Origin of the sequence: Streptomyces sp. NPDC006655, from assembly GCF_040703965.1 — a bacterium.
Lineage (GTDB): Bacteria > Actinomycetota > Actinomycetes > Streptomycetales > Streptomycetaceae > Streptomyces.
In genome coordinates this window covers 1-56,585 of record NZ_JBEYJU010000035.1, presented here as the reverse complement: position 1 = coordinate 56,585, position 56,585 = coordinate 1, and the positions used below count along the sequence as shown (strand labels likewise).

The 56,585-nt window shown below is 72.6% G+C and carries 53 protein-coding genes and 1 riboswitch (1 of these 54 running past the window's edge); of the genes, 30 read left to right on the top strand and 23 right to left on the bottom strand.

The window, feature by feature from the left end; all coding sequences use genetic code 11:
- The 8 genes from AB0958_RS21535 to AB0958_RS21500 form a co-directional block, all read right to left on the bottom strand.
- On the bottom strand, positions 1-389 hold the 5' portion of the coding sequence (locus tag AB0958_RS21535) for a zinc-dependent alcohol dehydrogenase family protein (RefSeq protein WP_366892059.1). 658 nt of this gene lie to the left of the window's left edge; the window shows 389 of its 1,047 coding nt (coding positions 1-389); the start codon lies at positions 387-389; the stop codon falls past the left edge of the window.
- Positions 390-425: 36 nt separating this feature from the next.
- Entirely contained in the window at positions 426-1,091 is a 666-nt protein-coding gene (locus tag AB0958_RS21530; RefSeq protein WP_366892058.1) for a lysoplasmalogenase, read from the bottom strand.
- Positions 1,088-1,954 carry a sterol desaturase family protein gene (locus tag AB0958_RS21525; RefSeq protein WP_366892057.1) on the bottom strand — a complete coding sequence of 289 codons (867 nt, stop codon included), beginning with the start codon at positions 1,952-1,954 and terminating at the stop codon, positions 1,088-1,090. Before AB0958_RS21525 ends, AB0958_RS21530 begins: the two co-directional genes overlap by 4 nt.
- 122 nt (positions 1,955-2,076) lie before the next feature.
- Positions 2,077-2,790, bottom strand: a complete 714-nt coding sequence (locus AB0958_RS21520) for a VIT family protein (RefSeq protein ID WP_366892056.1) — start codon at positions 2,788-2,790, stop codon at positions 2,077-2,079.
- Positions 2,791-2,835: 45 nt separating this feature from the next.
- Positions 2,836-4,065, bottom strand: coding sequence for an amidohydrolase family protein (locus AB0958_RS21515; RefSeq protein ID WP_366892055.1), 1,230 nt, complete (start codon positions 4,063-4,065; stop codon positions 2,836-2,838).
- Complete coding sequence (locus AB0958_RS21510; protein WP_366892054.1) at positions 4,062-5,348, bottom strand: amidohydrolase family protein; 1,287 nt, start codon at positions 5,346-5,348, stop codon at positions 4,062-4,064. Before AB0958_RS21510 ends, AB0958_RS21515 begins: the two co-directional genes overlap by 4 nt.
- 12 nt (positions 5,349-5,360) lie before the next feature.
- Entirely contained in the window at positions 5,361-6,245 is an 885-nt protein-coding gene (locus tag AB0958_RS21505; protein WP_366892053.1) for an SDR family NAD(P)-dependent oxidoreductase, read from the bottom strand.
- A complete protein-coding gene (locus AB0958_RS21500) occupies positions 6,245-7,039 on the bottom strand; it encodes an acetoacetate decarboxylase family protein (RefSeq protein WP_366892052.1) in 795 nt (264 codons plus the stop codon). Before AB0958_RS21500 ends, AB0958_RS21505 begins: the two co-directional genes overlap by 1 nt.
- A gap of 242 nt (positions 7,040-7,281) precedes the next feature.
- Here AB0958_RS21500 and AB0958_RS21495 point away from each other — a divergent pair, with 242 nt between their 5' ends.
- The 5 genes from AB0958_RS21495 (at position 7,282) to AB0958_RS21475 (ending at position 12,080) form a co-directional block, all read left to right on the top strand.
- Positions 7,282-8,262 carry a DEDDh family exonuclease gene (locus tag AB0958_RS21495; RefSeq protein WP_366892051.1) on the top strand — a complete coding sequence of 327 codons (981 nt, stop codon included), beginning with the start codon at positions 7,282-7,284 and terminating at the stop codon, positions 8,260-8,262.
- A 92-nt stretch (positions 8,263-8,354) separates the two neighbouring features.
- A complete protein-coding gene (locus tag AB0958_RS21490; protein ID WP_132886015.1) occupies positions 8,355-8,588 on the top strand; it encodes a hypothetical protein in 234 nt (77 codons plus the stop codon).
- 49 nt (positions 8,589-8,637) lie between these two features.
- Positions 8,638-9,435, top strand: coding sequence for an SURF1 family protein (locus AB0958_RS21485; protein WP_366892050.1), 798 nt, complete (start codon positions 8,638-8,640; stop codon positions 9,433-9,435).
- A 100-nt stretch (positions 9,436-9,535) separates the two neighbouring features.
- A complete protein-coding gene (locus AB0958_RS21480) occupies positions 9,536-11,320 on the top strand; it encodes a glycoside hydrolase family 15 protein (RefSeq protein ID WP_366892049.1) in 1,785 nt (594 codons plus the stop codon).
- Between the two features lie 4 nt (positions 11,321-11,324).
- The gene (locus AB0958_RS21475) at positions 11,325-12,080 is read left to right on the top strand and encodes an SDR family oxidoreductase (protein WP_366892048.1); all 756 of its coding nucleotides are present in this window, start codon (positions 11,325-11,327) and stop codon (positions 12,078-12,080) included.
- Between the two features lie 90 nt (positions 12,081-12,170).
- On the opposite strand, the gene amaP is transcribed toward AB0958_RS21475, so the two are convergent.
- From amaP to AB0958_RS21445, 6 genes are all read right to left on the bottom strand, one after another.
- Positions 12,171-12,749, bottom strand: coding sequence for an alkaline shock response membrane anchor protein AmaP (gene amaP / locus AB0958_RS21470; protein WP_366892047.1), 579 nt, complete (start codon positions 12,747-12,749; stop codon positions 12,171-12,173).
- A gap of 4 nt (positions 12,750-12,753) precedes the next feature.
- Positions 12,754-13,374 carry a DUF6286 domain-containing protein gene (locus AB0958_RS21465; RefSeq protein ID WP_366892046.1) on the bottom strand — a complete coding sequence of 207 codons (621 nt, stop codon included), beginning with the start codon at positions 13,372-13,374 and terminating at the stop codon, positions 12,754-12,756.
- Positions 13,374-13,550: a hypothetical protein gene (locus AB0958_RS21460; RefSeq protein WP_366892086.1), complete on the bottom strand. Its 177-nt coding sequence runs from the start codon at positions 13,548-13,550 to the stop codon at positions 13,374-13,376. Before AB0958_RS21460 ends, AB0958_RS21465 begins: the two co-directional genes overlap by 1 nt.
- Before the next feature lie 223 nt (positions 13,551-13,773).
- Positions 13,774-14,577: an enoyl-CoA hydratase/isomerase family protein gene (locus AB0958_RS21455; protein WP_366892045.1), complete on the bottom strand. Its 804-nt coding sequence runs from the start codon at positions 14,575-14,577 to the stop codon at positions 13,774-13,776.
- Between the two features lie 128 nt (positions 14,578-14,705).
- On the bottom strand, positions 14,706-14,924 hold the full coding sequence (locus AB0958_RS21450; protein WP_046727957.1) for a helix-turn-helix domain-containing protein: 219 nt from the start codon (positions 14,922-14,924) through the stop codon (positions 14,706-14,708).
- Between the two features lie 335 nt (positions 14,925-15,259).
- Positions 15,260-16,858 carry an ABC-F family ATP-binding cassette domain-containing protein gene (locus AB0958_RS21445; protein ID WP_366892043.1) on the bottom strand — a complete coding sequence of 533 codons (1,599 nt, stop codon included), beginning with the start codon at positions 16,856-16,858 and terminating at the stop codon, positions 15,260-15,262.
- A 255-nt stretch (positions 16,859-17,113) separates the two neighbouring features.
- On the opposite strand from AB0958_RS21445, the gene AB0958_RS21440 reads away from it, so the two are divergent.
- Positions 17,114-17,527, top strand: a complete 414-nt coding sequence (locus AB0958_RS21440) for a VOC family protein (RefSeq protein WP_366892042.1) — start codon at positions 17,114-17,116, stop codon at positions 17,525-17,527.
- Positions 17,528-17,720: 193 nt separating this feature from the next.
- On the opposite strand, the gene AB0958_RS21435 is transcribed toward AB0958_RS21440, so the two are convergent.
- The 3 genes from AB0958_RS21435 to AB0958_RS21425 all read right to left on the bottom strand — a co-directional run bounded on the left by AB0958_RS21435 (position 17,721) and on the right by AB0958_RS21425 (position 21,338).
- A complete protein-coding gene (locus AB0958_RS21435) occupies positions 17,721-19,109 on the bottom strand; it encodes a hypothetical protein (protein ID WP_366892041.1) in 1,389 nt (462 codons plus the stop codon).
- A 274-nt stretch (positions 19,110-19,383) separates the two neighbouring features.
- The gene (locus AB0958_RS21430; protein WP_366892040.1) at positions 19,384-20,511 is read right to left on the bottom strand and encodes an alpha/beta fold hydrolase; all 1,128 of its coding nucleotides are present in this window, start codon (positions 20,509-20,511) and stop codon (positions 19,384-19,386) included.
- Positions 20,512-20,603: 92 nt separating this feature from the next.
- Entirely contained in the window at positions 20,604-21,338 is a 735-nt protein-coding gene (locus AB0958_RS21425; protein WP_366892039.1) for a class II aldolase/adducin family protein, read from the bottom strand.
- A gap of 236 nt (positions 21,339-21,574) precedes the next feature.
- On the opposite strand from AB0958_RS21425, the gene AB0958_RS21420 reads away from it, so the two are divergent.
- From AB0958_RS21420 to cobI, 9 genes are all read left to right on the top strand, one after another.
- The gene (locus AB0958_RS21420) at positions 21,575-22,807 is read left to right on the top strand and encodes an inorganic phosphate transporter (RefSeq protein WP_366892038.1); all 1,233 of its coding nucleotides are present in this window, start codon (positions 21,575-21,577) and stop codon (positions 22,805-22,807) included.
- Between the two features lie 21 nt (positions 22,808-22,828).
- Positions 22,829-23,056, top strand: coding sequence for a hypothetical protein (locus AB0958_RS21415; RefSeq protein ID WP_366892037.1), 228 nt, complete (start codon positions 22,829-22,831; stop codon positions 23,054-23,056).
- A gap of 170 nt (positions 23,057-23,226) precedes the next feature.
- A riboswitch (cobalamin riboswitch) is annotated at positions 23,227-23,369 on the top strand.
- A 99-nt stretch (positions 23,370-23,468) separates the two neighbouring features.
- Positions 23,469-24,428, top strand: coding sequence for a cobalamin biosynthesis protein (locus AB0958_RS21410; protein ID WP_366892036.1), 960 nt, complete (start codon positions 23,469-23,471; stop codon positions 24,426-24,428).
- Positions 24,425-25,972 carry a cobyric acid synthase gene (locus tag AB0958_RS21405; protein WP_366892035.1) on the top strand — a complete coding sequence of 516 codons (1,548 nt, stop codon included), beginning with the start codon at positions 24,425-24,427 and terminating at the stop codon, positions 25,970-25,972. Before AB0958_RS21410 ends, AB0958_RS21405 begins: the two co-directional genes overlap by 4 nt.
- Positions 25,969-29,625: a cobaltochelatase subunit CobN gene (cobN, locus tag AB0958_RS21400; RefSeq protein ID WP_366892034.1), complete on the top strand. Its 3,657-nt coding sequence runs from the start codon at positions 25,969-25,971 to the stop codon at positions 29,623-29,625. Before AB0958_RS21405 ends, cobN begins: the two co-directional genes overlap by 4 nt.
- Positions 29,622-31,616: a putative cobaltochelatase gene (locus AB0958_RS21395; RefSeq protein ID WP_366892033.1), complete on the top strand. Its 1,995-nt coding sequence runs from the start codon at positions 29,622-29,624 to the stop codon at positions 31,614-31,616. Before cobN ends, AB0958_RS21395 begins: the two co-directional genes overlap by 4 nt.
- Positions 31,616-32,215, top strand: a complete 600-nt coding sequence (gene cobO / locus AB0958_RS21390) for a cob(I)yrinic acid a,c-diamide adenosyltransferase (RefSeq protein WP_366892032.1) — start codon at positions 31,616-31,618, stop codon at positions 32,213-32,215. Before AB0958_RS21395 ends, cobO begins: the two co-directional genes overlap by 1 nt.
- A complete protein-coding gene (locus AB0958_RS21385) occupies positions 32,215-33,582 on the top strand; it encodes a cobyrinate a,c-diamide synthase (protein WP_366892031.1) in 1,368 nt (455 codons plus the stop codon). The genes cobO and AB0958_RS21385 overlap by 1 nt, the downstream gene beginning before the upstream one ends.
- On the top strand, positions 33,579-34,310 hold the full coding sequence (gene cobI, locus AB0958_RS21380) for a precorrin-2 C(20)-methyltransferase (protein WP_366892030.1): 732 nt from the start codon (positions 33,579-33,581) through the stop codon (positions 34,308-34,310). The genes AB0958_RS21385 and cobI overlap by 4 nt, the downstream gene beginning before the upstream one ends.
- Before the next feature lie 11 nt (positions 34,311-34,321).
- On the opposite strand, the gene AB0958_RS21375 is transcribed toward cobI, so the two are convergent.
- Complete coding sequence (locus AB0958_RS21375) at positions 34,322-35,053, bottom strand: ZIP family metal transporter (RefSeq protein ID WP_366892029.1); 732 nt, start codon at positions 35,051-35,053, stop codon at positions 34,322-34,324.
- Between the two features lie 84 nt (positions 35,054-35,137).
- On the opposite strand from AB0958_RS21375, the gene cobM reads away from it, so the two are divergent.
- The 6 genes from cobM to cobC are packed head-to-tail and all read left to right on the top strand — an operon-like array spanning position 35,138 to position 41,554.
- Entirely contained in the window at positions 35,138-36,001 is an 864-nt protein-coding gene (gene cobM, locus AB0958_RS21370; RefSeq protein WP_366892028.1) for a precorrin-4 C(11)-methyltransferase, read from the top strand.
- Positions 35,998-37,281 carry a precorrin-6y C5,15-methyltransferase (decarboxylating) subunit CbiE gene (gene cbiE, locus AB0958_RS21365; RefSeq protein WP_366892027.1) on the top strand — a complete coding sequence of 428 codons (1,284 nt, stop codon included), beginning with the start codon at positions 35,998-36,000 and terminating at the stop codon, positions 37,279-37,281. Before cobM ends, cbiE begins: the two co-directional genes overlap by 4 nt.
- Positions 37,278-38,981, top strand: a complete 1,704-nt coding sequence (gene cobJ / locus AB0958_RS21360) for a precorrin-3B C(17)-methyltransferase (RefSeq protein WP_366892026.1) — start codon at positions 37,278-37,280, stop codon at positions 38,979-38,981. The genes cbiE and cobJ overlap by 4 nt, the downstream gene beginning before the upstream one ends.
- A complete protein-coding gene (locus AB0958_RS21355) occupies positions 38,978-39,562 on the top strand; it encodes a precorrin-8X methylmutase (protein WP_366892025.1) in 585 nt (194 codons plus the stop codon). Before cobJ ends, AB0958_RS21355 begins: the two co-directional genes overlap by 4 nt.
- On the top strand, positions 39,559-40,488 hold the full coding sequence (locus tag AB0958_RS21350; protein WP_366892024.1) for a sirohydrochlorin chelatase: 930 nt from the start codon (positions 39,559-39,561) through the stop codon (positions 40,486-40,488). Before AB0958_RS21355 ends, AB0958_RS21350 begins: the two co-directional genes overlap by 4 nt.
- Positions 40,478-41,554, top strand: coding sequence for an Rv2231c family pyridoxal phosphate-dependent protein CobC (gene cobC / locus AB0958_RS21345; RefSeq protein ID WP_366892083.1), 1,077 nt, complete (start codon positions 40,478-40,480; stop codon positions 41,552-41,554). The genes AB0958_RS21350 and cobC overlap by 11 nt, the downstream gene beginning before the upstream one ends.
- Positions 41,555-41,614: 60 nt before the next feature.
- Here cobC and AB0958_RS21340 read toward each other — a convergent pair whose 3' ends face one another.
- Positions 41,615-42,547, bottom strand: a complete 933-nt coding sequence (locus tag AB0958_RS21340; protein WP_366892023.1) for an SCO1860 family LAETG-anchored protein — start codon at positions 42,545-42,547, stop codon at positions 41,615-41,617.
- 220 nt (positions 42,548-42,767) lie between these two features.
- Between AB0958_RS21340 and AB0958_RS21335 the strand changes: the two genes are divergently transcribed.
- Genes AB0958_RS21335 through AB0958_RS21320 form a run of 4 tightly spaced genes read left to right on the top strand, consistent with a single transcriptional unit; the run spans position 42,768 to position 48,078 of the window.
- Entirely contained in the window at positions 42,768-43,496 is a 729-nt protein-coding gene (locus AB0958_RS21335; RefSeq protein ID WP_366892022.1) for a hypothetical protein, read from the top strand.
- Positions 43,497-43,500: 4 nt separating this feature from the next.
- A complete protein-coding gene (locus AB0958_RS21330; protein WP_366892021.1) occupies positions 43,501-44,373 on the top strand; it encodes a macro domain-containing protein in 873 nt (290 codons plus the stop codon).
- A gap of 35 nt (positions 44,374-44,408) precedes the next feature.
- Positions 44,409-45,671, top strand: coding sequence for a TIR-like protein FxsC (locus AB0958_RS21325; RefSeq protein ID WP_366892020.1), 1,263 nt, complete (start codon positions 44,409-44,411; stop codon positions 45,669-45,671).
- A complete protein-coding gene (locus AB0958_RS21320) occupies positions 45,655-48,078 on the top strand; it encodes an AAA family ATPase (RefSeq protein ID WP_366892019.1) in 2,424 nt (807 codons plus the stop codon). The genes AB0958_RS21325 and AB0958_RS21320 overlap by 17 nt, the downstream gene beginning before the upstream one ends.
- 7 nt (positions 48,079-48,085) lie before the next feature.
- Here AB0958_RS21320 and AB0958_RS21315 read toward each other — a convergent pair whose 3' ends face one another.
- The 4 genes from AB0958_RS21315 to AB0958_RS21300 form a co-directional block, all read right to left on the bottom strand.
- Positions 48,086-49,177 (bottom strand): amidohydrolase family protein, encoded by a 1,092-nt coding sequence (locus AB0958_RS21315; RefSeq protein WP_366892018.1) that lies wholly within the window; start codon positions 49,175-49,177, stop codon positions 48,086-48,088.
- Positions 49,178-49,253: 76 nt separating this feature from the next.
- A complete protein-coding gene (locus AB0958_RS21310) occupies positions 49,254-50,027 on the bottom strand; it encodes an amino acid ABC transporter ATP-binding protein (RefSeq protein ID WP_366892017.1) in 774 nt (257 codons plus the stop codon).
- Positions 50,024-50,857, bottom strand: a complete 834-nt coding sequence (locus tag AB0958_RS21305) for an amino acid ABC transporter permease (protein WP_366892016.1) — start codon at positions 50,855-50,857, stop codon at positions 50,024-50,026. The genes AB0958_RS21310 and AB0958_RS21305 overlap by 4 nt, the downstream gene beginning before the upstream one ends.
- Positions 50,854-51,708, bottom strand: coding sequence for an ABC transporter substrate-binding protein (locus AB0958_RS21300; protein ID WP_366892015.1), 855 nt, complete (start codon positions 51,706-51,708; stop codon positions 50,854-50,856). The genes AB0958_RS21305 and AB0958_RS21300 overlap by 4 nt, the downstream gene beginning before the upstream one ends.
- A gap of 198 nt (positions 51,709-51,906) precedes the next feature.
- Between AB0958_RS21300 and AB0958_RS21295 the strand changes: the two genes are divergently transcribed.
- From AB0958_RS21295 to thpD, 5 genes are all read left to right on the top strand, one after another.
- Positions 51,907-53,016, top strand: coding sequence for an aminotransferase class V-fold PLP-dependent enzyme (locus AB0958_RS21295; protein WP_366892082.1), 1,110 nt, complete (start codon positions 51,907-51,909; stop codon positions 53,014-53,016).
- Positions 53,017-53,255: 239 nt separating this feature from the next.
- Positions 53,256-53,771 (top strand): diaminobutyrate acetyltransferase, encoded by a 516-nt coding sequence (gene ectA / locus AB0958_RS21290; protein ID WP_366892014.1) that lies wholly within the window; start codon positions 53,256-53,258, stop codon positions 53,769-53,771.
- A gap of 9 nt (positions 53,772-53,780) precedes the next feature.
- Complete coding sequence (gene ectB, locus AB0958_RS21285; RefSeq protein WP_366892013.1) at positions 53,781-55,052, top strand: diaminobutyrate--2-oxoglutarate transaminase; 1,272 nt, start codon at positions 53,781-53,783, stop codon at positions 55,050-55,052.
- A 31-nt stretch (positions 55,053-55,083) separates the two neighbouring features.
- Positions 55,084-55,482, top strand: coding sequence for an ectoine synthase (locus AB0958_RS21280; protein WP_132886047.1), 399 nt, complete (start codon positions 55,084-55,086; stop codon positions 55,480-55,482).
- A gap of 2 nt (positions 55,483-55,484) precedes the next feature.
- On the top strand, positions 55,485-56,384 hold the full coding sequence (gene thpD, locus AB0958_RS21275) for an ectoine hydroxylase (protein ID WP_366892012.1): 900 nt from the start codon (positions 55,485-55,487) through the stop codon (positions 56,382-56,384).
- The last annotated feature ends 201 nt before the right edge of the window (positions 56,385-56,585 follow it).

Sequence of the window (56,585 nt, the reverse complement as noted above, 5' to 3'; positions counted from 1 at the left end):
GTGCCGTCGGCGAACGGGACCCGGACCGCCTCGCCCTGGCCGCCGTCGTACCCCACGGCGCCCCAGAAGCCGCCGTGCTCGCAGGACGTGGTCAGGCCCTCGCGGCAGTAGTCGCAGACGCCGTCGGACCACATGAAGGGCGCGACCACGAGGTCCCCGCGCTTCACCGTGCCCACCTCGGAGCCGGTCTCCTCGACCACGCCGAGGAACTCGTGCCCGATGCGCTGTCCCGGCTGCCGGGCCGCCTCGCCGCGGTACGCCCACAGGTCGCTGCCGCAGATGCAGGCGCGCAGCACCCGTACGACGGCGTCGGTGGGCAGCTGCACCACGGGCTCGGGCACGTCCTCCACGCGCATGTCGTACGGGGCGTGGATGGTGGTGGCGCGCATGGCGAGGATCCTTCTCGTGCGGTGGCGTGGGTGCGCTCAAGGGGTGGCCGAGCGCACTTCACCGTACGTCGTGGCCGGTGCGGGCCGCGCGTCGAGGGTGCCCCGTACCAGCAGGAACTGCGCCGCCGCATAGGTGAGCATGATCCAGAAGTCGGGGGCCGGCGGTTGTGGCCAGTGGGCGACGCCGGTCGCGATGAGGGTGTCGGAGAGCATGAAGAACGCGCCGCCGAGCCCGGCGACCGGGCCGCACCGGGTGCCGGCGGTGTACGCCATGGCGGTGAGCAGGGTGCTGTAGCCGACGACCGGGAGGCGCAGACCGGCGGGCAGGTCCGGCCACAGCAGGACGACCAGGGTGGCGAGGGCGGCGGCGTAGGCGGGGGCGAGGCCGCGGGCACGCGCGCGTGGCGGCCCGAGGCGCCGGAACAGGACGAGGTAGCAGACGTGCCCGGCGGCGAAACAGGCCATGCCGGCCATGAACGCGGGCTCGGCGCCGGAGAGCAGCAGGACGTCGCCGCCCCAGCCGCACAGCAGGGCGGCGACGAGCAGCCGCGGACCGCCCGCGCGGGCGGTGTACGCGGCGAGCAGGAGCATGAGGAGCGGTTTGGCGGCCAGGTGCCCGGCGCGCAGGCCGGCGGCGAGGCACCCGAGGTCGACGGCGACGGCGAGGACGAAGGCGGCGCGCAGCGGGCGGGTCGCTCTCACGCGGCCACGGACTCCTCGGCCTGTGTCACGGCGGGCGCCGGGGCCCAGCCCGGTCCCCGGAACACCCGTCCGGCCCGCTCCCGCCAACCGCGCGCGGCCCTCAGGTCCCTGCCGATGGCCAGGTATTCGTGCGTGGCCACCTTGAGCGGATTGAACGTGTCGATGTTCTTGGTCAACCCGTACACAGGTCGTTCGACCTCGGGCACCCAGGACCCGAAGAGCCGGTCCCAGACGATGAGGATCCCGCCGAAGTTGCGGTCCAGGTAACCGCCCTGGGAGGCGTGGTGGACCCGGTGGTGGGACGGCGTGTTGAACACGAACTCGAACCACCGGGGCATCTTGTCGATGCGTTCGGTGTGGATCCAGAACTGGTAGACGAGGTTCGCGGAGGAGCAGAAGGCGAGCGCGGCCGGGTGCACGCCCGCGGCGACGAGCGGGACGTAGAACGGCCACACGGTCAGCGAGGTCCAGGGCTGGCGCAGCGCGGTGCTCAGGTTGAACTTCTTGCTGGAGTGGTGGACGACGTGGCAGGCCCACAGGATGCGGATGACGTGGTGGCCGCGGTGGGACCAGTAGTAGAGGAAGTCCTGGCCGAGCAGCATCAGGGGGACGGTCCACCACAGGACGGGAACCCGCAGCGGGGTGAGTTCGTACACCGCCGTGTAGATCGCGACGATCGGGATCTTCCAGACGAAGTCGAACACCAGTGATCCGAGCCCCATGCCGATGCTGGTGGCCGCGTCCTTGGTCTCGTACCCGCCGGCGTCGTCGTCGGGATGGACGCGGTAGCTGATCACCTCGATCACGGTGAGCAGCACGAAGGCGGGTATCGACCACAGCACGACATCGGGCAGGTTCGGCATGTGGGCACCGTAGAACCGCTGGTCGGCCGCGGCTAGACGTTGTTACCCACAAGTATCACCGGCGGTACGCGCTTGCTTGTTGGCGGTCTCCGCCAATACCCGGCCGGCCGGGCCCCCGAGGGCTACACGCCGGCCGCCCCCAGCAGGCTTCCCGCGGCGTAGGTGACCGCCATGGCCAGTGCGCCGCCCAGGACGTTGCGCAGGACCGCCGGGCCCACCGCCGCGGCGCCCAGCCGGGCGCTGGTCCAGCCGGTGAGGACCAGGGCCGCCAGCACCGAGCCCACCGTGACCGGGAGCCGCCAGCCGGACGGCGGCAGGACGATCGCCAGCAGCGGGAGCAGGGCGCCCACCGTGAAGGCCAGGAAGCTGGCCAGCGCCGCGTGCCAGGGGCTGGTGAGTTCGTCCGGGTCGATGCCCAGTTCCACGCGTGCGTGAGCCCTCAGCGCGTCGCGTTCGGTCAGCTGGACGGCTGCCTCACGGGCCACCTCCCGGGTCAGGCCGCGGCGCTCCAGCAGCTCGGTCAGTTCCTCGAGTTCGGCCTCGGGCTGCTCCTTCAGCTCCCGCTTCTCCTGGGCGAGTGCGGCCAGTTCGGAGTCCCGCTGGGTGGACACCGACACGTACTCGCCCGCCGCCATCGACATGGATCCGGCGAGCAGGCCCGCCAGGCCCGCCGTCAGCAGGGTGTTGCGGTCGGCCGTGGCGCCGGCGACGCCGACGACGATGCCCGCCGTCGACACGATGCCGTCGTTCGCGCCCAGGACGGCCGCCCGCAGCCAGTTCAGCCGGGAGCCGAGCGCTCCCCCGTGGGCCTCGTTCTCGTGCACAGGTTCCGTCACAGCAGGGAGGATCGCATCCCGAGGCCCACGGCCGCCGTACCGACGTCACCAGACGCGTACCGAGGCACCCCGCGCGAACACCGGGCTCGTGGCGTCCGCCGGAGGCGTCGGCAGCGGCTCGGCGAGCTCCGCCACCGTCGGTCCCGCCTTCGCCGCGATCGGGTCCAGGAGGTCCAGGTCGAAGCCGTAGACCCGGGCCGCGTTGCCGCCGAGCATCGCCGCCAGCTCCGCGCGCGGGACGCCGGCGAAGGCGAAGCGCAGGCCCTCACGGGTGTACGGGTACGTCCCCTCGTCGTGCGGGTAGTCGCTGCCCCACATGATCTTGTCGAGGCCGATGCGGTCGCGCAGCGGTACCTCGTGGGGGCGCATGAAGCTGGCACCGACGAAGCAGTTGTCGTGCCACACCGAGGACGGCGGATCGCCCATCGCCTCCGCCAGGCCGACCCCGAACTTCGCCTCCGCGGTCGACGCCTTCGTGGCCGCCAGCATGCGGCCGTGGTAGTAGTCCAGCATGGCCAGGACCCCGGGGATCCAGCCCGAGCCCTGTTCGGTGAGGACCAGCCGCAGGCCCGGGTGGCGGCGGAAGGCGCCGCCGAAGATCAGGTGCCACAGCGCCCGGTGCGAGAACCAGGTCGTCTCGACCATGAAGACCGCGCGGGCGGCGGGTTCGTCGCCGAGCGGCGGGGAGGCCGAACCCGCGTGGTGGTTGACGGGTACGCCGAGTTCCGCGCAGACGGCCCAGATCGGGTCGTAGACGCGCGCGTGGAGTTCGGGAAGGCCCGAGCCGGGCGGGGTGCCGGGCAGCAGGAGTCCGCCTTTCAGGCCCGCCGTCACCGACCAGCGGATCTCCTTGACGGCCTCCTCCACGTCGTTCAGGAGGATCTGGAAGACACCCGCGCGGCGGCCGGGCGCGTCCGCGCAGAAGTCGGCCAGCCAGCGGTTGTGGGCGCGCAGGCCCGCCCAGCGCCGTTCGAACTCCGCCGCCGTCGGTGCGGGCGCCATCAGCGAGCCGGACGGGAAGAACGGCGGAATGGTGTTCGGGAAGATCACCTCCGCGACGATCCCGTCCTGTTCCAGCTCCGCGAGCCGCCGCGCGGAGTTCCAGTTCCGGTCGGCGGAGTCGGCGAGCAGGTCCTCGTACGGGTTGACGTAGGTCGCCGCCCAGACGTCGAAGTCGTCGTGGTGGCGCTTCTCCAGGTACGGCCGGTAGTCGAGGAGGTCGGCGCCCGCGTGACAGTCGGCCGAGATCACCGTGTAGCGGTCCTGTCCGGTCATCGATCCGCTCCCAGCACGGGGAAGTCGTTGTCGGTCAGCCAGTGGCGGCCCACCGCGCGCGAGCGGGCCCAGGAGGCCTCCACCGCCGCCTGGTCGGCCTGCTGGCCGAGGTCGGCCGGGGTGGGGCCGATGCGGCGGGCCAGCGGGGCGAGGCGGTCCACGTCGAACCCGAAGGCCTCCGCCGCCGCGAGCCCCAGCATCCGGCGGGTCTCGGCCACCGGGATGTCGTGGAAGGTGCGGCGCAGCCACGCGCGCGTGTCGGGCCAGGTGCCCTCGGGGTGCGGGAAGTCGCTGCCCCAGAGGATGTTGTCGACGCCGATCTCGTACCGCTGGGCGAGTTCGCGGCGCTTGGTGTTGGTGGCGCAGACGAAGACCTGCCGGTCGAGGTACTCGTGCGGCGGGCGCCTCAGCCCCTCGAAGGGGGAGAGCTTCTTGCCGCCGTGCGCGCCGAGGTAGAGGCGGTCCATGAACCACAGCAGGTTCGGCAGCCACCAGCAGCCCGACTCGGCGACGCCGAAGCGCAGGCCCGGATGGCGTTCGAAGACGCCGGACCAGAGCAGGAACCACAGCGGGCGGGCCGGCCACCAGGTCACCTCGCTCACGTAGATGCCGAGATGGTCGCCGTACTCGTGGCGCGGGGCCGCGCCGGAGTGGGTGAGGACCGGCGTCCCGCAGTCGGCGGCGGCCGCCCAGACGGGGTCGTAACGGCGGTCGTGGTAGGGCTCCCGGTCCACCCACATGGAGGGGATCATCAGGGCGCCGAGGCCGGACTCCCTGGCGCGGTACACCTCCGCGACGACGCGCTCCGTCGGGGCCGTGACCGGCAGCAGGGCCACCCCGCAGTGCCGTTCCGGGTGCTCGGAGACGAAGTCGGCCAGCCAGCGGTTGTGCGCCCGGGCACCCGCCATGCCCAGCTCCGGGTCGTGGTCGCCCGACAGGCCGAGGCCCACCCCGAAGGGCGCCGCCGTCCGGCTGTCGACCGCGTCGGCGTCCGGGAAGACCACCTCGGCGGCCACCCCGTCGCCGTCCAGCTCCTTCAGGCGCCGGGCGCTGTCCCAGCCGCCGCGCAGCCCCTCCTCGTTGTCCTGGAACCACCGGGCGGCGAACGCCTCGTTGCGGATGCCGAGCCGGGTCATCTCCTCCCGGCGGTGCTCCCGCCCGGCGAGGAACTCGTCGAAGTCGCGGTGGAACCGCGCCTCCAGATAGGGCCGGTACTCCTCGGTGGGCAGCCCGGCGTGGCAGTCGGAGGAGATGATCAGATATGGGTCGTCGTAGGCGGTCACCACAGTCCCCTGTCAGTCCAGGACGAAGCTTTCGAGGTACGACGGGTTCGCCCGGTCCAGCATCGAGCGTGCCCGCGCCCGGATCTGGGCGTCGCTGTGCTCGCTGTCCGGCAGCAGCCAGAAGCGGTCCGCGCGGATGCCCGCCACGACGAACGCGGCGACCTCCTCGACGGGCGTGAACCGGACCTCCTTGCCCGCGGCACGCATCGCCGCCTCCCACTGGCCGAGGCTGCGGTACGGCGTCCTGCGCGGGCGTTCCTTGGCCCAGCGGTCGGGCCGGTTGCGGTGCGACTCCCACAGGCCCGTGCGCAGCATGTGCGGTCCCGGGAAGAGCACCGAGGCGCCCACGCGCGCGTGCTCCGCCCGGAGATGGGCGTAGAGGGACTCGGTCATCGTGACGACGGCCGCCTTGGTGACGGCGTACACGGAGGCCGTCGGCAGCGGCGCGATCCCGCCGTCGCCGGAGGACGTGTTGACCACATGACCGGGTTGACCCGACTTGATCATTCTGGGGAGGAATGCCTGTACACCGTGGAAGACGCCCCACACGTTGACTTCGAACGCCCACTTCCAGTCGTTCGGTTCGTGCTCCCACATGCGGCCCTCGGCGCCCGAGCCGACCCCGGCGTTGTTGCACAGGACGTGCACCGCGCCGAACGTGTCGTAGGCCGACTCGGCCAGTTCCAGGACCTGTTCGCGCACGCCGACGTCGATCACGCGCGCGTGCACGTCCGCGCCCTCGGCGCGCAGGCCGTCGGCGGCCTTCTCCAGGGCGGCGGCCTCCACGTCGGCGAGGACCACCTTCAGACCCTCGGCGGCGAACCGCCGGGCCATCGCGAGGCCGAGGCCGCTCGCCGCACCGGTGACCACGGCGACCTGTCCGGCACGGAGTTCCATCAGTCCCCGCTCCCCTGCGGCGGCGCGTCATGGATCTGCCGGGGATCGTCGTAGCGCTGGTGGACGTAGGGCAACAGGGCCTGGGCGTCGACCCGTTCCGCGACCCTGCCGCGCTGGTCGCTGGTCTTCTCGCCGAAGGTGATGTCGATCAGTCGCAGTACCGGGAGGTCGGCCACCGGGTCGTACCCCGACTCGCGCAGGACCACCTCGCCGCTCACCCGCTCCAGCCGGCGGACCTTCTCCTCGCGGAGGCAGTGCACCAGGACGGGGTCGCCGTCGAAGCCGGAACCGTCCACCGCCGGGAGGAACTTGAAGTAGAAGTCGGTCCTCGGGGCGGGCTCGGGCAGCGGCAGCGGGCCGTCGACCGTGCCGCACACCTCGACGAAGGTGACACCGTGGCGGGCGAGGGCGGCGCGGACGGCGGGACCCTCGCGCTCGACGGTGACCTCGCCGAGCTTCTTGGGCTCGCCGAAGACCTCACGGCCGGCGGTGAGGGCCCGCTCGTGGGTCATCGGCATGACCAGCGGGTACCACCCCTCGACCGTGCCGTGGGCGGCGGCCACCGCGAACGAGCCCGCGCCGAGCGGGTATCCGGGCAGTTCGACCTTGCTGACGGTGACCCGGGCCAGGGGCCGGCCGGTGGGCTTGAGCGGGGGTGGCAGGACCGCGGCGACCGCGTCCGGGTCGGTCTCCCAGACGGCCACCACCCCGGTGGACCAGACGTCGGGGAGTCTCGTGGTGCGCGTGGCCGCGATCTCCGCCTCGCTCCGAGCGCCGTACCGTACGCGTGCCATCCGCCGTACCGCCCTTCCGTCGGCGACCTTCTGCGTCGGGCGGGGTGCACGCTTGCACCGGGCGGCGAAAAGGTCCATAGCCACGCGACGGGCAATCAGGACATCGATCCGCAGCCGCATGACGGGCAATCGGGACAAAGGACCTCAGTCGTGCGACGGGAGGTCAGGGCGTTCGAACGGACGGGTACGGCGCGCGACCTGACGGACCGGACTGTCGGCGGGGGCCCGTATCCTCAATGACCATGCTCGAAGACCGCACGACCGCAGTGTCCCTCGGCACCCCGTGGCCGACCGCGTATCCCAAGGGGTACGCGGTCGTCGACGTGGAGACCACCGGACTGGCGCGGGACGACCGGATCATCTCCGCGGCCGTCTACCGGCTGGACGAGCGCGGCGAGGTCGAGGACCACTGGTACACGCTGGTCAACCCCGAGCGCGACCCGGGCCCCGTGTGGATCCACGGCCTGACGAGCGAGGTGCTCGAAGGGGCGCCGCTGTTCACGGACGTCGCCGAGGAGTTCTCGGCCCGGCTGGACGGCCGGGTGCTGGTCGCGCACAACGCGGTCTTCGACTGGCAGATGATCGCCCGCGAGTACGCGCGCGCGAAGGCCGAGGCGCCGGTGCGGCAGCGGCTGTGCACCATCGCGCTCTCCAAGGAACTGGGCCTGCCGCTGCCCAACCACAAGCTGGAGACCCTGGCCGCGCACTTCGGAGTCGTACAGCAGCGGGCGCACCACGCGCTGGACGACGCACGCGTGCTCGCGGAGGCGTTCCGGCCCAGCCTGCGCGCCGCCGCCGCGGGGAACGTGCGGCTGCCGCTCCTCGAGTGCCGGCCGCTGACGGAGTGGTCGGACACGCCCAGGATCGGGCAGCAGGCGAGCGGCGGCTCCCGGCCGAGCAGCTGGCGCCCGTCCCGTAAACGGCCGGCCTGCCCGTACCCGAACCCGGGGCGGTACGAGGACGGCGAACCGCTCAGGCAGGGCATGCGGGTGGCGTTCTCCGGGGACACCTCGGTCGACCGGGAGCTCCTGGAGGACCGGGCCGCGGAGGCCGGTCTGCACGTCTCCACGAGCATCTCGCGGCTCACCAGCCTGCTCGTCACCAACGACCCGGACTCGGGCACGTCGAAGGTGGTCAAGGCCCGCCAGTTCGGGACCCCGGTCGTCGACGAGGCCGCCTTCGGGCAGCTGCTGCGGGACGTGGCGCCCGCGTCGGAGAGGTGACCGTGCCGCGGGACCGTACGGACGGGTGATTGCCGTGCGACTCGCCCCGCGCCCACTCGCCCGCCCGAGGACGACCACCCACGCTGTGACACATGGCGAAATGTGAAGTTTGCGGCAATGACTACGGAATGACCTTCGAGGTGCACGCGCAGGGCGCGGTCCATGTCTTCGACTGCTTCTCCTGCGCGATCCACCGGATGGCCCCGGTCTGCGAGCACTGCAAGGTGTCGATCATCGGCCAGGGCGTCGAGGCCGAGAACCAGTGGTACTGCGGCGCCCACTGCGCCCGCGAGGCCGGCAAGTCGGGCATCGTCGACCGCGTGTGACCGGGTACCCGCGCACTCGCCCCCCACGACCGAGTTGTACGGTCGTGGGGTGTACCGCTTCCTTTGGACCCGGCAGTGGGTGATCCTCGCCCTGGTCTCGCTGCTTCTCATCCCCACGATGATCCGGCTCGGGATCTGGCAGAAGCACCGCTACGAGGAGCGCAGCGCCCGTAACCAGCTGGTGGCCGAGGCGCTGCACGCCCGACCGGTGCCGGTGGAGCAGGTGACCGGGCCCGGGCACGCGGTGACCCGCAAGGAGCGGTACCACACCGTCACCGCGACCGGCACCTTCGACACCGCCCACGAGGTGGTCGTCCGCCGCCGCACGAACGCGGACGACGAGGTCGGTTACCACGTCCTCACCCCGCTCGTGCTCGACGACGGCAAGGTGCTGCTGGTCAACCGGGGCTGGATCCCCGCGGACGGCCCGAGCCAGACCGCCTTCCCCAAGATCCCCGCGCCGCCCGCCGGCCAGGTCACCGTCCAGGGCCGGCTGATGCCCGACGAGACCACCGCGGCGAGCGGCATCAAGGACATCAAGGGCCTGCCCGACCGGCAGGTCATGCTGATCAACAGCGAGGAGCAGGCGCGCCGGCTCGGCAGGCAGGTCCTCGGCGGCTACATCGAGCAGACCGCGCCGCAGCCCAAGGGCGGCACGCCGGAGCAGATCTCCGATCCGGGCAAGGAGGACGCTCCGCTCAACTACGCGTACATGATCCAGTGGTGGCTGTTCGCCGCGGGCGTCCCCTACGGCTTCTTCGTGCTGGTGCGCCGCGAGGCACGCGCGCGTGCGGAGGCGGCGGCCGAGCAGGAGAAGGCCGAGGAAGCGGAACCGGCCGCCGTGTGACTCCCGCGGGACCCGCCGTGTGACTCCCGCGGGACCCGCCGTGTCACTCCCCCGGCTCACCACCTGATTGGCCCCCCGACCGGCCGGGAAACCGGGTCCCGTGGATCGACGCATCGAGGACTACGCCCTGATCGGCGACGAGCAGACCGCGGCCCTGGTCGGCCGGGACGGCTCCATCGACTGGCTGTGCCTGCCCAGATTCGACTCCGCCGCGTGCTTCACCAGACTTCTGGGCGACGAGGACAACGGGCACTGGCGGATCGCCCCCCGGGGCGCCACGACCTGCACCCGGCGGGCCTACCGGCGCGACACGCTGGTCCTGGACACCGAGTGGGAGACGGAACAGGGCACGGTCCGGGTCACCGACCTGATGCCCCAGCGGGAGCACGCCCCCGAGGTCGTACGCATCGTCGAAGGCGTCACCGGCCGGGTCACCGTGCAGAGCACACTGCGGCTGCGCTTCGACTACGGCTCGATCACCCCGTGGATGCGCCGCTCCGGCGGCCACCGGGTCGCCGTCGCCGGACCCGACTCGGTGTGGCTGCGCAGCGACCCGGCCGTACGGACCTGGGGCGAGGACTTCGGCACCCACTCGGAGTTCACCGTCGAGGAGGGCGACAAGGTCGCGTTCGTGCTCACCTGGCACCCCTCGCACGAGCCCCGTCCACCGCTCGCCGACCCCTACGACGCCCTGCGCTCCAGCGTCGCCGACTGGCGGCGCTGGGCCGCCCGCTGCACCTACGACGGCCCGCACCGGGACGCGGTGATGCGCTCCCTGATCACCCTGAAGGCGCTCACCTACGCGCCGACCGGCGGGATCGTCGCCGCCGCGACCAGCTCGCTGCCCGAGGAGCCGGGCGGGGTGCGCAACTGGGACTACCGCTTCTGCTGGCTGCGTGACTCCACCCTCACCCTCGGCGCCCTGCTCGCCGCCGGCTACCGCAAGGAGGCCGAGAGCTGGCGCAACTGGCTGGTGCGCGCGGTCGCCGGCGACCCGGCGGACCTGCAGATCATGTACGGCCTGTCGGGCGAGCGCAGGCTGCCCGAGTTCGAACTGGACTGGCTGTCCGGCTTCGGCGGCTCCCGCCCCGTACGCGTCGGCAACGGCGCCGTGGACCAGCTCCAGCTGGACGTGTACGGCGAGGTCATGGACTCGCTGTCGCTGGCCCGCAGCGCGGGCCTGCCCACCAAACCGCACATGTGGTCCATCCAGTGCACGCTGCTGAAGTTCCTGGAGAAGACCTGGCGGCAGCCCGACGAGGGGCTGTGGGAGGTGCGCGGCGGCCGACGGCACTTCGTGCACTCCAAGGTGCTGGTGTGGGTGGCCGCGGACCGCGCGGTGAAGACCTTGGAGGACTACCCGGAGCTGGAGGGCGACCTGGAGGGCTGGCGCGCGTTCCGCGCCGAGGTGCACCGGGAGGTGTGCGAGAAGGGGTTCGATCCGAAGCGCAATACCTTCACGCAGTACTACGGCTCGCGCGAGCTGGACGCCGCGCTGCTCCTGATCCCACGCGTCGGCTTCCTGCCGCCGGACGACCCGAGGGTGATCGGCACGGTGGACGCGATCCGGGAGGACCTGGGCCACGGCGGGTTCCTGCGCCGCTACGACACCGACGCGATCGGGGTCGACGGCATGCCCGGCGGCGAGGGTGCCTTCCTGGCCTGCTCGTTCTGGCTGGCCGACGCCCTGCACATGACCGGCCGCACCGACGAGGCGAAGGAGCTGTTCGAACGGCTGGTGGGGCTCGTCAACGACGTGGGGCTGCTGTCCGAGGAGTACGACCCGGAGTCCGGGCGCCAGTTGGGCAACTTCCCGCAGGCGTTCAGCCACATCGGGCTGGTGAACACCGCCCTCACACTCTTCGCCGGCGAGCAGGCAGGATAGAGCCATGGATCTTGGACTGAAGGACCGGGTGTACGTCGTCACCGGAGGCACCCGCGGGCTGGGCAACGCGGCGGCGCGCGAGCTGGTCGCCGACGGGGCGAAGGTCGTCGTGACCGGGCGGGACGAGAAGGGCGTCGCCGACGCGGCGGCCGCACTCGGGCCGAACGCGGCGGGCGTGGCCGTCGAGAACGCGGACCCGGACGCGCCGGCCCGGCTGATCGCGGCCGCCCGTGAGTACTTCGGGGGCTTCGACGGCATCCTGGTGAGCGTCGGCGGCCCGCCGGCCGGGTTCGTCGCCGACAACACGGACGAGCAGTGGCAGGCCGCGTTCGAGTCGGTGTTCCTGGGCGCCGTACGGCTCGCCCGCGCGGCGGCGGCGGAGCTGCCGGAAGGGGGCGTCATCGGGTTCGTGCTGTCCGGGTCGGTGTACGAGCCGATTCCGGGGCTGACGATCTCCAACGGGCTGCGGCCCGGGCTCGCCGGGTTCGCCAAGTCGCTGGCGGACGAGCTGGGGCCGCGCGGGATCAGGGTCGTGGGCCTGCTGCCGTCGCGGATCGACACGGACCGGGTACGGGAGCTGGACGCCATGTCCGCCGACCCGCAGGCGACCCGGACCGAGAACGAGTCCCGGATCCCGCTGCGGCGGTACGGCACCCCGGAGGAGTTCGGGCGGGTGGCGGCGTTCCTGATGTCCCCGGGGGCTTCTTATCTGACGGGAGTCATGGTGCCTGTGGACGGGGGCATGCGGCACGGCTTCTGACGGCCGGTCGTCCGACCGGCCGTCAGGCCGGAGAGGCAGGCCGGAGAGACAGACCCGGCGAGACAGACCCGGCGAGACAGACCGGCGGTGTCAGGTGGGCCGCCCCGCGCGGTGTCCGACCGGCGTCAGCCGGACCTCCGCGGGGAGTCGCTCCAGGGCCGCCGATTCCCGGGCATGCGCCAGCGCCCGGGAAGTCAGCTCGCCCAGCGCCTGCGCCGGTGCCACGTCCGGCTCCAGTCGGAGCCGGACCCGGACCCGGGGTGCCGTGCGGGTGCCCCTCAGGACCGCCTGGGCGTGGGCCACGCCCTCCTGGTGGGCCGCGGCCGTCGCCAGGACCGTCTCCAGGGCCCTGCCGCGCAGCAGCGCGCCCTCGCCGTCCCCCGTGTCCACCCGGACCTCGGTCAGACGGCGTCGGCGCAGCTGGGCGGTGAGCCACCACAGGGCGAGCAGGACGGTGACCGCCAGGGCGGCCAGGACGGTCGGCCACCACCAGCCGGTGTCCCGCCACTGGGTGCGCCGGGCGGTGGACAGCAGGACGTCGTGGCGGCCGTGGTACAGCCACCAGGACGGGAGCGGCGCCCCCAGCCCGGCGGCGAGGACCGACCCGCCGAGAGCGAGGAGCAGCAGGCCCGCGAGGCCTACCAGGACGCGGTTGACCGTGCCGAGCATGGCGTCACCCCTTCCGTCCTGGCCGGAGCACGTGCAGGGTCAGTTCGGGCTCGCGGGCCAGGCCCAGGGCGTGGACCGCACCGGTCAGCGTCGCCTCCAGGTCGGCCCGGACCTCGTCGAGGTCACGGACGTGCGAGACGGCGAGGACGTCCGCGCGGGTGCGGTGCAGTCGGACGCGTACCCGGCGGACGCCCGGGATCTCCATGGCCCGGTCGCGCAGCACCGTGGCCGCCGCGTCCCGGCGCAGCCCGGCGCGGACGTCCGGGTGGGTGCGGCGCATCGGCAGGACGTCCCGCAGGCCCGGCGTGACGGCCAGGGTCAGCAGCCACAGGCCGAGGGCGGCGGCGACGCCCGCGCCCACCAGGACCCAGATGCCGTCGAGCGGCTGCTCGGCCAGCCGGTGCGCCAGTTCGCGACGCCAGCGCGTCGCCGGGCGGTGGGCGCGCACGGCCGCGATGTCGTACAGGAAGGCGCCCGCGACGACGAGGGTGGGCAGGGCGACCAGGGTCGCGGGGGCGCGGCGCGGGGACCAGAAGCGGGCCTCGTGGCCGGCCGGGGGTGCGGTCGCCGGTGGCTTCTCGACGACCTGTGTCTGCTCGACGACCTGTGTCTGCTCGACGCTCATCACGCCCTCCCCTGGGTCTGGACCGGGTGCGGCCGTACGACGTGGACGGCGGCCTCCCGGACCGCCATGTCCACCAACGCGCCTACCCGCTCGACCACATGCCGACGCACGGCCGTGCAGCGGGCGCCGATGCCGTGCGCCGGGGCGGCGTCCGCCCGGGACGGGGTCAGCGTCACCCGGGGGCGGAGGCAGCGTCGCCCGGGGGCGGAGGCAGCGTCGCCTGGGGGCGGAGGCAGCGTCGGCTGGGGGCGGAGGCAGCGTCGGCTGGGGGCGGAGGCAGCGTCGGCTGGGGGCGGCGTCGCCGGGGGGCGGCGTCGCCGGGGGCGGGCCGAGCACGTCCGGCGCCACCGGCTGGGGCAGGGGCCGCCGCCAGGTGCGAGCCGGCCCCACCGACGGGCGTTACTCACCCACCCCCGCGAGGTCCCGCAGTCGCCGGGCCTGGGCCTGGCGTTCGGCGGCCCGCTGTTCGTCGTACGTACGACCGCTCGCGCCGCGCAGCAACGCCTTGGTCTCCACCACGGCGTCCCGGGGCGCGGCCAGCAGCGCGCCTGCCAGGTCCCGTACCGTCGCGTCGAGTTCGCCGGCCGGCACCGCCACGCTCGCCAGCCCGGAGGCCACCGCCTCCTCGGCCAGCACGTAACGGCCGGTCGCGCAGATCTCCAGCGCGCGGGCGTAGCCGACCAGGGAGACCAGCGGATGGGTGCCGGTCAGGTCGGGCACCAGTCCCAGACTGGTCTCGCGCATGGCGAACTGCACGTCGTCCGCGACGACGCGCAGATCACAGGCGAGGGCCAGCTGGAAGCCGGCCCCGATGGCGTGTCCCTGCACGGCGGCGATCGACACGATGTCGCTCTGCCGCCACCAGGTGAACGCCTCCTGGTATTCGGCGATGGACGCGTCGAGTTCCGCGTCGTCACGGCGCGCGAGCTCGATGAAGGTCGGCTCGCCCGGGATCCCTTCCGGCGTGAACATCTGCCGGTCGAGACCCGCGGAGAAGGACTGGCCCTCACCGCGCAGCACGACGATCCGCACCGACCCCGGCAGTGACCGCCCGGCTTCGGCCAACGCCCGCCACAGTGCGGGGCTCTGGGCGTTGCGCTTGGCAGGGTTGGTCAGCGTCACCGTGGCGAGCGCGTCGTCGACGGTGAGCCGTACGCCGTCCTTGTCGAGAACAGGAGCGAGGTCCTGGTCGGGCGAAGCCATGGGGCGCCTCCGATGTGTGCGGTCATCACGCATTGCCGAACGGCATGCTAAGTGACTGCACAGTAACCACCCGGTCGCTCAGGCGACCGACCGGGTGGCCACCATCGAAGCCGATGGGCCGCCCGGGGTCAGGACGCGGCTTTCTTGCCCCGCGTCGCCCCGCCACGCCCACGCAGCGTGACACCCGACTCGCTGAGCATCCGGTGGACGAAGCCATACGAGCGGCCGGTTTCCTCGGCCAGTGCCCGAATGCTCGCACCGGAGTCGTACTTCTTCTTCAGGTCTGCCGCGAGCTTGTCGCGCGCGGCGCCGGTCACCCGGCTGCCCTTCTTCAGAGTCTCGGCCACCCGTGCCTCCTCATGGGAAGTGCGCTCTGGTCCCCTCATGATCACCCCTCCGGCGCGCGATGGCCACCCATTCGGCAAGGTCCGTGAGACATCGTTGTGACGACAGGAGCGCATCCCCACATACGGAATCAATAATTCCGGTGAGGGTTGTCCGTGGAGTCGAACGGGTTCTTCCGCGAAGTGCCAGGTCAGGCACGGAAAGCGGCCGTTCCCTTGTCGACATGGGGAACGGCCGCGACATCGGTGTAGGACACACCTCGATACGAGGAGATCTCACACAGATGATGGATCACCGATAGGCCGAATGATCCATAGCCAGTGGATCAGGCATTCGATCAGGCGAGGGCGACGAGATCCGCGTAGTCCGCGCCCCACAGGTCCTCGACACCGTCGGGCAGCAGGATGATCCGCTCGGGCTGCAACGCCTCCACGGCGCCCTCGTCGTGGGTGACGAGCACGACCGCGCCCTTGTAGGTGCGCAGCGCACCGAGGATCTCCTCGCGGCTCGCGGGGTCGAGGTTGTTCGTCGGCTCGTCCAGGAGCAGGACGTTCGCGGAGGAGACGACCAGGGTGGCGAGGGCGAGGCGGGTCTTCTCCCCGCCGGAGAGGACCCCGGCCGGCTTGTCGACGTCGTCGCCGGAGAACAGGAACGAACCCAGCACCTTGCGGACCTCCACGAGGTCCATGTCGGGGGCCGCCGAGCGCATGTTCTCCAGGACCGTCCGGGACGGGTCCAGGGTCTCGTGCTCCTGGGCGTAGTAGCCGAGCTTGAGGCCGTGACCCTCGATCACCTCGCCGGTGTCGGGCTGCTCGACGCCGCCGAGCAGCCTCAGCAGGGTGGTCTTGCCGGCGCCGTTGAGCCCGAGGATGACCACCCTCGACCCCTTGTCGATGGCCAGGTCGACGTCGGTGAAGATCTCCAGCGAGCCGTACGACTTCGACAGGCCCTCGGCGGTCAGCGGGGTCTTGCCGCAGGGCGCGGGCTCCGGGAAACGGAGCTTGGCGACCTTGTCGGAGACGCGGACGGCGTCCAGGCCGGCCAGCAGCTTGTCGGCACGGCGGGCCATGTTCTGCGCGGCGACCGTCTTGGTGGCCTTGGCACGCATCTTGTCGGCCTGCGAGTGCAGCGCCGCGGCCTTCTTCTCGGCGTTGGCGCGCTCGCGCTTGCGGCGCTTCTCGTCGGCCTCGCGCTGCTGCTGGTAGAGCTTCCAGCCCATGTTGTAGACGTCGATGTGGGCGCGGTTGGCGTCCAGGTAGAAGACCTTGTTGACGACCGTCTCGACCAGGTCGACGTCGTGGGAGATCACGATGAAGCCGCCGCGGTAGGTCTTCAGATAGTCGCGCAGCCACACGATCGAGTCCGCGTCGAGGTGGTTCGTGGGCTCGTCGAGCAGCAGGGTGTCGGCGTCCGAGAACAGGATCCGGGCCAGCTCGATACGGCGGCGCTGACCGCCGGACAGGGTGTGCAGGGGCTGGCCGAGCACCCGGTCGGGCAGGTTGAGCGCGGCGGCGATGGTGGCGGCCTCGGCCTCGGCGGCGTACCCGCCCTTGGTGAGGAACTCCGTCTCCTGGCGCTCGTACTGCTTGAGCGCCTTCTCGCGGGTGGCGCCCTGGCCGTTGGCGATGCGCTGCTCGTTCTCGCGCATCTTGCGGATCAGCACGTCGAGGCCGCGCGCGGACAGGACGCGGTCGCGGGCCAGGACGTCGAGGTCGCCGGTGCGGGGGTCCTGCGGGAGGTAGCCGACCTCGCCGGAGCGGGTGACGGTGCCCGCGGCGGGGATGCCCTCCCCGGCCAGGACCTTGGTGAGGGTGGTCTTGCCTGCGCCGTTGCGGCCGACCAGGCCGATGCGGTCGCCCTTGGCGACCCGGAAGGTGGCGTTCTCGATGAGGATGCGGGCACCGGCGCGCAGCTCGATACCGGAGGCGGAGATCACGGACAGACTCCAGGGCGTACGGATACTGACGGGTGGGCGGCTGAGGACGTTCCCGCCGTCTAATGCGCGAGGAGAATGGCCATGAGGCCAAGTCTAACGGGGCCGCGCAAGCGCTTTTTCTGTGTACGGGTGTTCGGGACGCCCCGTGCCGTCCGCCGGCGCTCGGCCGGGGCGTTGTCGGTGCCGGGTGCCAGACTGTGCAGCAGGCCGGGACGACGGCTCTTCGGGGGACCGACACACGAGGGAGTGATCGGGATGGCGGGCACCACTGGCGGACGACCGAGCATCTATCCGTCGCTGCTGTACACGGACGCGAAGGCGGCGATCAGGCAGCTGACCGAGGCCCTCGGATTCACCGAGCTGTCGGTGTACGAGGGCGAGGACGGCATGGTGCTGCACGCCGAGCTGGTGCAGGGCAACGGCGCGGTCATGCTGGGTTCCAAGGGCCGCGGCGGCCGTTTCGACGCGGCTCTGGAGGGCGCGGGCCCGACCGGTGTGTACATCGTCGTGGACGACGTCGACGCACACCACCAGCGGGCCGTGGACCACGGCGCCGAGATCCTGATGCCCCCGACGGACCAAGACTACGGCTCGCGGGACTACATGGCCCGGGACGTCGAGGGCAACGTCTGGAGCTTCGGCACGTACGCCCCGGAGATAGCGCCCTGATCTCTCGCCGACGCGGCCGGTCACGGTACTAGGGCCCTTCTGATGGATCTCCGCGGCGTCGCGACGCCCGGCACGCACGCTCGACGCAGGGGGTGGCGGGTCATGTGGCGGAGCCACCTGGCCCGCCACCCCGCACGCCGATCGCACGCACCGAACGCCGCTCCTTCTCCCACGGAGATCCGTCAGAAGGGCCCTAGCCGCCGGTGTGCACCTGGAAGGCGGCCCGGCGGACGGCCTTGGCCAGGGCCGGATCCGGGTGGGCCGCGGCCAGGGCGACCAGTACCTGCACGGTCCGCGGGTGGCCGACGGCACGGACCTCGTCGAGCAGCGCGGGCACGGTGGGCTGCAGCGCCGACTCCAGGTGGCGGACGAGCAGCGGTGCCTCCCCGTGGTCGGCGACCGCGGCGGCCGTGTCGACCCAGAGCCAGGTCGCCTCTTCCCGGGTGAGCACCTCGTGGGCGTCCTCCGGGTCGATCCCGTCGTGCTCGGCCAGCCAGAGCAGGGCGTACGGCCTGAGGGTCGGCTCGTCGACGACCGCGCGGACGTCCGGTTCGGCGGGGGCGCCGACGACCCGCAGCGCCTCGAAGGCGAGGCCGCGCAGCAGGGCGTCCTCGCCGCGGGCGGCGTCGATCAGCTCGGTGACGGCGCCGCCGACGGGGCGGGCGGCGAGCCAGGCGCGGTACTCGGCGCGGGCCGCGTTGGGGCGGAGCTGGGCGCAGCCGCGCAGCATCTCCTCGGCGGCGACCTCGATGTTCCCGGCGGGGCTCTGCGCGGCGACGCAGATCTGCTCGAGCTTGACCCAGACCGCCCAGCTGCCCAGCGGGGTGAGGGTGGCCTGGCCGTCACCGTAGGTGAGGGCGCCCACGGAACCGAGGGCGGACAGGGACCAGTCGAGAAGGGGGGCGAGCTCGGCGTCCTCGGCGGGGGCGGGGTCCTCGGCCGGTGCGCGGTCCGCCGGACCCGCGTCGACGGCGGGCACGGCGGCGACCGGACCGGCGGACCCGGGGCCGGTCTGGGTGTCGTAGGTCACCTCGCAGCGCTCGGTGCGCAGTTCGGTGACCCGCTGCCGCAGCAGGTCGAGGAGCTGCTCGACCGGGACGGGACCGGCGGACAGCTGGAGGAAGGAGAGCACCTGGGGCATGGCCGAGACGACCTCGGCGACGGCGGCCGGCTCGACGTCCGTGGGCTCGGGGTGGGCGAGCGACCAGGCGTCGAAGAGAGCGACCCAGCCGCGCAGGACGGCGCTGTCGTCGCGGTCCCAGGCGCGCAGTCGCCAGCCGGGGCGCGCGCTGTCGCCGTGCACCTCGACCAGGCCGGCGAGCCGGGCGGTGTCCCAGTCGGCGCGGACCTGAGCGACGGTCAGGCCGAGATCCGCGGCCGCGCGTTCGGCGGACGCGTCGGAGAGGGTGGCCTTGCCGTCGCCGGTCGCGCCGTCGTTCCCGGGTCCGAGGGCCGCGTCGGCCCAGTGGGCGACACGGGCCGCTCCCGCCAGGCCCGAGCGCGCCATTCTGGCCAGCTCGGCGGGGGCCGGGGTGCCCTCGGGCGGGCGGGGTGCGGGGCGGCGCGCGGGCCGCTGGTTCATCGCTCGGGGGGCGGCGGCCAGGGGTCGCGTTCGGACGAGTCGAAGCCTTGAGTCGCGCGGGATACGGGACGTCACGGGTGCAGTCTTCCGGTTGACGGTCCGAAAACCCAAACGGAATGTCACGGCGGGCGACGGGGCTGGCCAACGCACGGGCCCCGAGGGGAGGCGAGGAGACATGTTCAGGCCAGTGGTACGGCCTTAAACGGAACCTCCGGCACCGACTGGAATCAGGGCCTCCGGCTCGGGGCGGGACGAGGGCGCGAAGGGGCTGCCCTCACATCAGGGGGGTGAGGAAGCGGCGCAGCCGTTCCTCGTACTGCTTCGGGTCGGGGTTCCACATCGCGCCGTGCGGGGCGCCCGGGACGGCGTGCAGGGCGACCCGGTCGGGACGCCGCTCGGCGAGCCGCCGGGAGTACGTCCAGGGGGCGACGGTGTCGTCCGGGCCGTGCATGATCAGGGTGGGCACGGTGAGGTGTTCCGGGTCGAGGGGGTCCGCGACGCGGTCGGCGTGCAGGTTGGCGCGGCCCTGGGCGGCGCGCACCGCGAGCGGCAGCAGGGGTTCGGGGGTGTGCCGGGCCTGGGCGAGGGCGCGCAGGGTGGCCTCCCAGTTGAGCACCGGGGAGTCGAGGACCAGCCCGGAGACACGCTCGCGCAGGGCGGAGTGGGCGGCGGCGCGCAGCGCCATGGCGGCGCCGGTGGACCAGCCGTACAGGACGACGCGGCGGGCGCCGTAGCGGACGGCGTAGCGGATCGCCGCGTCCAGGTCGCGCCACTCGCTCTCGCCGAGGTGGTTCAGGCCGTCCGGCGGGCGGGGGGCGCCGAGGTCGCCGCGGTAGGCGAGGGCGAGGACCGGCAGCCTGCGGCTGTTCAGGAACCGCATGACGTTCATGGGGTGTTCGCGGGTGGTGCCGAGGCCGTGCACCGCGATCACCCAGGTGTCCCGGTCGCCGGGCACGAACCAGGCGGGCAGCGGACCGAGTTCGCCGGGGATGTCGACGTCGGCGTGGTCCAGGCCGAGGGCGGTCTCCGGGTTGCCGACGTGGACGTTGGCGGTGAGCCAGACCTTGTCGCCGGTCTCCAGGGTGCCGTGGGTCACCCGTTCCAGCCGTCGTACGACCGTGTCGGCGGTGTTCGCGGCGGACTCCATGACGGCGCCGACGACCGCGTGCGAGCCGTCGCCGGCCAGGCCGTAGGTGCCGGGGCGCAGGGAGGCGAGGTCCCGGGTGAGGGTGATGCGGCCGGCCGCGGTGCCGTGCACGGTGAGCCGGGGTTCGGTGGGCAGGGGCCGGCCGGGCGGTGCCTTCAGCGCGGCGTCACTGGCGAGCCGTCCCGCGGCCACGCCGGCCACGCCGGCGGCGAGTACGGCACCGACGGCCGCGGCCGTGACTTTGACTGGGCGCACCTGTCCAGTGTCGGGGCGGACCGCGGTGTCGGCCAGCGGAGGACGGAGGAATCGACGAAGCCACTGGACCCGGATTCCCCCCGGGCCGGGGTTCATCCCTGCCGGCGGCCGTACCGCTTCAGTTTCTCCGCCGCCGAGGCCACCTGGTCCGGGGAGAGCAGGGCCGGGGTCAGGCCCGGGACCGCGGATGCCGTCAGCCAGAGGTGGCAGAGCCATTCGAGCTGGGCGGTGCGGTCGTAGGCCTGGGCGAGGGTGGCGCCGTAGGTGACCGTGCCGTGGTTCTGGAGGAGGCAGCCGGAGCGGCCGGCCAGGGCGCGGAGCATGTTCGCGGCCAGTTCGTCGGTGCCGTACGTCGCGTACGGGGCGACCCGGACGGTGCCGCCGAGGGCCGCGGACATGTAGTGGATCGCCGGGAGTTCCGGGACGAGGGTCGAGACGGCCGTCGCGTGCACGGCGTGGGTGTGGACGACGGCGCCCGCGTCGGTGGTGCGGTAGACGGCGAGGTGCATCGGCAGCTCGCTGGTCGGCGGGAGGGTGCCGAGGACCTGCCGGCCGTCGAGGTCGACGCCGGTCACGTCGCCGGGGGCGAGCCGGTCGTACGGCACGCCCGACGGCGTGACCAGCACGGTGTCGCCGACGCGGACCGAGACGTTGCCGGAGGTGCCGACGACCAGTCCCTCGGTCACCGTGCGGCGGGCGGTGGCGACGAGGTCCTGCCAGGCGTCGGCCTCCGCCGCGAGCGCCTCCCGTCCCGACGGCTCGGGGACACCGCGTGCGCCGTCGCGCCCGTCCCGTTCGTCACGCTCGTCGCGCCGCTGCTCAGCCATGGCCCGATCCTGCCACCGGGCGGCCTGCGGGGTGACCAGAATCTCTTCGGCGGACCGGCGAGGCGGCGCAGGCCGGTCTCCCGGCGCCGCCGGCCAAGCGGCGACTGACCCCCGGGCCGTAAGCGGAATGCCGACCCCCCGTCATTGACACCCCCAAGCCCCCCTCAGTTCATCTGCCGTTCACCCAGGTTGCCTACGGTCCAACAGCCAACGACTTCGAAAGATTGCCTGGGTAAATGGAAAGCTTCTCGCTGATCCTCGCGATTGTGGTGGTAACCGCACTCGCGTTCGATTTCACGAACGGTTTCCACGACACCGCCAACGCGATGGCCACCACCATCTCGACCGGTGCGCTCAAGCCCAAGATCGCGGTGACGATGTCCGCCGCGCTCAACCTGGTGGGCGCCTTCCTCTCCGTGGAGGTCGCCAACACGATCTCCAAGGGGCTCGTCGACGAGAACGGCATCCGTCCCGAGGTCATCTTCGCCGCCCTGGTCGGCGCGATCCTCTGGAACCTGGTGACCTGGCTGGTGGGTCTGCCCTCCAGTTCCTCGCACGCCCTCATGGGCGGTCTGATCGGCGCCACCGTCGCCTCGGCCGGCTTCGGCGCGGTCCACGGCGACGTCCTCGTCACCAAGGTCCTGCTCCCGGCGGTCGCCGCCCCCGTGGTCGCGGGCCTCGCGGCACTGCTCTCCACCCGGCTGTCCTACACGCTCTCGAAGAACGCCGAGGACGAGGCCACCCGCAAGGGCTACCGCGCCGGCCAGATCGCCTCCGCCGGCCTGGTCTCGCTCGCCCACGGCACCAACGACGCGCAGAAGACGATGGGCATCATCACCCTCGCGCTCGTCGCGGGCGGTTCCATCGCCCCCGGCTCCAACCCTCCCACCTGGGTCATCCTCTCCGCCGGCCTCGCCATCGCGCTCGGCACCTACATCGGCGGCTGGCGGATCATCCGCACCATGGGCACGGGCCTGACGGACCTCCAGCCGCAGCAGGGCTTCGCCGCCCAGACCAGCGCGGCCACCGCCATCCTGGCCTCCTCCCACCTCGGCTTCTCCCTCTCCACCACGCACGTCGTCTCCGGTTCCGTGATGGGCGCAGGTCTGGGCCGCAAGGGCGGCACCGTCCGCTGGTCCACCGCGACCCGCATGGTCGTCGCCTGGGTGCTCACCCTCCCGGCCGCCGCGCTGGTCGGCGCGCTCGCCGAGTCCGTGACGGACCTCGGTGACGGGGGCACGGCCGCCGTCGCCGTCTTCCTGGTGGCCGCGAGCGCCGCGATCTGGAAGCTCTCCCGCCGCGAGGTCGTGGACAGCGGCAACGTCGTCGGCACCGAGGAGCCGGCCGGGGTCGTGACCACGGCGATCGCCGCCGTCACCCCGCCGCCCGCGGGCACGGTGACCGAGGGCCTCACCGCCACCATCCCCTCCCCCGCCGCTCCCGCGACCGACCCGGCCGCCACCGTCTGACCCCGAGGAACACAACCCGACATGAACATCGACTGGGCAGCCATCGGCTCCGTCTTCGGCGTCAGCCTCGTGGCCACCGTGGGTCTCGTGACCCTCTTCACCCTCGGCATCAAGGGCCTCTCCGCCCGCGAACGAGCCACCGCGCAGGGCAACTCCGCGACCCTGGCCGCGACCGCCGCCTGCCTCTGCTTCGCGGCCTGCACCGCGGCCGTGGCGTACGGCATCCACCTGATCGTGGCGAAGGCCTGAGCCGCGACCGCACCGATCCGCACCGATCACGACAGCGGCCCGACCCGAGGCCGCCAGGCTCCGCCCCGATCCGTTCGCGGCGGAGCCTTCCGTCTGCCCCGGGAGCCCCACCGGGCCACCGGTGTGGGCCTTCCCACACACTCCCCGCGCAGGTCAACGGCAAGTTGACGGGTCTTCCGGGGGCGTGGTGGACTGCCGGAGCCATGTACGGCGGCAAGAGAGGAAGCCGGTGTGAATCCGGCGCGGTCCCGCCACTGTCACCGGGGTAGCCATTCCCGGGAGCCAGGAACTCTCACCGCCGGTCTCGTCGAACCAGGGCGTGGACACCCTGAGTGAGGACATATCGCCATGCGCGGCTGCCGACCGAGGTGCAGTAACCGGCTCGTCCCCGACCCCGCGGCCGGCTGAGCCGATGGGTGCCGATCGCGTCTTCGCGTACGGCGCCGCCGCCGGCCTTGTCGGTGATCTGCTGCTCGGCGATCCGCGCCGGGGGCATCCGGTCGCCGCGTTCGGGCGGGCGGCCGGGGCCGTGGAGCGGGTGCTGTGGCGGGACCACCGTGGCTGGGGCGCGCTGCACACCGCCGTGTGCGCGGGCGGCGCCGTGACGCTGGGTGCCGTGGCCCAGCGGGTGGTACGGCCGTCCACCACCGCGTCCGTCGCGCTCACCGCTGCCGCCACCTGGGCCGTCGTCGGGGGCACGTCCCTCGCGCGTGAGGCGCGGGCCGTCGGACGGGCCCTCGAGGCGGGGGACGTCGAGGCGGCCCGGGCCCGGTTGCCCCATCTGTGCGGGCGGGATCCGCAGGCCCTGGACGCCGACGGGATCGCGCGGGCGGTCGTGGAGTCCGTCGCCGAGAACACCAGCGACGCGGTGGTCGGCGCGCTGGTGTGGGGGGCGCTGGGCGGAGTGCCGGGGCTGCTCGGGTTCCGGGCCGTCAACACCCTGGACGCGATGGTCGGCCACAGGTCGGCCCGCCACCTGCGGTACGGATGGGCCTCGGCGCGGCTGGACGACGTGGCCGGATGGCCGGGGGCACGGCTCACCGCCGTACTCGCCGCCGTGGCCGGGAGCGACCCCAGGGGCGCGGTGCGGGCCTGGCGGGCCGACGCGGCGAAGCATCCCAGTCCCAACGCGGGGCCCGTGGAGGCGTCGTTCGCGGGGGCGTTGGGGGTGCGGCTCGGGGGGACGTTGTCGTACGGGGGGCGGGTCGAGCACCGGCCGGTGCTGAACGGGGAGGGGCGAAGCGTGGTGACCGGGGACATCGAGCGGGCCGTGCGGCTGTCACGGCGCGTGGGCTGGCTGGCGCTGGGGGCGAGCGCGGCCGCGGCCCTGCTGCGTGGACGGGTCGCGAGGCGCGCGGGGGGTTCCTGGTGAACGGCGGCGGGCTGCTGGTGGCCGGGACCACCTCCGACGCGGGCAAGAGTGTCGTCACCGCCGGTGTCTGCCGGTGGCTCGTACGACAGGGCGTCAAGGTCGCGCCGTTCAAGGCGCAGAACATGTCCCTGAACTCCTTCGTCACCCGCGAGGGCGCCGAGATCGGGCGGGCGCAGGCCATGCAGGCGCAGGCCTGCCGGATCGAGCCGACCGCGCTGATGAACCCCGTGCTGCTCAAGCCCGGTGGCGAGCGGAGCAGTCAGGTGGTGCTGCTCGGCAAGCCGGTCGGCGAGCTGAGCGCGCGGGGGTATCACGGCGGGCGGCAGCAGAAGCTGCTCGGGACCGTGCTCGACTGCCTTGCCGAGTTGCGGGGCACGTATGACGCGGTGATCTGTGAGGGGGCGGGCAGTCCGGCGGAGATCAACCTGCGCCGGACCGACATCGTGAACATGGGGATCGCGCGCAACGCGCGGCTGCCCGTGCTGGTGGTCGGCGACATCGACCGCGGGGGTGTCTTCGCCTCCTTCTTCGGGACGGTCGCGCTGCTCTCGCCGGAGGACCAGGAACTCGTCGCGGGGTTCCTCGTCAACAAGTTCCGGGGCGACGTCTCCCTGCTGGAGCCCGGCCTCGACATGCTGCACGGGCTGACCGGGCGGCGGACGTACGGCGTCCTCCCGTTCCGGCACGGCCTCGGCATCGACGAGGAGGACGGGATGGGGGTCCCCCCGCGCGAGCGAAGCCGAGCGTGGGGGAGGGTCTCCCTGCGCGGGACCGTCCGCGAGTCGAACACCGCCCCGCCCGTCGGCGAGGACGTGCTCCGGGTCGCCGTCTGCGCGATCCCCCTCATGTCCAACTTCACGGACGTGGACGCGCTGGCCGCCGAACCGGGCGTCCTGGTGCGGTTCGTGGACCGGCCGGAGGAACTGGCCGACGCGGATCTCGTCGTGATTCCGGGGACGCGGGGGACGGTCCGGGCCCTGGAGTGGCTGCGGGAGCGGGGCCTCGCGGACGCGCTGCTGCGCCGGGCCGCCGAGCAGCGGCCCGTCCTCGGCATCTGCGGTGGCTTCCAGATCCTCGGTGAGCACATCGAGGACGAGGTCGAGAGCCGGCGAGGGCGGGTCGAAGGTCTCGGGGTGTTGCCCCTACGGGTTCGGTTCGCCCCCGAGAAGATCCTTACCCGGCCGGAGGGGACTGCACTCGGTGAGCGGGTCGAGGGGTACGAGATCCATCACGGGGTCGCCGAAGTGACCGGCGGGGAAGCCTTCCTTGACGGCTGCCGGGTCGGGCAGACCTGGGGCACCCACTGGCACGGCTCCCTGGAGTCGGACGGCTTCCGGCGGGCCTTCCTGCGCGAGGTGGCCGCCGCCGCGGGCCGCCGGTTCGTGCCGGCCCCCGACACCTCGTTCGCCGGGCTGCGCGAGGAGCAGCTCGACCGGCTCGGCGACCTGATCGAACAGCACGCGGACACGGACGCGCTCTGGCGGCTCATCGAGTCGGGCGCGCCGCAAGGACTGCCTTTCATTCCACCGGGAGCGCCCGCATGAGCACAGTGTTGTTGTTGTCGACCGCCGACACCGATCTGCTGGCGGCCCGGGCCGCCGCCGGTGCGGACTACCGGATCGGCAATCCGACGCGCGTCGACGTCGCGGAGGAGCTGCCCGCGCTGGTCGAGGGTGCGGACATCGCCGTCGTACGGCTGCTCGGCGGGAAGCGGGCCTGGGAGGACGGGCTCGCCGCGCTGAGGGCCGCCGGGATCCCGACCGTGCTGCTCGGCGGCGAGGCGGTGCCGGACGCCGAGCTGATGGCCGAGTCGTCGGTGCCGGCCGGGGTGGTGGCCGAGGCCCTCAGGTACCTGGTCGAGGGCGGCCCGGCCAACCTCACCGAGCTGGCCCGGTTCCTGTCCGACACCGTGCTGCTGACCGGCGAGGGATTCGTCGAGCCGCAGCGGATGCCCGAGTTCGGCGTGCACGGCGAACGTCCCCGCGCCGAGGGCCGGCCGACCGTCGGCGTGCTCTTCTACCGCGCCCATGAACTGAGCGGCAACACCGCCTTCGTGGACACCCTGTGCGACGCGATCGAGGCGCACGGCGCCAACGCCCTTCCGGTGTTCTGCGGTTCGCTGCGCGGGGCGGACGCCGGGCTGTACGAGCTGCTGGGCCGGGCCGACGCGCTGGTGGCCACCGTCCTCGCCGCGGGCGGCACGCACGCCTCCCAGGCCTCGGCCGGCGGCGACGAGGAGGCCTGGGACGTCGGCGCGCTCGCCGACCTGGACGTACCGGTGCTCCAGGGCCTGTGCCTCACCTCCTCGCGCGCCGCCTGGGACGAGTCGGACGCCGCGCTCTCCCCCATGGACGCGGCGATGCAGGTCGCCATCCCGGAGTTCGACGGCCGTCTGATCACCGTGCCGTTCTCCTTCAAGGAGCAGGGCCCCGACGACGTCCCGGTCTACGTCGCCGACCCGGAGCGGGCCGGGCGCGTCGCCGGGATCGCCGTCCGGCACGCACGCCTGCGGCACAAGCCGAACGCCGAGAAGAAGGTGGCGCTGGTCTTCACCGCGTACCCGACCAAGCACTCGCGGGTCGGCAACGCGGTCGGCCTGGACACGCCCGCGTCGGCGGTGCGGGTGCTGGACGCGCTGCGGGACGCCGGGTACGGGGTCAGCGGACACCCGTCCGAGGGTGACGAGTTGATCCACCGGCTGATCGCGGCCGGCGGCCACGACGTGGAGTGGCTGACCGAGGAGCAGCTGGCCGCCGCGCCCGCACGGGTGCCACTGGCGGACTACCGGGCGTGGTTCGAGAAGCTGGACCCGCGGCTGCGCGACGCGATGACCGAGGCGTGGGGCGAGACGCCGGGCAACCTGTACGTCGACGGCGACGACATCGTGCTCGCGTCCCTGCGGTTCGGGAACGTGGTCGTGATGATCCAGCCGCCGCGCGGCTTCGGGGAGAACCCGATCGCGATCTACCACGACCCGGACATGCCGCCGTCGCACCACTACCTGGCGGCCTACCGGTGGCTGGAGAACAGTTTCGGCGCCGACGCGATCGTGCACATGGGCAAGCACGGCACGATGGAGTGGCTGCCCGGCAAGGGCCTCGGGCTGAGCGCCGGCTGCGCGCCGGACGCGGTCCTCGGCGACCTGCCGCTGATCTACCCGTTCATCGTCAACGACCCCGGCGAGGGCACCCAGGCCAAGCGGCGCGGGCACGCCACCGTCGTCGACCACCTGGTGCCGCCGATGGCCCGCGCCGACACCTACGGCGACCTGGCCAAGCTGGAGCAGCTGCTCGACGAGTACGCGCTGGTCTCCGACCTGGACCCGGCCAAGGCACCGGCCGTGCGGGCGCAGATCTGGACGCTGGTGAAGGCGGCCGAGCTCCACCACGACCTGCATGTGGACGAGCAGCCGGACGACGGCGACTTCGACGAGTTCGTCATGCACATCGACGGCTATCTGTGCGAGATCAAGGACGTGCAGATCAGGGACGGTCTGCACATCCTCGGCGGCGGTCCGGTCGGCGAGCCGCGGGTGAACCTGGTGCTGGCGGTGCTGCGGGCCTCGCAGGTGTGGGGCGGGCAGGCCAACGCGCTGCCGGGGCTCAGGGCCTCCTTCGCGGCCCATTTCGGGCTCGTCGAGAAGGAGTTGCTGGCCGAGCCGGGCGCGCCGGTGAAGGTGCCGGTGGAGCTGACGGATCTCGTCGAGGGCCCCTCGCGTACCGCGGCCGACGCGATCGACCTGCTGGAACAGCTGTGCCGCAGGGTCGCGGAAGGCATGGAACAGCGGGGCTGGGCGGTGGCGCAGAGCCGTCCGCTGGTACGGGAGGTGCTGGGCACCGAACTGCCCGACGCGATCGCGGTGCTGGAGTTCGCGTGCACCGAGGTCGTGCCGAGGCTGGCGCGGACGACGGACGAGATCGGGCACATCCTGCGCGCGCTGGACGGCGGTTACGTCCCGGCGGGCCCGTCCGGCTCCCCCACCCGTGGCCTGGTCAACGTGCTGCCCACCGGCCGGAACTTCTACTCGGTCGACCCCAAGGCCATTCCGTCCCGGCTGAGCTGGGAGGTCGGCCAGTCGCTGGCGGACTCGCTCGTGCAGCGGTACCTGAGCGACACCGGTGAGTACCCGAAGTCGGTCGGTCTGACGGTGTGGGGCACCTCCGCGATGCGCACCCAGGGCGACGACATCGCGGAGATCCTGGCGCTGCTCGGCTGCCGTCCGGTGTGGGACGAGGCGTCGCGGCGGGTGACCGGCTTCGAGGTGATCCCGCTCGGCGAGCTGGGCCGGCCGCGCATCGACGTCACGGTCCGGATCTCGGGCTTCTTCCGGGACGCGTTCCCGCACGTGGTCGGGCTGATCGACGACGCGGTGCGGGCGGTGGCCGAGCTGGCCGAGCCCGCCGAGTCCAACTACGTGAAGGCGCACGCCGACGAGGACACCGCCGGGCACGGTGACCGGCGGCGCGCGACCGCCCGGGTCTTCGGCTCCAAGCCGGGCGCGTACGGCGCCGGGCTGCTGCCGCTGATCGACGCCCGCAACTGGCGCTCCGACGCGGACCTCGCCGAGGTGTACGCGGTCTGGGGCGGGTACGCCTACGGGCGCGGGCTCGACGGCCGGGCGGCGCGCGGGGACATGGAGACCGCGTTCCGGCGGATCGCCGTCGCCGCGAAGAACGTCGACACCCGCGAGCACGACCTCGTGGACGCCGACGACTACTTCCAGTACCACGGCGGCATGGTGGCGATGGTCCGCCACCTGACCGGCGCCAACCCCGAGGCCTACGTGGGTGACTCGGCCACGCCGGACCAGGTGCGGACCCGCACGCTGGGCGAGGAGACGCACCGCGTCTTCCGGGCCCGGGTGGTCAACCCGCGCTGGATGGCTGCCATGCGCCGGCACGGCTACAAGGGCGCCTTCGAGATGGCGGCGACCGTCGACTACCTGTTCGGCTACGACGCCACGGCGGGCGTGGTCGACGACTGGATGTACGAGAAGCTCAGCGCGGAGTACGTCTTCGACGCGGAGAACCGGGACTTCATGAAGAAGTCCAACCCGTGGGCGCTGCGCGGGATCACCGAACGGCTCCTGGAGGCCGCCGACCGCGGTCTGTGGGCCGAGCCGGACGCGGACACCCTGGAGAGGCTGCGCGCCACCTATCTGGAGCTGGAAGGCGACTTGGAGGGCGACGAGAAGTGAGTACCCCGTTCCCGTTCACGGCCGTCGTCGGCCAGGACGACCTGCGGCTCGCGCTGCTGCTGAACGCCGTCTCCCCGGCGGTCGGCGGGGTGCTGGTGCGCGGCGAGAAGGGCACCGCCAAGTCGACGGCGGTGCGCGCCCTGTCGGCGCTGCTGCCGACCGTGGACGTCGTCGCCGGCTGCCGGTTCTCCTGCGACCCGGCGGAGCCCGACCCGGCCTGTCCGGACGGCCCGCACCACCCGCCCGGGGCCTTCGAGTCCCGCCCGGCGCGCATGGTCGAGCTGCCGGTGGGCGCCTCCGAGGACCGGCTGGTGGGCGCGCTGGACATCGAGCGGGCGCTGGCCGAGGGCGTGAAGGCCTTCGAGCCGGGCCTGCTGGCCGACGCGCACCGCGGGATCCTCTACGTCGACGAGGTGAACCTCCTCCACGACCACCTGGTCGACCTGCTGCTGGACGCTGCGGCGATGGGCGCGTCGTACGTGGAGCGCGAGGGTGTCTCCGTGCGGCACGCGGCCAGGTTCCTGCTGGTCGGCACCATGAACCCCGAAGAGGGCGAGTTGCGCCCGCAGTTGCTCGACCGGTTCGGCCTCACGGTGGAGGTGGCCGCCTCGCGCGAGCCCGACCTGCGGGTGGAGGTCGTCCGGCGGCGGCTCGCGTACGACGACGACCCGGCCGGTTTCACGGCGCGTTGGGCCGACGAGGAGGCGGCCGTCCGGCAACGGATCGTGGCGGCGCGGGAGTTGCTGCCGTCGGTGCGGCTGGGCGACGGTGCGCTGCGGCAGATCGCGGCGACCTGTGCGGCCTTCGAGGTGGACGGGATGCGCGCCGACATCGTGATGGCGCGGACCGCCACCGCGCTCGCCGCGTGGGCCGGCCGGACCGTGGTGCTGGCCGAGGACGTACGGCAGGCCGCGCTGCTGGCGCTGCCGCACCGCAGGCGCCGCAACCCCTTCGACGCGCCGGGCCTCGACGAGGACAGGCTGGACGAGACGCTGGCGGAGTTCTCCGGGCAGGACGAGAGCGACGACGACCCGGACCCGGACGGTCCCGGCGGCGGTGGCGGCCGGCCGGCGCCCGAGGACGGCGGGCCGCAGGGCGGTGACACCGGTGCCCGGCCCGAGGCGGGCGAGGACGGCGAGCCGCAGGCCGCGGGGGCGGGCGAGCAGTCCCCCGTCCGGGCCGCCGAGCCCTTCCGCACCAAGGCGCTGAGCGTGCCGGGGATCGGCGAGGGGGCCGCCGGGCGGCGGTCCCGGGCCCGGACCGAGCACGGGCGGACCACGGGTGCGCGCCGGCCGCGGGGCGCCCTGACCAAGCTGCACCTGGCGGCGACCGTGCGGGCCGCCGCCCCGCACCAGCGGGCCCGCGGCCGGTCGGGGCCCGGGCTCGTGGTCCGGCGGGACGACCTGCGGCAGGCGGCACGGGAGGGGCGTGAGGGCAACCTCGTGCTCTTCGTGGTCGACGCGTCCGGGTCGATGGCGGCCCGGCAGCGGATGAGCGCGGTCAAGGGTGCCGTCCTCTCGCTGCTCCTCGACGCCTACCAGCGCCGGGACAAGGTGGGTCTGGTCACCTTCCGGGGCTCGGCGGCCGAGGTCGCACTGCCGCCGACGTCGTCCGTGGACGCGGCGGCGGCCCGGCTGGAGTCGCTGCCCACCGGGGGGCGTACGCCGCTCGCGGCCGGGCTGCTCAAGGCGCACGACGTGCTGCGGGTGGAGCGGTTGCGGGATCCGGCGCGGCGCGCGCTGGTGGTCGTGGTGACGGACGGACGGGCCACCGGCGGTCCGGAGCCGGTCGCGCTCGCCGGGCGGGCGGCCCGGCTGTTCGCGGCCGACGGGCTCGCCTCGGTGGTCGTGGACTGCGAGTCGGGGCCGGTGCGGCTGGGGCTCGCCGGGCAGCTCGCCGGTGAACTGGGCGGCACGGCGGTGACGCTCGACGAGCTGCGGGCGGACTCGATCGCCGGACTGGTGAAGGACGTGCAGAGGAGGGCCGCGTAATGCCGCAGGGACAGCCGAGTGTCGTACCGGAGGACGGACTGACGACCCGTCAGCGCCGCAACCGGCCGCTGGTGGTCGTGCACACGGGCGTCGGGAAGGGCAAGTCCACCGCCGCGTTCGGGCTCGCGCTGCGGGCCTGGAACCAGGGGTGGCCGATCGGGGTGTTCCAGTTCGTCAAGTCGGCGAAGTGGAAGGTCGGCGAGGAGCGGGCGCTGCGGGTCCTCGGGGACTCCGGGGAGGGCGGGACCGTCGCCTGGCACAAGATGGGCGAGGGCTGGTCCTGGGTCCAGCGCGACGCCCAGATGGACAACGAGGAGAAGGCCCGGGAGGGCTGGGAGCAGGTCAAGCGGGACCTCGCCGCCGAGACGTACCGGCTGTACGTGCTCGACGAGTTCGCGTACCCGATGCACTGGGGGTGGGTGGACACCGACGAGGTGGTCGAGGTGCTGCGGAACCGGCCGGGGACCCAGCATGTCGTGATCACCGGGCGCAACGCCCCGGAGAAGCTGGTCGCCGTCGCCGACCTCGTCACGGACATGTCCAAGGTCAAGCACCCGATGGACGTGGGACAGAAGGGGCAGAGGGGCATCGAGTGGTGATGTCGTCCGTCCCTCGGCTGGTCGTCGCCGCGCCGTCGTCCGGCAGCGGCAAGACCACCGTCGCCACGGGGCTGATGGCCGCGTTCGCCGCGCGGGGGCTCGCCGTGTCCCCGCACAAGGTCGGGCCGGACTACATCGACCCCGGGTACCACGCGCTCGCGACCGGGCGGGTGGGACGGAACCTCGACGCGTACCTGTGCGGACCGGAGCTGGTCGGTCCGCTGTTCGCGCACGGTGCGCGCGGCTGTGATCTGGCCGTCGTCGAGGGCGTGATGGGGCTGTACGACGGGGCGGCGGGGGAAGGGGAGCTGGCGTCCACCGCTCAGGTGGCGAAGCTGCTGCGGGCGCCGGTGGTGCTGGTCGTGGACGCGTCCTCGCAGTCCCGGTCGGTGGCGGCGCTGGTGCACGGGTTCGCGTCGTGGGATCCGCAGGTGCGGGTCGGGGGCGTGATCCTGAACAAGGTGGCGTCGGACCGGCACGAGGAGTTGCTGAGGGAGGCGCTGGAGGCTTCCGGGGTGCCGGTGTTCGGGGTGCTGCGGAGGGTGGCTCAGGTGGAGACGCCGTCGCGGCACCTGGGGCTGGTGCCGGTGGCGGAGCGGCGCAGGGACGCCGTCGAGGCGGTGGCGGCGATGGCCGCGCAGGTCGCCGACGGATGTGACCTGGGGGCGCTGCTGGAGCTGGCGAGGGGCGCGGGAGCGTTGCCGGGTGCGGCCTGGGACGCGGCCGAGGCGCTGGCTTCCTCGTCGGCGCGCACCGTGCGCTCCAAGGTGCGCGTCGCCGTCGCCGGCGGGGCCGCGTTCACCTTCTCCTACGCCGAGCACACCGAACTGCTCGCCGCGGCCGGTGCCGACGTCGTGCCGTTCGACCCGCTGCGGGACGAGCGGCTCCCCGAAGGAACGGACGGGTTGGTCGTCGGGGGCGGGTTTCCCGAGGTGTACGGACGTGAGCTGTCGGCCAACGAGCGGCTCAGGAAGGACATCGCCGCCCTCGCCGAGCGCGGCGCTCCCGTCGCCGCCGAGTGCGCCGGGCTGCTCTACCTGTGCCGGGAGCTGGACGGGCTGCCCATGTGCGGCGTGCTGGACGCGCGCGCGCGGATGTCGGAGCGGCTCACGCTCGGGTACCGGGACGCCGTCGCCGTGGGCGACAGTGTGCTGGCCGTGGCCGGGACGCGGATGCGGGGGCACGAGTTCCACCGGACCGTGGTGGAGCCGGGGGCCGGCGCGGCGCCCGCGTGGGGTGTGCGCACCCCCCGGCCGCGGGTCGAGGGTTTTGTACAGCAGGGTGTGCACGCGAGTTATCTGCACACGCACTGGGCGTCCGAGCCCGGTGTGGCCCGTAGGTTCGTGGAGAGGTGCCGGACGTCATGAGCAGCAGGTTGGTCGGAGTCGGGGTGGGTCCCGGTGACCCCGAGCTGGTGACCGTCAAGGGGGTCAACGCCCTGCGTGCGGCCGAGGTCGTCGTCGTACCCGTGATGGACGGCGGGGAGCGCGGGCGTGCCGAGGCGACCGTGCTGCACTACGTGGGCGCGGAGAAGGTCGTCCGGGTCGTCTTCGCGCTGAACGAGCGCAGTGACCGGGGGCGGCGGGAGGCCGCCTGGGACGCCGCCGGCGCGAAGGTCGCCGAGCTGCTGCGCGCGCACGGCTCCGTCGCGTTCGCCACCATCGGCGACCCCAATGTCTATTCGACGTTCACGTATCTCGCGCAGACCGTCGCCGCTCTGGTGCCGGACGTGGTCGTGGAGACCGTGCCCGGGATCACCGCCATGCAGGATCTCGCCGCGCGTTCCGGTGCCGTGCTCACCGAGGGGACCGAGCCGCTGACGCTCGTCCCGGTGACGGCGGGCGCCGAGGCGCTGAAGGACGCGCTGGGCGGGCCGGGGACGGTCGTGGCGTACAAGTTCGGACGGCAGGCCGGTGCGGTCCTGACGGCGCTGCGGGAGAGCGGGCGGGTCGACAATGCCGTGTGGGGGTCGGCGCTGGGTCTGGACGAGGAGTCCATCCGGCCGGCCGCCGAGCTCGACGGTGCCCCGCTGCCGTACCTCTCCACGCTGATCGCTCCGCCGCGCCGGGACGCCGGGAGAGGCGGGAAGCTGTGAGCGCCGCGGCGTCAGCCGGAGATGCCCACCACCAGCCAGATGAACGCCGCGCCCGCCACCGTGCACAGCAGCGTCGAACGGGCCGGGTGTTCGTGGTGGGCCTCGGGAAGGATCTCGGCGGCGGCCAGGTAGAGCAGGACGCCGCCGAAGAGGCCGAGATAGCCGCCGAGCACGGCCTCCGGGATGTGGAAGAAGATCGTGGACAGCGCGCCGACGACCGGTGCGCAGGCGTCCGCGACCAGCATGCCTATCGCCCGGCGGCGCGCGTTGCCGTACAGGCTCGTGATGGTGAACGTGTTGAAGCCGTCCGCGAAGTCGTGCGCGATCACGGCCATCGCGACCGCCGCGCCCATGCCGCCGCCCACCTGGAAGGCCGCGCCGATCGCCACGCCGTCCATGGCGCTGTGCCCGACCATCGCGCCGGCCGCCGTCAGGCCCACCTCGGGCGCCCGGTGGTGGTCGTGCTCGTCGCCGCCGTGCGCGGCCTGGCGGGCGGCGAGGGTGCGCTCCACCAGATGGGCCAGGAGGAAGCCGGCCACGAACAGGAGCAGGGCGGCCGGCACCCCGAAGATCTCGCGGCCGGCCGCGCGCAGCGCCTCCGGCAGCAGGTCGAGGCCGACCACCCCGAGCATCAGACCGCCGGCCAGGCCCAGGACCAGGTGACGACGGTCGGTCACACGCTGTGCCGTCCAGCCGCCGGCCAGCGTCATCAGGAACGCGCAGAGCGCGACGAAGACCGCCATGTGCCCTTGCTATCCGATCAACCCGCTCCAGCGCACATCCAGCAGCACCAGTAACACCTTTTGTCCAGAGAGGACCGATTTCCCATGGCCGATGCCGCCGCCTCCGCCGCTGCCGCCGGCGACGCCCCCACCGGCGACGCTCCCACCGGCAAGGTGACCTTCGTCGGTGCCGGCCCCGGCGCCGCCGATCTGCTGACGTTCCGGGCCGCGCGCGCCATCGCCGAAGCCGACGTCGTGATCTGGGCCGCCAGCCTGGTCCAGGCGGAGGTCCTCCAGCACGCGCGCGCGGACGCGGAGATCCTGGACTCCGCGACGATGTCCCTGGAGGACGCCGTCGCCGTCTACGAGCGGGCCCGTGCCGAGGGGCTGCGGGTCGCCCGGATCCACTCCGGGGACCCGGCCCTCTGGGGCGGCACCCAGGAGCAGGTCGACCGGTGTGCCGCGCTCGGCGTCGAGGTCGAGATCGTGCCGGGCGTCTCCTCCTTCTCGGCCGTGGCCGCACTGGCCCAGCGCGAGCTGACCGTTCCCGAGGTCGCGCAGTCCGTCGTGCTCACCCGGCTCGGCGGCGGCAAGACCCCGATGCCGCCGGGCGAGGAGGTACGGGAGTTCGCCCGCCACGGCACCACCATGGCGATCTTCCTGTCCGCCGCGCGCAGCGGGCAGCTGGTGCGGGAGCTGCTGGAGGGCGGCTATCCGACGTCGACACCGGTCGTCGTCGCCTACCAGGCGACCTGGCCGGAGGAGCTGGTCGTGCGGTGCACGATCGAGACGCTGGAGGAGACGGTCAAGGAGCACAAGCTCTGGAAGCACACCCTCTTCCTGGTGGGCCCGGCCCTGGCCGCCCACGGCACCCGCTCGCACCTCTACCACCCCGGCCACTTCCACGGCTTCCGCAAGGCCGACCCCGAGGCCCGGCGGGCCCTGCGCGAACGCGGGGCGAGTACGTGATCACGGTCGTCGGTACGGGGACGGGGGCGCCGCTGCCCGCGGACGTGGCGGCCGGTGCCGGGCTGGTCGTCGGCGGGCGCCGGCATCTGGACGCGGTGCGGCTGCCGGAGGGGGCCGAGCGGGTCGTGCTCGGCCCGCTGTTGCCGGCCCTCGACGCCGTGGAGCGGCACCTGGACCAGGGCAGCCGGGTGCTCGTGCTGGCCTCCGGGGACCCCGGGTTCTTCGGGGTGGTGCGGGTGCTGGCGGAGCGTTTCGGGGCGGAGCGGCTGGAGGTGCGGGCCGGGGTGTCGTCCGTGGCCGCCGCCTTCGCACGGGTGGGGCTGCCCTGGGACGACGCGGTGGTGGTGAGCGCGCACGGGCGGGAGTCACGCACGGCGGTGAACGTCTGCCGGGCGCACCCGAAGGTGGCGGTCCTGACGGGGCCGGGAGCGGGCCCGGCGGAGCTGGGCGCAGCGCTGCTGCACACCTCCGGCAGGGCGTCGGCGCCCGCTCCCGCGTCGGTGTCCGGTGAGCGGGTCCTCGTCGTCGCGTCGGCGCTCGGATCCGTGCGGGAGCGGGTGGAGTGGGTCTCGCCGGCCGAGTCCGCCGCCCGGGAGTGGGGCACCGACGTCAACGTGGTGCTGTGCCTCGACCGGACGCGGGCGCTCGGTGGTGTCCGTACGGTGGCCGGGGCGGCCGCCGGGCCCGCCGGATGGGCCCTGGCGGAGGGCGAGTTCGCGCACCGCGACTCGATGATCACCAAGTTCGAGGTGCGGGCGCTGGCCCTGGCCCGGCTCGGGCCCCGGCTCGGTGACCTGGTCTGGGACGTGGGCGCGGGCTCCGGGTCCGTGGCCGTGGAGTGCGCGCGTCTGGGCGCCGCCGCCGTCGCCGTGGAGAAGGCGGCCGACGGGGTGGCGCGGATCGCCGCCAACGCCCGGACGCACGGCGTGTACGTGGACGTGCGGCACGGCGCGGCGCCCGAGGTGCTCGACGAACTGCCCGACCCCGACGCCGTTTTCGTCGGCGGGGGCGGGGCCGAACTGCCCGCCGTCGTCACCGCGTGCGCGCTGCGGGCCCGGCGGACGGTGGTGGTCGCGATGGCCGCCCTGGACCGGGTACCGGCGGCCCGCGCGGCACTGACCGGCGCCGGGTTCTCCTGCGACGGGGTGCTGTTGCAGTCGTCGCGTCTCGCGCCGCTGCCCGGTGACGTGACCCGGCTGGCGGCCACCAACCCCGTGTTCCTGCTGTGGGGGACTCGTTCCCCCGTCCTGGAAGAATCCGACGAAGGAGTTGCTCAGTGATCGGCCTCATTTCCGCCACCGCGGCGGGGGCGGCGGCACGCGACCGGCTGGCCGCGGCATGGCCGGACCGCACGCGGGTGTACGAGGGTCCCGTGGGGGACGCCGTCCGGTCGGCGTTCGCGGAGTGCGAGCAGCTGGTGTGTTTCCTGGCCACGGGCGCGGTGGTGCGGCTGATCGCCCCGCTGCTGGGCGGGAAGGCCACCGACCCGGGAGTGGTGTGCGTCGACGAGGGCGGCCGGTTCGCCGTGTCGCTGGTCGGCGGCCACGGTGGCGGGGCGAACGAACTCGCCGCCGAGGTGGGCGAGTTGCTCTCCGCGCAGCCGGTGGTGACGACGGCCACCGACTCCGTCGGACTGGCCGGCCTGGACACCCTCGGCTTCCCGGTGGAGGGCTCGGTGGCGACCGTGTCGCGGGCCCTGCTCGACGGTGAACCGGTGGCGCTGCGCGCCGAGTCGGCGTGGCCACTGCCCCCGCTGCCGCTGGCCGCGGAGGGCGCGTACACCGTCCGGCTGACCGACCGTGCCGTGGAACCCGGCGAGCGCGAGGTGCTGTTGCGCCCGCCGTCCCTCGTCGTCGGCGTGGGCGCCTCCGCCGGGGCCCCGGCCGACGAGGTGCTCGCACTGATCGAGGGCGCCCTGCGGGACGCGGGGTTGTCCGCGCGGAGCGTCGCCGAGGTCGCCACCGTCGACGCCAAGGCCGGGGAGCCGGGGATCGTCGCGGCCGCCGCGCGGCTCGGCGTGCCCCTGGTGACGTACTCGGCCGCGGAGTTGGCGGGGGTGGCGGTGCCCAACCCCTCCGACGCGCCGCTCGCCGCCGTCGGCACCCCGTCCGTCGCCGAGGCCGCGGCACTGCTGCGCGGGGGCGAACTCCTCGTGCCCAAGCGGAAGTCGGTCCGTGCCGACGGCAGGCCCGCGATGGCGACCTGTGCCGTCGTACGGCGTCCCGCACGCGGGCGGCTCGCGGTGGTCGGGCTCGGGCCCGGCGCCCGCGATCTGCTCACCCCGCGGGCCAGGGCCGAACTGCGACGCGCCGCCGTGCTGGTCGGCCTCGACCAGTACGTCGACCAGATCCGCGACCTGCTGCGACCGGGTACCCGGATCCTGGAGTCGGGGCTCGGGGCCGAGGAGGAGCGGGCGCGCACGGCGGTCGCCGAGGCGCGGGCCGGGCACGCCGTCGCGCTGATCGGCAGCGGGGACGCGGGCGTGTACGCCATGGCCTCCCCCGCGCTCGCCGAGGCCTCCGACGACATCGACGTGATCGGGGTGCCGGGGGTCACCGCGGCGCTCGCCGCCGGGGCGGTCCTGGGTGCGCCGCTGGGCCACGACCACGTCTCGATCAGCCTGTCCGACCTGCACACCCCGTGGGAGGTCATCGAGCGGCGGGTCCGCGCGGCGGCCGAGGCGGACCTCGTGGTGACGTTCTACAACCCGCGCTCCAGGGGCCGTGACTGGCAGCTGCCCAAGGCGCTGGCGATCCTCGCCGGGCACCGGGCCCCGACGACGCCGGTCGGTGTCGTGCGCAACGCCTCGCGCCCCGACGAGTCGAGCAGGCTGACCACCCTGGGCTCCGTCGACCCGGCGTGGGTCGACATGATGACGGTCGTGACCGTGGGCAACACGGCGACCCGGAACATCGCCGGGCGTATGGTCACCCCGCGCGGCTACCGCTGGCAGGAAGGCTCCCCGGAGGAGGCCCCGTGAACCGAGTCGTCCACCCCATCGAGCAGGAGTCCTACCGGCGGCTGCGGGCCCGCCTGGACACCTCGCACTTCCCGCCGCTGACCCGGGCGGTCGTCGAGCGGGTCGTCCACTCCGCCGCCGACCTGGAGTACGCGGCCGACCTGGTGACCGACGAGGCCGACCTGGTGAAGGCGCACGCGGCGCTGCACGCCGGGGCGCCGGTCGTCGTGGACGTCGAGATGGTCGCCGCCGGGATCACCCGCCGGGAGACCGTGTGCCGGCTGCGCGACGCCGAGGCCGGCCCCGGGCTGACCCGTTCGGCGCACGCGATCCGGCTCGCCTACGAGCAGGTCGGGCCCGGCGCCCTGTGGGTGATCGGCAACGCGCCGACCGCCCTGGAGGAGCTGCTGACGCTGGACGCCGCCCCTGCGCTCGTCATCGGGCTGCCCGTCGGTTTCGTCGGCGCGACCGAGTCCAAGGCGGCGTTGCGCGCCAGCGGACTGCCCGCCGTCAGCAACGTGTCCGAGAAGGGCGGCTCGGCGGTCGCCGCCGCCGCACTCAACGCCCTGCTGTACCACCCCACTTCCGAGGAGACCCTGTGACCACCCCGCCCGCCCTGCTCATCGCCGGCCATGGCACCCGGGACGACGCCGGAGCCGAGGCGTTCCGTGCCTTCGTTCGGGAGCTGGGCCGCCGCCACCCCGAACTGCCCGTCGCCGGCGGCTTCATCGAACTGTCCCCGCCGCCGCTCGGTGACGCCGTCACCGAGTTGGTGGAGCAGGGGGTACGACGGTTCGCCGCCGTACCGCTGATGCTGGTCTCCGCCGGCCACGCCAAGGGTGACATCCCGGCCGCGCTGGCCCGGGAGAAGGAGCGGCACCCGGGGATCTCCTACACGTACGGGCGCCCGCTGGGCCCGCACCCCTCGCTGCTGGCCGTGCTGGAGCGGCGCCTGGACGAGGCGTTGGGCGGTGCCGCGCGGACCGCCGAGGACCGCGCCGACGTGACCGTGCTGCTGGTGGGCCGGGGTTCCACCGACCCCGACGCCAACGCCGAGGTGCACAAGGCGGCCCGGCTGCTGTGGGAGGGGCGCGGCTACGCCGGGGTCGAGACCGCGTTCGTGTCGCTGGCCGCGCCGGACGTGCCCAGCGGGCTCGACCGGTGCCTGAAACTGGGGGCGCGGCGGATCGTGGTCCTGCCGTACTTCCTGTTCACCGGGATCCTGCCGGACCGGGTGCGGCAGCAGACCGAGGGGTGGGCGGACGCGCACCCGCAGGTCGAGGTGCGTTCCGCGGACGTCATCGGGCCCGAGCCCGAGCTGCTCGACCTGGTGATGGAACGGTACCGGGAGGCGGTCGGGGGTGATCTGCGGATGAACTGCGACTCGTGCGTGTACCGGATCGCGCTGCCCGGTTTCGAGGACAAGGTGGGCCTGCCGCAGCAGCCGCACTTCCACCCGGACGACGAGGGCCACCCGCACGGCCACGGGCACCACCATCACCATGACGGGCATGCCCATGCACACTGAGGACGGTTCCGGCGGCGGCCACGACCTGCGGCACCACGGCGACGCGGAGGTCCGGGACGACGGTTCCGCCCTCGTCGACCTCGCGGTCAACGTGCGCAGCGGCACTCCCCCGGTCTGGCTGCGGGAGCGGATCGCGGGGTCGCTGGGCGCGCTCGCGGCGTATCCCGACGGGCGGCGGGCGCGGGCGGCGGTGGCGGGGCGGCACGGGCTGCCGGTGGAGCGGGTGCTGCTGACTGCGGGTGCGGCGGAGGCGTTCGTGCTGCTCGCGCGGGCGCTGAAGGTGCGCCGGCCGGTGGTGGTGCATCCGCAGTTCACCGAGCCGGAGGCGGCGCTGCGGGACGCCGGGCACACCGTGGACCGGGTGCTGCTGCGGGAGGCGGACGGCTTCCGGCTGGATCCGGCGGCGGTGCCCGAGGACGCCGACCTGGTGCTGATCGGCAACCCGACCAACCCCACGTCGGTGCTGCATCCGGCCGAGGCGATCGTGCGACTCGCCCGGCCCGGACGGACGTTGGTGGTCGACGAGGCGTTCATGGACGCGGTGCCCGGTGAGCGCGAGGCGCTGGCCGGGCGGACCGACGTGCACGGTCTCGTGGTGCTGCGGAGTCTGACGAAGACCTGGGGACTGGCCGGGCTGCGGATCGGCTACGTGCTGGCCGCACCGGAGATCATCGGCGAGTTGGCGCGGGTCCAGCCGTTGTGGCCGGTGTCGACGCCCGCGCTGACGGCGGCCGAGGCGTGTGTGGCGCCGCGGGCGCTGGCGGAGGCGGCGCACGCGGCGCACCGGATCGCCGCGGACCGCGCCCATCTGGTCGCGGGACTCGCGGAGTTCGCACCGGAGGGGGTACGGGTGGTGGCGCCTGCCGAGGGGCCGTTCGTGCTGGTGCGGATGGCGGGCGCGGCCGCCGTGCGGCGGCACCTGCGGGCGCTCGGTTATGCGGTGCGACGGGGGGACACGTTTCCGGGGCTGGGCGAGGAATGGGTGCGGATCGCCGTGCGGGACCGGGGAGTGGTGAACCGGTTCCTACAGGCCTTCGATCAGGCGCTGGTCTTGATACGCGCCTGAGGCCGCGCCCGCGGGGCGGCAGCCGCACGTCGGCTGCCGCCCCGCACCCCTGAGAGGGCGCTATCGGCGTCGTAGGTGCAACGTCACCGCTCCGCCTCCGGCCACGAGGAGCGCCAGCGCCCCTCCCGCCAGGTACGGTGTCACCGAACTGCCGCCCGTCTCCGCCAGCTTCGTCCTCGGCGCCGGGGCGCTCTGGGGCCTGATGTCGGTCACGGGGCTCGGCGGGTCGGCGGCGTCGGCGGGGTCGGCGGCGTCGGCGGGGTCGGCCGGGGGCTTCGGCGTCTCGCAGGTCACCTTCGCCAGGGTCAGGGTGCCCTTCACGTCGGCCACGTTGAGCCGTAGCGGGTTGACGGAGACCGTGAGTTCGAGGGCGCTCGCCGCCGCCCGGCCCGACGCCGTCACGGCCTTGGCGAAGTCCAGGCGGACCTCGCCGACGCCGGGGACCTTGACGTCGGTGGGGCCGGTCGCGCTCAGCGTCACGCGCTTGCCGAGGACGGTGACGGCACCGAGCACGTTCGACGTGGCCTGCGGGCGCCTGCCGCTCTCGCAGGTCGCCCGGGACGTCACGGCGTCCAGGTCGACGAGGGACAGCAGGGGCAGGCCCGGCAGGTGCAGCCGGGCGTGGGTGAGGTGGACGGAGGCCTCGGCCCGGCCGTCGGAGACGGTCGCCCGCGCGGAGGCCACGTCCGCGCCGAGGACGTCGAACGGCTTGCCGCCGTCCACTCCGTCGAGCGTGGCGGTCAGCGCGGTCCGGTCGGCGCTCCGCGGTGCCTGCACCTCGTTCAGGGCGACCGCGAGCGGGACGTTCGCGGTCCTGCCGAGGAGGGAGACGTCGAGGCCGGTGCGCAGGACGGCCGCGCTCGCGTGGCCTCGGCCGGTGGTGGCGTGTGCGGCGCCCGCGCCGGCCAGGGCCGCGGGACCGGCGGCCAGGGCCGTGGCCGCCGCGACGGTCGCGAGACGGCGTGCGGGCATACGGAAGCGGTCACTGTTCAAGGTGGTGGGACCCCCAGAGGGAACGTGCTCGGGACCCGCCAAGAATTACGCAGTACGGGTGAACCGTCCGCGATCCGAATGGAGTTCACCCAAACGCGAGTCTCCCGTGAACGTTTTCGAATCAACGGACCGGAAGGTGCCCCGGCCTCACCGGCTTACCTCTCCCGCCTGCGAGTGGCTACGATCGGGTCCTGCTGCATGCGTCTTACGGGGGAACGCCATGCCGAAGAAGTTCAAGGTCTTCGTGAGCTGGTCCGGGGTGCCCGCACAGAAGTGCGCCCTGCTGCTGCGCGACAAGCTGCCTCACTTCAACCACCTCGTCGAACCGTTCGTGTCGTCGGAGGACATCGCCAAGGGCGACCGCGGATACGACGCGATCGCCGCGCAGTTGCGGGACTCCCAGTTCGGCATCGTGTGTGTCACGCCGGAGAACCGCACCGAACCGTGGATCCACTTCGAGGCCGGCGCGCTCTCCCTCGAAGTGGGCAAGCCGAAGCTCGCCCCGCTCCTTCTGCTCGGGACCACGGTGGCGGATCTGGTGGGCACCCCGCTCACCCAGTTCCAGGCCACGTCGGCGGAGAGCGAGGAGGATGTGCTCAGCCTGATCAAGACCATCAACAAGCTGTGTGATCCACCGGCCGACGAGAAACGCCTGGAAGACCTTTTCGGCAAGTACTGGCCGGAGCTGAGGGACGGCCTCGAGGAGATCGCGCAGAGGGCGAAGAAGGAGCAGCAGACCGTGCCTGCTCCGCGGCCCTCCGCCGAGGAGGTCCAGGACCAGATGCTCTCCCTCCTGCGCAACCAGGTCGACCGCATCACCGCGTTGGAACGCACGGTGGACGGTCTGCGGGCCGAGCAGTCGAGACAGCACGCGAAGGTCCTCTTCGACGGCCTGTTCGCCGCTCCGGAGCAGCCCGAGACCCGCCCGGAACCGGGATCCGGGAGCTGACCCGGTGGCCCGCCCGAGCGAGCGCCTGCGGACGTTGTTCGGCACGCGACACGGACTCGCTCTGCTGGGGCGTACCTGTGCCGTCCAGTTCGGTGTGCTGGCCGGTACCGCCCAACTCGTGCTGGCCTTCTGGCCCGACCTCGCCCTGGTCCGCTGGCCCGCCTTTCTCGGGATCGCGGCGCTCGCGTTCGCGGCGGCGATCGTGCTCGCCCGGCCCAGGGACAGGGTCAGCCGCGACTTCACCCATCCCGACTTCACCGTGACCGTCGAGGTGGGCGACCTGTTCGACCGCACGTGTCACCTGGTCGTCGGCTTCACGGACACGTTCGACACCGACACCGCCGACGAGGCCCTGGTCGCCCGCCGCAGCGTCCAGGGACAGTTCCTGCACCGGGTGCACTCAGGGGACGTCGCTCTGCTGGACGCCCTGCTGGAGGACGCCCTCGCGCAGGTTTCCCCGGTGGGCCGGGAGACACGGGAGACGAAGCGGATCGGGAAACTGGTGCGCTATCCCGTGGGTACGGTCGCCGTCCTCAAGGACTCGCAACGCAGCTACTTCTGCGCTGCCTACGGGCGGTTGAACAACGACCTGGCCACCAGTTGCAGCACGGAGCAGCTCTGGAGCGGCCTCGCGCAGCTGTGGGAGACGATCCGCCTGCACGGGTACCGCGATGAGGTCGCCATGCCCATCACCGGGTCGGATCTCGCACGCATCAACAACATGGACCACGCGAGCCTGCTGAAGATGATCCTGCTGTCTTTCGTGGCGCACGCCCGGGCGCGGGGGGTGTGCCGGTCTTTGACCGTGGTGGTGCATCCCCGGGACTACTACCGTATTGACATGCTCGAACTCGGGGTCTTCCTGCGGTCGTTGTGAGACGACGGCAGCGTAGGAGGAGGAGGCGGGAGCGGATGCGTGGGACGCCGGCGGACCGGTCTGGCCCGTACTTCTTTCTGAGCTACGCCCGTACTCCGTCCTGGGGCTCCGAGGGCGGCGACCCCGACCACTGGGTGCATCTGCTGTATCGGGATCTCTGCGAGCACATCATGGCCCTCACCGACCTCCCCGCCGGATCGCAGGTGGGCTTCATGGACCGGACGCTGCGGGTCGGGGAAAGCTGGTCCGAGACGCTCAGCAGGAGCCTCGCCACCTGCCGGGTCTTCGTGCCGCTGCTCTCGCCGCGCTACTTCTCCAACGAGATGTGCGGACGTGAGTGGTACGCGTTCAACGAGCGCGTCGTGCGGGCGACGGCGGCCGGTGCCCGCGAACCGCTCGGGATCGTCCCGGCGCTGTGGACCCGCGTCGACTTCGAGCAGCTCCCCGACTCCGCCCGGCACCTGCACCTCGACTTCTCCTCGTTCAACCAGCGCTACGAGAACAACGGGCTGTACGGTCTGATCAAACTCAGCCGGCTGCGGGACGACTACGAAGAGGCCGTCTTCGAACTGTCCGAGCGGATCGTCCGGGTGGCCCGTGCGAGCCGGCTTCCCCCGTCCGCACCACCGGTGTTCGAGGATCTACCGAGCGCTTTCGACCGGCACCGCGAGCTCCGGCCCCTGAGCATCGTGGTCGCCGCAGCCCGGCAGGACCAGCTGCCCGACGGCCGCGACGGGGGAGCCTACGGCGCGCGGGAAGTCGACTGGAACCCCTACCATCCGTTCACCACTCGGCCGTTGGCGATGTTCGCGGAGGAGCTGAACCGCCTCCTCGGACTCCATGTCGAGGTGTACTCCCTGGACGAGGCCCTCGACCGGTCGAGCGGTTTCAGTCCGTCCCGCGGCCCCACTCTGCTGCTGGTGGATCCCTGGGCTCTGCTGGACCCGGAGCTGAGCGCCAAGCTGTCGTGGTTCGACAAGCGGGCCACCCCATGGACCCGGGTGATGATCCCCTGGAACCGCCAGGATCCTGACGCCCTTGCCCCGGGGGCGCCCGATCCCGCCCGGCTGGAGAACGTGATTCCGCAGCTCATCCGGTTCACCCGGGCGGTGTCCAGGGCATCCGTCTCCGGGGTCGGCAGCCAGGAGTCGTTCCCCGACGCGCTCAGCCTGCTCGTCCGGCACGCCTACGCGGAGTTCGCCCGGCACGTCGCCGTCTCCGCTCCGCCCGCGCGGCCTCGTCCCAGGCTCACGGCTCCCCTCGTCTCCCCGGAGGACTCCGGTGACAGAGAACCGTGACGGGAGGATCATCACCTTCTACTCGTACAAGGGCGGCGTCGGACGGACCATGGCGCTGGCCAACGTGGCTTGGATCCTGGCTGCCAACGGCCACCGTGTGCTGGCCGTGGACTGGGACCTGGAGACGCCGGGCGGACTGCCCCGTTACTTCAAGCCCTTCCTTCCCCCGGGGGCGCTCGGCACGACCCCGGGCCTGATCGACCTGTTCGCGGACTTCGCGGACGCGGCACGCCGCCGGGGACTGCCCGACGAGGGCTTCTACCGGCGGCAGGCCGACGTCGAGCACGCCGTGTCCGTCAAATGGGCCTTCCCCGGCCCTGGCTGGCTGAACTGTCTCCCGGCGGGCCGGCAGGACCGCAACTACCACGCGACACTCCAGTCGTTCCGCTGGAACGAACTCGACGGCCGCTTCCTGAAGGCGCTGCGGGAACGCTGGCAACGCGACTACGACTTCGTGCTGATCGACAGCCGGTCCGGCATGGGCAGCGCGGTCGACATCTGCATCCGCGAGCTGCCGGACACCCTCGTCAGCTGCTTCACCCTCAACGACCAGAGCATCGACGGCGCGGCGCTGACCGCGCAGCACGTGCTGGGGAAGCCGGGGAGCCGGGAGATCCGCATCCTGCCCGTGCCGATGCGGGTCAACACGGCACGTAGAGCGGCCTTCGCGGCGGGCCAAGCGATGGCCAGGGCACGCTTCGCGGGCCTGCCACACGGGCTGTCCGCGGACGCCGCCCACCGCTACTGGCAGGAGAACCGCATCCCCCATCGCACGGGCTACGAGCACGAGGAGGTGCTGGCCACCTTCAAGGACCCACCCGGTGAGACGGACAGCCTGCTGTCGGCTTACGAGAGACTGACCGCGGCGATCACCGGAGGGCGGGTGACGCGGCTGCCCGAGCTCGACGAGAGCCTGCGCAAGTACCATCTCGGGGCGTTCCGGCGTCCGTTGGCTCCCGAGACGACACCGCTCGTGCTGCTCTCGGCGCCCCAGGACCGGATGTGGGCAGACTGGGTGCGGCACGTGCTGACGCAGGCCGGTTTCCAGGTGGCCCCCTCGGCCTTCGACGCCGGCCGGCAGGAGGGCGCCGCCCCACGCACGGTGATCTTGCTGTCGTCGGCGTTCCTGGGCTCCCCGCGCTCCGGCGCGGACTGGCCCTCCGCCGAGGGTGGGCCCCCACCCGTGCTGCTGCGCATCGACGACTCGGCGGCGCCGACACCGCCGTTCGCGCGGCTCGCCCCCGTCGAACTCACCGGGCTCGACGAGGAACAGGCACGGACGGCCGTGCTGCGCTCCGTCGACGCCAGGGATTGCGCCTTCACGGCCGATACCGCTCCCGGTTTCCCGAACCATCTGCCGGCGGTCCGTGAGGCGCCGCCGCGCAACCCGCGCTTCCTCGGACGGGACGTCCTGCTGGACACCGTGCACGACGCCCTGGGTGTCAGCCGCCGGGTGGCCGTGCGCGCCACGGGGATGGGGATGGGCCGCCGTCAGCTGGCCGTCGAGTACGTGCACCGGTTCCGTGCGGACTACGACCTGGTGTGGTGGGTGCGCGGGGTGGAGCGCCGACTCGCGACGCAGTCACTGGCCCGGCTGGCTACGGCTCTGGGGCTGGCGCCGCAGGACAGTGCCGAGGACAGCGCCACCGAGGCGCTGTCCCGCCTTCAGGACGGGCAACCGTACGCCCGCTGGCTCCTGGTGTACGACGACGCCGCCGACCCGGAGGAACTGGCCGGACTGCTGCCGTCGGAACCGGGCCGGGTGCTGCTCACGGTGCGTGACGCCGCTTGGGAAAACCGGGCCCACACCGTGCTGCTGGACCACATCGCGCCGATCAGACGGGTGGAACTGCTGCGGGGCCGGGCGCCGGGACTGAGCGCCCTCGCGGCCACCGACCTCGCCAGGACTCTCGGCGAGCTGCCTCCACTCGCCCTCGACCAGGTCGGCGCGTGGCTGGCGGCGACCGGCGGCACGGTGGACGAGTGCCTCGGCGAACTGGGCCCCGCCGAGCCGGCCCCCGGTTCGGGTGTCCCGAGGGCGGTGGCGGCCCAGGCGCCGACGAGGATGGCACAGGCCGCTCTGCGAAAGAGATCGCCCGCCGCCTGCCGTCTGCTCCAGCTGTGCTGCTGTTTCTGGCCCCTGCAACTGTCGTTGGAGACCGTGTGCGGCGCCGAGGCCCTCGCCGTGCTGCGCCGGCACGACCCCGCGCTGCGGGCTCGGTCCCAGCTCGAAGGCCTCGTCGCCGACCTGGAGCGGTTCTGTCTGGCGGAGGTCGACCGCCTCGGGAAGGACACACTCAGAGTTCACCGGCTCGTACAGACCGTCGTGCTCGCGGACCTCGGTCCGGAGGAGCAGGAGTCAGCCCGGCGCGACCTGCACAGTCTCCTGCACTCGGCAGTCGCCTGACCCCCGCTCAGGCGACCGCCGCCCCGTTCAGCACCACCCGCCGGGGGGACGCCAGGACGCGTACGTCGGCGCGCGGGTCGCTCTCGTACACCACCAGGTCCGCCGGGGCGCCCTCCTCCAGTCCGGGCCTGCCGAGCCAGGCGCGGGCCGCCCAGCTGGTGGCGGCGAGCGCGTCGAGGGGCGGGATGCCGGCGGTGACCAGTTCGGCGACCTCGTCGGCGACCAGGCCGTGGGCGAGGCTGCCGCCGGCGTCCGTGCCGACGTACACCGGGATGCCGGCGTCGTAGGCGCCGCGCACGGTGTCGTAGCGGCGCTCGTGGAGCCGGCGCATATGGGCCGACCAGCGCGGGAACTTCTCGTCGCCGCCGGCCGCGAGACGCGGGAAGGTCGCGATGTTGACGAGGGTCGGGACGATCGCGACGCCCCGTGCGGCGAACAGGGGGATGAGGTCCTCCGTCAGACCCGTCGCGTGCTCGACGCAGTCGATGCCGGCCTCGACCAGGTCCTGGAGGGAGTCCTCGGCGAAGCAGTGCGCGGTGACCCGGGCGCCGAGCCGGTGGGCCTCGGCGATGGCCGCCTCGACCGCGTCGCGGGGCCAGCTGGGGGCGAGGTCGCCGAGGTCGCGGTCGATCCAGTCGCCGACCAGCTTGACCCAGCCGTCGCCGCGCCGGGCCTCCTGGGCGACGTACGCGACCAGGTCGGCCGGTTCGATCTCGTGGGCGAAGTTCCTTATGTAGCGGCGGGTGCGCGCGATGTGCCGGCCGGCCCGGATGATCTTCGGGAGGTCGTCGCGGTCGTCGACCCAGCGGGTGTCGGAGGGCGACCCGGCGTCCCGGATGAGGAGGGTGCCGGCCTCGCGGTCAGTGCGGGCCTGCTTCTCGGCGGTCGCCGCGTCGACCGGGCCGTGCGGTCCGAGGCCGACATGGCAGTGGGCGTCGACGAGGCCGGGGAGCGCCCAGCCCGTGACGGTCCGGATGTCACGGGCGCCGGCGGGGCGGTCGTAGGAGACCCGGCCGCCCACCACCCACAGTTCGTCGCGGACGTCCTCGGGCCCCGCGAGGACCCGGCCCTTCACGTGCAGCACCGCCTGATCGCTCATGGGGGTCAGCCTAGGACGACGGGGAGCCCCTCATCGATACGGCCCAGCAGCCGGCCCCCGCCCGCCCGGGGCCGGACTAGTCCGGGGTCTCCTCCTCCACCTGGGCCATGGCCGGGTCGAGCAGCCGCGACAGGAAGTGGCGGGTGCGGGCGTGGGTCGGGTCGCCGATGACCTGGCCGGGGGTACCGTCCTCGACGATCACTCCGCCGTCCATGAAGACGACCCGGTCGGCGACCTCGCGGGCGAAGGTCATCTCGTGGGTGACGACCATCATCGTCATGCCCTCGTCCGCGAGCATCCGCATCACCGCGAGGACGTCGCCGACCAGTTCCGGGTCGAGTGCCGAGGTGGGCTCGTCGAAGAGCATCACCTCCGGGCCCATCGACAGCGAGCGGGCGATGGCCACGCGCTGCTGCTGGCCGCCGGAGAGGGAGGCCGGGTAGGCGTCGGCCTTCTCGGACAGGCCGACCCGTGCGAGGTTCTCGGCGGCGACGCGCGCGGCCTGCGCCTTGTCGCGGCGGAGCACCCTGCGCTGCGGCAGCGTGAGGTTCTCGGTGACGGTGAGGTGCGGGAAGAGGTTGAACTGCTGGAAGACCATGCCGATCCGGCGGCGCACGGCGTCGATGTCGACGTCGGGGTCGGTCAGTTCGGTGCCGCCGACGAACACCTTGCCCCGGGTGGGCTCTTCGAGGAGGTTGACGCACCGGAGCAGGGTCGACTTGCCGGAGCCGGACGGGCCGATCACGCACACGACCTCGCCCCGGCCGATCTCCAGGTCGATGCCGCGCAGCACCTCGTTGTCGCCGAAGGACTTGTGCAGGCCCTTCACCTCGATCTCGGGTCGGCTCATCGCACGGCCTCCTGGGCCTTGGCCTCCATGCGGCGCACGACGAAGCCGAGCGGGATCGTGACCAGCAGGTAGCACAGGCCGGCCACGAGGATGGGCGTGGAGTTGGCGGTCGTACTGGCCAGGTCGCGGCCGTACTTGGACAGTTCGCGCTCCTCCAGGGTGACGCCGAGGAAGAGGACCAGGGAGGAGTCCTTGAAGAGCAGCACCAGTTCGTTGGTCAGGGGCGGCAGGATGATCCGGAACGCCTGCGGGACGACGATCGAGACCATGGCGCGGGCGGGTGAGAAGCCGAGCGAACGGGCCGCCTCCAGCTGGCCCTTGGGAACCGCCTGGATGCCCGCGCGGATGGTCTCCGCCATGTAGGCGGCGGCGACCAGGCCGAGGGCGAGGGCCACCTTGCCGTAGGTGCCGCCGATGATCTCCGTGCCGGGGAAGGCGAGCGGGACGGCGACCCCGATGAAGATGAAGATCAGCAGGGCGGGCAGACCGCGGAAGATCTCGATGTAGAGACCGGCCAGCCAGCGGTAGGGACCCACCGAGGACAGCCGCATCAGCGCGATCACCATGCCGAGGGTGAGTCCGACGACGAAGCCGGACACCGTGTAGAGCACGGTGTTCTTCAGCGCGAGCGTGATGACGTCCGGGAACATCTGCCGGGCGATGTCCCACTGGGCGAACTGGTTCTGGAGCCGTCCCCAGTCGGCGCCGACCGCGAAGGCGATCACGGCGGCGACGAAGACGACGTACTGCGCCCCGCGCGACAGGCTGCGCTTCTGCCGCCGGCTCAGGCCCTTGCGGCGAGGCTGGAGTTCGGTGTCGGCGGCGGTCATGAGGCGGCGGGTGACGCGGCCTTCGCGTCGTACGGGCCGATCCACTTCTCGTACAGCTTCTTGTACGTGCCGTCGGCCTTGGCGTCGGAGATCGCCTTGTTGACGGCCGCGAGCAGCTTGGTGTTGCCCTTCTTCACCGTGAAGCCGTACTGCTCGCCGGTGTTGATGTTGCCCGCGAGCCGGAAGGCGTCCGCGTTGGCCTTGTCCTTGAGCCAGCCCTGGACCACCGGGTAGTCGATGATGACGGCCTTGACCTGGCCGGTGCGCAGTCCGTTGAGGACCGCGTCGGAGGACTCGAAGGAGACCGGGTCGAAGCCCTGCTTCCTGGCGTAGTCCTCACCGGTGGTCTGCGCCTGGGCACCCAGCCTGGCCCCCTTGGCCTTGGCGTCGGCGAGCGAGGTGATGCCGCTGTTCTTGGCGACGAGGAGGGCCTGGGTGGCGTCGAAGTAGGGGTCGGAGAAGTCGACGTTCTTCTTGCGCTCGGCGGTGATGGTCATGCCGGCCGCGGCCAGGTCGCACTGGCCGGAGTTGAGGAAGGCGCCGGTCTTGAAGTTCTCGAACGGGGTGTCGAGGATCTGCTGCTTCACGCCGAGGTCCTTGGCGACCAGGTCGACCATCGACACGTCGAAGCCCTGCACCTTGCCGTTGATCTCCGACTGGAACGGCGGGTAGGGCAGGTGGGTGCAGGTGGTGAGCTGACCGGCCTTGACGAGTTCGACGCCGCCCGCGGCGGTCCTGGAGGCGCTGGAGCCGTTGCCGCTCGACGTGCAGCCGGCCACGAGGGCCAGCCCGGCCGCGGCGGTGGCGGCGGCCAGGGCGCGAGCCCGGCGGCGCCCGAGGAGCGTGGTCACGGGACCTCCTGTGAGTCTGTGTTGGAGCTGTGCATTCCGGTTCTGCGACTTCCGATTATAAGGAGATGTTTGGTTCTCTCAAATCAATCTGCTGGTAACGACCCCGTTCACCCTCAGAAGTCGCCGGTCAAAGGCGGTCGACAGCTGCCCGTTACGCTCGTGGTGATCTGTCCCTCCGTGAGCGAAGAGAGCACCGCCGTGACCCACCCCTTCCTCGACCTGCCCCCGCTGAGCGCCGCGCACTTCGCCGCGATCGAGGACCGGGTGGCCCGGCTGATGGATACCCGCCAGGACGTCGTGATCATGCAGGGCGAGGCGCTGCTGCCGCTGGAGGGCGCGATCAGGTCGACGGCCGGTCCGGACACCACCGCACTGAACGTGGTCACCGGCCCCTACGGTCAGACCTTCGGGAACTGGCTGCGGGACTGCGGCGCGACCGTGATCGACCTGGCGGTGCCGTTCCACACGGCGGTGACGGCCGAGGAGATCCGGTCGGCGTTCGCCGCGCACCCGGAGATCGACTTCGTCTCCCTGGTGCACGCGGAGGCGGCGACCGGCAACACCAACCCGGTCGCCGAGATCGGTGAGGCGGTACGGGAGCAAGGCGCCCTCTTCTACCTGGACGCGGTGGCCTCGGTCGGGGCCGAACCGGTGCTGCCGGACGCCTGGGGTGTGGACCTGTGCGTGATCGGCGCGCAGAAGGCGATGGGCGGCCCGGCCGGCGTGTCGGCGGTGTCGGTGAGCGAGCGGGCCTGGGCCCGGATGGCGGCGAACCCGCGGGCCCCGCGCCACTCCTACCTCTCGCTCCTCGACTGGAAGGAGCGCTGGATCGACGGCGGCCGCAGGGTGCTGCCGCACGCTCCGGCGCAGCTGGAGATGCTGGCGCTGGAGGCGTGCGTGGAGCGGATCGAGGCGGACGGCCCAGCAACCGTGATGGCCCGGCACCGCAGGGCGGCGCTGGCGACGCGGGCCGGCGCGGTGGCGCTCGGCGGCGGCCTGGAGCCGTACGTGTACGAGGAGGCCGACGCGGCGCCGGTGGCGACGACCCTGCGGGTGCCGCCGGGCGTGGTGGCCTCGGAACTGGTCGCGGGTGCCCTGGCGGGCGACGGCACGCTGCCGCTGGCCGCGGGCGGGGGCGCGCTGGCCGGGGAGATGATCCGGGTCAACCACTACGGGACGGACGCGACGGTCGGCGCCGTCCAGTCGAGCCTGGCGGCGATCGGGGCGGGCCTGGCGAAGCAGGGGCTGCCGGTGGACCTGGAGGGGGCTCGGCAGTCGGTGGAGTCCGTCTGGGTTACCGGGTCCTGAATTCAAGGCAATTCCGAATTACTTTTTCATGGATGGCTTATCTGAGTTCTTCTGCCCGATTTTTGCGGAGCTAAACGAGGGAAATTTCGTCCGGGTTTCAACCCTGTGACACACTCCACAAAACAGAGCGATATGCCCGTTTTGCGGTGGGACATATACGGACATCGGGGCGCGGCAAGGCGGGGCGATCGGCCCCCCTGCCGTGCATTTTTGCATTTGCCTCGCTAAATTCAATCCGCATGACTGCCCCACAAGCAGACCTGATCGTCGACCGCCCTTCGGTGACCGACGGCGCCGCTCTCTGGCGTATAGCCAAGGATTCCGGAAACCTCGATCTGAACTCCTCGTACAGCTATCTGCTGTGGTGCCGGGACTTCGCCGACACCTCCGCGGTGGCCCGCGGCGCGGACGGCGAGCCCGTCGGGTTCGTGACCGGATACCGCCGTCCGGACCGCCCGGACACCCTCCTCGTCTGGCAGGTGGCCGTCGACGCCGCGCAGCGCGGGCGCGGGATCGCGGCACGGCTGCTGGACGGCCTCACGGCGCAGGTGGCCGCACAGCGCCCGCTCAGCGCCATGGAGACCACGATCACCCCCGGCAACACGGCCTCCGAGCGGCTGTTCACGTCGTACGCCGCCCGGCACGGCGCCACCGTCGAGCGCACGGTGCTGTTCGAGGCCGGCGAGTTCCCCGACGGTCCGCACGACCCCGAAGTCCTGTACCGCATAGGCCCCTTGACCCCCACATCGCACTGAGGAGCCCTCGTGACCATCACCCAGCCTGATCTCAGCGTCTTCGAGACCCTGGAGTCCGAGGTCCGCAGCTACTGCCGCAGCTGGCCGACCGTGTTCGACCGGGCCCGGGGCAGCCGCATGTACGACGAGGACGGACGCGAGTACCTCGACTTCTTCGCCGGCGCCGGTTCACTCAACTACGGCCACAACAACCCCGTGCTGAAACGGGCGTTGCTCGACTATCTGGAACGGGACGGGGTCACCCACGGCCTCGACATGTCGACCACGGCCAAGCGGTCGTTCCTGAAGACCTTCCAGGACCTGGTGCTGCGCCCGCGCGACCTGCCGTACAAGGTCATGTTCCCCGGGCCGACGGGCACCAACGCCGTGGAGTCGGCGCTGAAACTCGCCCGCAAGGTGAAGGGGCGCGAGGCTATCGTGTCGTTCACCAACGCCTTCCACGGGATGTCCCTCGGGTCGCTCGCCGTCACCGGCAACGCCTTCAAGCGGGCCGGGGCGGGCGTTCCGCTGGTGCACGGCACGCCGATGCCGTTCGACAACTACTTCGACGGGACCGTGCCGGACTTCCTGTGGTTCGAGCGGCTCCTGGAGGACCAGGGGTCCGGGCTCAACAAGCCCGCCGCGGTGATCGTGGAGACCGTGCAGGGCGAGGGCGGCATCAACGTGGCCCGGCCCGAGTGGCTGCGCGCCCTCAAGGAGCTGTGCGAGCGGCAGGACATGCTGCTGATCGTCGACGACATCCAGATGGGCTGCGGCCGCACCGGCGCCTTCTTCTCCTTCGAGGAGTCCGGCATCGTCCCCGACATCGTCACCGTCTCGAAGTCGATCAGCGGGTACGGACTGCCCATGTCGCTGTGCCTGTTCAAGCCCGAGCTGGACGTGTGGGAGCCGGGCGAGCACAACGGCACCTTCCGCGGCAACAACCCCGCCTTCGTCACCGCGACCGCCACCCTGGAGTCCTACTGGACCGACGGTTCGGCGATGGAGAAGCAGACCCGGACCAAGGGCGAGCAGGTCGAGCAGGGGCTCATCGCCATCGTCGAGGAGAACCTCGCCGACGTGCGGGAGTACCGGGGCCGGGGACTGGTGTGGGGCCTGGAGTTCCACGACAAGGAGCGCGCCGGGCGGGTCGCCAAGCGCGCCTTCGAACTCGGGCTGCTCATCGAGACGTCGGGCCCGGAGAGCGAGGTCGTCAAGCTGCTGCCCGCCCTGACCATCACGCCGGAGGAACTGGACGAGGGGCTCAGCATCCTCGCCCGGGCCGTCCGGGAAACCGTCTGACCAGGATCAAGCAAGGAGGCTGTACAGCACCGTGATCGTCCGATCGTTCAAGGAAATCGAAGGCACCGACCGCCACGTGAGGTCCGCGTCGGGGACCTGGGAGAGCAAACGCATCGTCCTGGCCAAGGAGCGGGTCGGCTTCTCGCTGCACGAGACGATCCTGTACGCGGGCACGGAGACGTCGATGTGGTACGCCAACCACATCGAGGCCGTCGTCTGCGTCGAGGGCGAGGCCGAGCTGACCGACCGCGAGACCGGGACGTCGTACACGATCACGCCCGGCACCATGTACCTCCTCGACGGGCACGAGCGGCACACGCTGCGCGTCAAGGAGGACTTCCGCTGCATCTGCGTGTTCAACCCGCCGGTCACCGGCCGGGAGGACCACGACGAGAACGGCGTCTATCCCCTGCTGACGGAGGAGGGCTGACCATGACCACGACCACGACCGCAATCACCGACCTGTACCCGACCCGTGGCCCGGTCGAGGTCTCCGTGCCCCGCAAGGACCCCGTCGTCTGGTCGGCGCCCGGTGCGGCCGGACCGTTCGCCACCGGCGACCTGGAGGCCTTCGAGCGGGACGGCTTCCTCGCCGTGGACCAGCTGCTCGCGGACGACGAGGTCGCCGGGTACCGGCGCGAGCTGGAGCGGCTCGTCACCGACCCGGCGATCCGCGAGGACGACCGCTCCATCGTGGAGCCGAAGTCCAAGGAGATCCGCTCCGTCTTCGAGGTGCACCGGATCAGCGAGGTCTTCGCCAACCTGGTGCACGACGAGCGGGTGGTCGGCCGGGCCCGGCAGATCCTCGGCTCGGACGTGTACGTCCACCAGTCGCGGATCAACGTCAAGCCGGGGTTCGGGGCCAGCGGCTTCTACTGGCACTCGGACTTCGAGACCTGGCACGCCGAGGACGGCCTGCCGAACATGCGCACGGTGTCCGTCTCGATCGCCCTGACCGAGAACTACGACACCAACGGCGGCCTGATGATCATGCCGGGCTCGCACCGCACGTTCCTGGGCTGTGCCGGCGCCACGCCGAAGGACAACTACAAGAAGTCGCTGCAGATGCAGGACGCGGGCACGCCCTCGGACGAGGCGCTGACCGAGATGGCCTCGCAGTACGGCATCAAGCTGTTCACCGGCCGGGCCGGTTCGGCGACCTGGTTCGACTGCAACTGCATGCACGGCTCCGGCGACAACATCACGCCGTTCCCGCGCAGCAACGTCTTCATCGTGTTCAACAGCGTGGAGAACGCGGCGGTGGAGCCGTTCGCGGCCCCGGTGCGACGTCCCGAGTTCATCGGCGCACGGGACTTCACGCCGATCCGCTGAGCACGGGAGACCGACCAGTCCGCCGACCGGCCCGCCCGCCGCGCAGCGGCAGTCCGACACAGCATCGGCGCACGGGACTTCACGCCGATCCGCTGAGCACGGGAGGCCGACCAGTCCGCCGACCGGCCCGCCCGCCGCGCAGCGGCAGTCCGACACAGCATCGGCGCACGGGACTTCACGCCGATCCGCTGAGCACGGGAG

Bases quoted from the DNA above. Each gene is read 5' to 3' on its own strand.
- AB0958_RS21525 (WP_366892057.1), bottom strand. From the start codon at position 1,954: ATGCCGAACCTGCCCGATGTCGTGCTGTGGTCGATACCCGCCTTCGTG.
- AB0958_RS21515 (WP_366892055.1), bottom strand. From the start codon at position 4,065: ATGACCGGACAGGACCGCTACACGGTGATCTCGGCCGACTGTCACGCG.
- AB0958_RS21505 (WP_366892053.1), bottom strand. From the start codon at position 6,245: ATGGAACTCCGTGCCGGACAGGTCGCCGTGGTCACCGGTGCGGCGAGC.
- AB0958_RS21500 (WP_366892052.1), bottom strand. From the start codon at position 7,039: ATGGCACGCGTACGGTACGGCGCTCGGAGCGAGGCGGAGATCGCGGCC.
- AB0958_RS21495 (WP_366892051.1), top strand. From the start codon at position 7,282: ATGCTCGAAGACCGCACGACCGCAGTGTCCCTCGGCACCCCGTGGCCG.
- AB0958_RS21490 (WP_132886015.1), top strand. From the start codon at position 8,355: ATGGCGAAATGTGAAGTTTGCGGCAATGACTACGGAATGACCTTCGAG.
- AB0958_RS21475 (WP_366892048.1), top strand. From the start codon at position 11,325: ATGGATCTTGGACTGAAGGACCGGGTGTACGTCGTCACCGGAGGCACC.
- amaP (WP_366892047.1), bottom strand. From the start codon at position 12,749: ATGCTCGGCACGGTCAACCGCGTCCTGGTAGGCCTCGCGGGCCTGCTG.
- AB0958_RS21465 (WP_366892046.1), bottom strand. From the start codon at position 13,374: ATGAGCGTCGAGCAGACACAGGTCGTCGAGCAGACACAGGTCGTCGAG.
- AB0958_RS21455 (WP_366892045.1), bottom strand. From the start codon at position 14,577: ATGGCTTCGCCCGACCAGGACCTCGCTCCTGTTCTCGACAAGGACGGC.
- AB0958_RS21440 (WP_366892042.1), top strand. From the start codon at position 17,114: ATGGCGGGCACCACTGGCGGACGACCGAGCATCTATCCGTCGCTGCTG.
- AB0958_RS21435 (WP_366892041.1), bottom strand. From the start codon at position 19,109: ATGAACCAGCGGCCCGCGCGCCGCCCCGCACCCCGCCCGCCCGAGGGC.
- AB0958_RS21425 (WP_366892039.1), bottom strand. From the start codon at position 21,338: ATGGCTGAGCAGCGGCGCGACGAGCGTGACGAACGGGACGGGCGCGAC.
- AB0958_RS21420 (WP_366892038.1), top strand. From the start codon at position 21,575: ATGGAAAGCTTCTCGCTGATCCTCGCGATTGTGGTGGTAACCGCACTC.
- AB0958_RS21415 (WP_366892037.1), top strand. From the start codon at position 22,829: ATGAACATCGACTGGGCAGCCATCGGCTCCGTCTTCGGCGTCAGCCTC.
- AB0958_RS21410 (WP_366892036.1), top strand. From the start codon at position 23,469: ATGGGTGCCGATCGCGTCTTCGCGTACGGCGCCGCCGCCGGCCTTGTC.
- cobN (WP_366892034.1), top strand. From the start codon at position 25,969: ATGAGCACAGTGTTGTTGTTGTCGACCGCCGACACCGATCTGCTGGCG.
- cobO (WP_366892032.1), top strand. From the start codon at position 31,616: ATGCCGCAGGGACAGCCGAGTGTCGTACCGGAGGACGGACTGACGACC.
- AB0958_RS21385 (WP_366892031.1), top strand. From the start codon at position 32,215: ATGTCGTCCGTCCCTCGGCTGGTCGTCGCCGCGCCGTCGTCCGGCAGC.
- cobI (WP_366892030.1), top strand. From the start codon at position 33,579: ATGAGCAGCAGGTTGGTCGGAGTCGGGGTGGGTCCCGGTGACCCCGAG.
- AB0958_RS21375 (WP_366892029.1), bottom strand. From the start codon at position 35,053: ATGGCGGTCTTCGTCGCGCTCTGCGCGTTCCTGATGACGCTGGCCGGC.
- cobM (WP_366892028.1), top strand. From the start codon at position 35,138: ATGGCCGATGCCGCCGCCTCCGCCGCTGCCGCCGGCGACGCCCCCACC.
- cobC (WP_366892083.1), top strand. From the start codon at position 40,478: ATGCACACTGAGGACGGTTCCGGCGGCGGCCACGACCTGCGGCACCAC.
- AB0958_RS21335 (WP_366892022.1), top strand. From the start codon at position 42,768: ATGCCGAAGAAGTTCAAGGTCTTCGTGAGCTGGTCCGGGGTGCCCGCA.
- AB0958_RS21325 (WP_366892020.1), top strand. From the start codon at position 44,409: ATGCGTGGGACGCCGGCGGACCGGTCTGGCCCGTACTTCTTTCTGAGC.
- AB0958_RS21315 (WP_366892018.1), bottom strand. From the start codon at position 49,177: ATGAGCGATCAGGCGGTGCTGCACGTGAAGGGCCGGGTCCTCGCGGGG.
- AB0958_RS21310 (WP_366892017.1), bottom strand. From the start codon at position 50,027: ATGAGCCGACCCGAGATCGAGGTGAAGGGCCTGCACAAGTCCTTCGGC.
- AB0958_RS21305 (WP_366892016.1), bottom strand. From the start codon at position 50,857: ATGACCGCCGCCGACACCGAACTCCAGCCTCGCCGCAAGGGCCTGAGC.
- ectA (WP_366892014.1), top strand. From the start codon at position 53,256: ATGACTGCCCCACAAGCAGACCTGATCGTCGACCGCCCTTCGGTGACC.
- thpD (WP_366892012.1), top strand. From the start codon at position 55,485: ATGACCACGACCACGACCGCAATCACCGACCTGTACCCGACCCGTGGC.